General features: G+C 44.8%; 61 protein-coding genes and 5 tRNA genes (1 of these 66 running past the window's edge). 24 read left to right on the forward strand and 42 right to left on the reverse strand.

The genetic code is table 11. The features are described 5' to 3' along the window. Positions 1–126 precede the first annotated feature (126 nt). The 7 genes from BUC05_RS09080 to BUC05_RS09110 form a co-directional block, all read right to left on the reverse strand. Positions 127–198: transfer RNA gene (locus tag BUC05_RS09080), tRNA-Gly, on the reverse strand. Positions 199–201: 3 nt separating this feature from the next. Continuing rightward, positions 202–276 (reverse strand) — tRNA-Gln (locus BUC05_RS09085). 5 nt (positions 277–281) lie between these two features. Further along, positions 282–358, reverse strand: a tRNA-Met gene (locus BUC05_RS09090). Positions 359–511: 153 nt separating this feature from the next. Then, positions 512–604, reverse strand: a tRNA-Ser gene (locus BUC05_RS09095). A 7-nt stretch (positions 605–611) separates the two neighbouring features. Further along, positions 612–684 (reverse strand) — tRNA-Ala (locus tag BUC05_RS09100). Positions 685–852: 168 nt separating this feature from the next. Then, on the reverse strand, positions 853–1,890 hold the full coding sequence (gene comGB, locus BUC05_RS09105) for a competence type IV pilus assembly protein ComGB (protein ID WP_011247350.1): 1,038 nt from the start codon (positions 1,888–1,890) through the stop codon (positions 853–855). Beyond that, entirely contained in the window at positions 1,877–2,902 is a 1,026-nt protein-coding gene (locus BUC05_RS09110) for an ATPase, T2SS/T4P/T4SS family (RefSeq protein ID WP_011247351.1), read from the reverse strand. The genes comGB and BUC05_RS09110 overlap by 14 nt, the downstream gene beginning before the upstream one ends. 155 nt (positions 2,903–3,057) lie before the next feature. On the opposite strand from BUC05_RS09110, the gene BUC05_RS09115 reads away from it, so the two are divergent. Both BUC05_RS09115 and BUC05_RS09120 read left to right on the forward strand, forming a co-directional pair. Continuing rightward, positions 3,058–5,346, forward strand: a complete 2,289-nt coding sequence (locus tag BUC05_RS09115; protein WP_073304639.1) for an ATP-dependent helicase — start codon at positions 3,058–3,060, stop codon at positions 5,344–5,346. Between the two features lie 265 nt (positions 5,347–5,611). Beyond that, positions 5,612–6,058: an efflux RND transporter periplasmic adaptor subunit gene (locus tag BUC05_RS09120; RefSeq protein WP_011247353.1), complete on the forward strand. Its 447-nt coding sequence runs from the start codon at positions 5,612–5,614 to the stop codon at positions 6,056–6,058. A gap of 76 nt (positions 6,059–6,134) precedes the next feature. On the opposite strand, the gene BUC05_RS09125 is transcribed toward BUC05_RS09120, so the two are convergent. Both BUC05_RS09125 and BUC05_RS09130 read right to left on the reverse strand, forming a co-directional pair. Further along, positions 6,135–6,716, reverse strand: coding sequence for a spore coat protein (locus BUC05_RS09125; protein WP_011247354.1), 582 nt, complete (start codon positions 6,714–6,716; stop codon positions 6,135–6,137). A gap of 104 nt (positions 6,717–6,820) precedes the next feature. Next, the gene (locus BUC05_RS09130) at positions 6,821–7,099 is read right to left on the reverse strand and encodes a hypothetical protein (RefSeq protein WP_011247355.1); all 279 of its coding nucleotides are present in this window, start codon (positions 7,097–7,099) and stop codon (positions 6,821–6,823) included. A gap of 673 nt (positions 7,100–7,772) precedes the next feature. Between BUC05_RS09130 and BUC05_RS09135 the strand changes: the two genes are divergently transcribed. The 3 genes from BUC05_RS09135 (at position 7,773) to BUC05_RS09145 (ending at position 10,213) form a co-directional block, all read left to right on the forward strand. Further along, positions 7,773–8,486: a BMQ_0737 family morphogenetic spore coat protein gene (locus BUC05_RS09135; protein ID WP_011247356.1), complete on the forward strand. Its 714-nt coding sequence runs from the start codon at positions 7,773–7,775 to the stop codon at positions 8,484–8,486. A gap of 143 nt (positions 8,487–8,629) precedes the next feature. Beyond that, positions 8,630–9,340, forward strand: coding sequence for a hypothetical protein (locus tag BUC05_RS09140; protein WP_011247357.1), 711 nt, complete (start codon positions 8,630–8,632; stop codon positions 9,338–9,340). Between the two features lie 123 nt (positions 9,341–9,463). After that, a complete protein-coding gene (locus tag BUC05_RS09145; protein ID WP_011247358.1) occupies positions 9,464–10,213 on the forward strand; it encodes a class I SAM-dependent methyltransferase in 750 nt (249 codons plus the stop codon). Positions 10,214–10,386: 173 nt separating this feature from the next. Here the strand turns inward: BUC05_RS09145 and BUC05_RS09150 are convergent, their stop codons facing one another. The 6 genes from BUC05_RS09150 to BUC05_RS09175 all read right to left on the reverse strand — a co-directional run bounded on the left by BUC05_RS09150 (position 10,387) and on the right by BUC05_RS09175 (position 14,495). Next, complete coding sequence (locus tag BUC05_RS09150; RefSeq protein WP_073304641.1) at positions 10,387–10,734, reverse strand: DUF1360 domain-containing protein; 348 nt, start codon at positions 10,732–10,734, stop codon at positions 10,387–10,389. 125 nt (positions 10,735–10,859) lie between these two features. Beyond that, positions 10,860–11,639 carry an enoyl-ACP reductase FabI gene (gene fabI / locus BUC05_RS09155; RefSeq protein WP_035201749.1) on the reverse strand — a complete coding sequence of 260 codons (780 nt, stop codon included), beginning with the start codon at positions 11,637–11,639 and terminating at the stop codon, positions 10,860–10,862. Between the two features lie 114 nt (positions 11,640–11,753). Beyond that, a complete protein-coding gene (locus BUC05_RS09160; protein WP_073304643.1) occupies positions 11,754–12,659 on the reverse strand; it encodes an RluA family pseudouridine synthase in 906 nt (301 codons plus the stop codon). After that, on the reverse strand, positions 12,652–13,455 hold the full coding sequence (locus BUC05_RS09165; protein ID WP_011247362.1) for an NAD kinase: 804 nt from the start codon (positions 13,453–13,455) through the stop codon (positions 12,652–12,654). Before BUC05_RS09165 ends, BUC05_RS09160 begins: the two co-directional genes overlap by 8 nt. Positions 13,456–13,475: 20 nt before the next feature. After that, positions 13,476–14,099 carry a GTP diphosphokinase gene (locus BUC05_RS09170; RefSeq protein ID WP_011247363.1) on the reverse strand — a complete coding sequence of 208 codons (624 nt, stop codon included), beginning with the start codon at positions 14,097–14,099 and terminating at the stop codon, positions 13,476–13,478. 21 nt (positions 14,100–14,120) lie between these two features. Continuing rightward, the gene (locus BUC05_RS09175; RefSeq protein ID WP_011247364.1) at positions 14,121–14,495 is read right to left on the reverse strand and encodes a UPF0738 family protein; all 375 of its coding nucleotides are present in this window, start codon (positions 14,493–14,495) and stop codon (positions 14,121–14,123) included. Positions 14,496–14,622: 127 nt separating this feature from the next. On the opposite strand from BUC05_RS09175, the gene BUC05_RS09180 reads away from it, so the two are divergent. Then, positions 14,623–15,186 (forward strand): CYTH domain-containing protein, encoded by a 564-nt coding sequence (locus BUC05_RS09180; protein ID WP_011247365.1) that lies wholly within the window; start codon positions 14,623–14,625, stop codon positions 15,184–15,186. Positions 15,187–15,335: 149 nt separating this feature from the next. Here the strand turns inward: BUC05_RS09180 and BUC05_RS09185 are convergent, their stop codons facing one another. Then, positions 15,336–16,019 carry a lytic transglycosylase domain-containing protein gene (locus BUC05_RS09185; protein WP_011247366.1) on the reverse strand — a complete coding sequence of 228 codons (684 nt, stop codon included), beginning with the start codon at positions 16,017–16,019 and terminating at the stop codon, positions 15,336–15,338. A 157-nt stretch (positions 16,020–16,176) separates the two neighbouring features. Between BUC05_RS09185 and BUC05_RS09190 the strand changes: the two genes are divergently transcribed. The 3 genes from BUC05_RS09190 (at position 16,177) to BUC05_RS09200 (ending at position 17,961) form a co-directional block, all read left to right on the forward strand. Beyond that, a complete protein-coding gene (locus BUC05_RS09190; protein ID WP_011247367.1) occupies positions 16,177–16,572 on the forward strand; it encodes a globin domain-containing protein in 396 nt (131 codons plus the stop codon). A gap of 17 nt (positions 16,573–16,589) precedes the next feature. Next, positions 16,590–17,492, forward strand: a complete 903-nt coding sequence (locus BUC05_RS09195; protein ID WP_011247368.1) for a ClpXP adapter SpxH family protein — start codon at positions 16,590–16,592, stop codon at positions 17,490–17,492. A gap of 289 nt (positions 17,493–17,781) precedes the next feature. Beyond that, the gene (locus BUC05_RS09200; protein ID WP_035201757.1) at positions 17,782–17,961 is read left to right on the forward strand and encodes a hypothetical protein; all 180 of its coding nucleotides are present in this window, start codon (positions 17,782–17,784) and stop codon (positions 17,959–17,961) included. Between the two features lie 55 nt (positions 17,962–18,016). On the opposite strand, the gene BUC05_RS09205 is transcribed toward BUC05_RS09200, so the two are convergent. The 8 genes from BUC05_RS09205 to trhA form a co-directional block, all read right to left on the reverse strand. Beyond that, positions 18,017–19,225: a competence protein CoiA gene (locus tag BUC05_RS09205; RefSeq protein ID WP_073304645.1), complete on the reverse strand. Its 1,209-nt coding sequence runs from the start codon at positions 19,223–19,225 to the stop codon at positions 18,017–18,019. A 182-nt stretch (positions 19,226–19,407) separates the two neighbouring features. Beyond that, positions 19,408–20,037: an adaptor protein MecA gene (mecA, locus tag BUC05_RS09210; RefSeq protein ID WP_011247370.1), complete on the reverse strand. Its 630-nt coding sequence runs from the start codon at positions 20,035–20,037 to the stop codon at positions 19,408–19,410. 222 nt (positions 20,038–20,259) lie between these two features. After that, a complete protein-coding gene (gene spxA, locus BUC05_RS09215) occupies positions 20,260–20,655 on the reverse strand; it encodes a transcriptional regulator SpxA (protein ID WP_011247371.1) in 396 nt (131 codons plus the stop codon). Between the two features lie 232 nt (positions 20,656–20,887). Further along, the gene (locus tag BUC05_RS21460) at positions 20,888–21,025 is read right to left on the reverse strand and encodes a hypothetical protein (protein ID WP_156323127.1); all 138 of its coding nucleotides are present in this window, start codon (positions 21,023–21,025) and stop codon (positions 20,888–20,890) included. A gap of 49 nt (positions 21,026–21,074) precedes the next feature. Continuing rightward, entirely contained in the window at positions 21,075–21,620 is a 546-nt protein-coding gene (locus BUC05_RS09220; RefSeq protein ID WP_011247372.1) for a GNAT family N-acetyltransferase, read from the reverse strand. 120 nt (positions 21,621–21,740) lie between these two features. Beyond that, complete coding sequence (locus BUC05_RS09225; RefSeq protein WP_073304649.1) at positions 21,741–22,973, reverse strand: putative glycoside hydrolase; 1,233 nt, start codon at positions 22,971–22,973, stop codon at positions 21,741–21,743. Between the two features lie 2 nt (positions 22,974–22,975). Beyond that, positions 22,976–23,203, reverse strand: a complete 228-nt coding sequence (locus BUC05_RS09230; protein ID WP_011247374.1) for an excisionase family DNA-binding protein — start codon at positions 23,201–23,203, stop codon at positions 22,976–22,978. Positions 23,204–23,336: 133 nt separating this feature from the next. Beyond that, positions 23,337–23,987, reverse strand: coding sequence for a PAQR family membrane homeostasis protein TrhA (gene trhA, locus BUC05_RS09235; RefSeq protein ID WP_011247375.1), 651 nt, complete (start codon positions 23,985–23,987; stop codon positions 23,337–23,339). A gap of 80 nt (positions 23,988–24,067) precedes the next feature. Between trhA and BUC05_RS09240 the strand changes: the two genes are divergently transcribed. Next, positions 24,068–24,607 (forward strand): HD domain-containing protein, encoded by a 540-nt coding sequence (locus BUC05_RS09240; RefSeq protein WP_073304651.1) that lies wholly within the window; start codon positions 24,068–24,070, stop codon positions 24,605–24,607. Here BUC05_RS09240 and BUC05_RS09245 read toward each other — a convergent pair. Beyond that, positions 24,572–25,153: a TlpA disulfide reductase family protein gene (locus BUC05_RS09245; protein ID WP_073304653.1), complete on the reverse strand. Its 582-nt coding sequence runs from the start codon at positions 25,151–25,153 to the stop codon at positions 24,572–24,574. The genes BUC05_RS09240 and BUC05_RS09245 overlap by 36 nt on opposite strands. Before the next feature lie 46 nt (positions 25,154–25,199). Here BUC05_RS09245 and BUC05_RS21465 point away from each other — a divergent pair, with 46 nt between their 5' ends. Continuing rightward, a complete protein-coding gene (locus BUC05_RS21465) occupies positions 25,200–25,361 on the forward strand; it encodes a hypothetical protein (protein WP_156323126.1) in 162 nt (53 codons plus the stop codon). Positions 25,362–25,514: 153 nt separating this feature from the next. Next, the gene (gene trpS / locus BUC05_RS09250; protein ID WP_073304655.1) at positions 25,515–26,504 is read left to right on the forward strand and encodes a tryptophan--tRNA ligase; all 990 of its coding nucleotides are present in this window, start codon (positions 25,515–25,517) and stop codon (positions 26,502–26,504) included. A 91-nt stretch (positions 26,505–26,595) separates the two neighbouring features. Here trpS and BUC05_RS21920 read toward each other — a convergent pair whose 3' ends face one another. The 3 genes from BUC05_RS21920 to BUC05_RS09260 form a co-directional block, all read right to left on the reverse strand. After that, a complete protein-coding gene (locus tag BUC05_RS21920; protein ID WP_255222685.1) occupies positions 26,596–26,718 on the reverse strand; it encodes a hypothetical protein in 123 nt (40 codons plus the stop codon). Positions 26,719–26,822: 104 nt separating this feature from the next. Then, on the reverse strand, positions 26,823–27,569 hold the full coding sequence (locus BUC05_RS09255; protein WP_011247379.1) for a YjbA family protein: 747 nt from the start codon (positions 27,567–27,569) through the stop codon (positions 26,823–26,825). 74 nt (positions 27,570–27,643) lie between these two features. Beyond that, on the reverse strand, positions 27,644–28,459 hold the full coding sequence (locus BUC05_RS09260) for a DUF2268 domain-containing putative Zn-dependent protease (RefSeq protein WP_073304658.1): 816 nt from the start codon (positions 28,457–28,459) through the stop codon (positions 27,644–27,646). Between the two features lie 80 nt (positions 28,460–28,539). On the opposite strand from BUC05_RS09260, the gene BUC05_RS09265 reads away from it, so the two are divergent. Both BUC05_RS09265 and coaA read left to right on the forward strand, forming a co-directional pair. Next, on the forward strand, positions 28,540–29,301 hold the full coding sequence (locus BUC05_RS09265) for a GTP pyrophosphokinase (protein WP_011247381.1): 762 nt from the start codon (positions 28,540–28,542) through the stop codon (positions 29,299–29,301). A 114-nt stretch (positions 29,302–29,415) separates the two neighbouring features. Beyond that, the gene (coaA, locus tag BUC05_RS09270; RefSeq protein ID WP_073304660.1) at positions 29,416–30,366 is read left to right on the forward strand and encodes a type I pantothenate kinase; all 951 of its coding nucleotides are present in this window, start codon (positions 29,416–29,418) and stop codon (positions 30,364–30,366) included. A 69-nt stretch (positions 30,367–30,435) separates the two neighbouring features. On the opposite strand, the gene BUC05_RS09275 is transcribed toward coaA, so the two are convergent. Then, positions 30,436–31,197, reverse strand: coding sequence for a CAP domain-containing protein (locus BUC05_RS09275; RefSeq protein WP_011247383.1), 762 nt, complete (start codon positions 31,195–31,197; stop codon positions 30,436–30,438). 407 nt (positions 31,198–31,604) lie between these two features. Between BUC05_RS09275 and BUC05_RS09280 the strand changes: the two genes are divergently transcribed. From BUC05_RS09280 to BUC05_RS09290, 3 genes are all read left to right on the forward strand, one after another. Next, on the forward strand, positions 31,605–32,198 hold the full coding sequence (locus tag BUC05_RS09280; RefSeq protein ID WP_011247384.1) for a cell wall hydrolase: 594 nt from the start codon (positions 31,605–31,607) through the stop codon (positions 32,196–32,198). A 233-nt stretch (positions 32,199–32,431) separates the two neighbouring features. Then, the gene (locus BUC05_RS09285) at positions 32,432–32,887 is read left to right on the forward strand and encodes a hypothetical protein (protein WP_011247385.1); all 456 of its coding nucleotides are present in this window, start codon (positions 32,432–32,434) and stop codon (positions 32,885–32,887) included. 74 nt (positions 32,888–32,961) lie between these two features. Then, on the forward strand, positions 32,962–35,058 hold the full coding sequence (locus BUC05_RS09290; protein ID WP_063608443.1) for a CBS domain-containing protein: 2,097 nt from the start codon (positions 32,962–32,964) through the stop codon (positions 35,056–35,058). 132 nt (positions 35,059–35,190) lie between these two features. Here the strand turns inward: BUC05_RS09290 and fabF are convergent, their stop codons facing one another. Together fabF and BUC05_RS09300 are read right to left on the reverse strand one after the other, a co-directional pair. Next, positions 35,191–36,432, reverse strand: a complete 1,242-nt coding sequence (gene fabF, locus BUC05_RS09295; RefSeq protein WP_011247389.1) for a beta-ketoacyl-ACP synthase II — start codon at positions 36,430–36,432, stop codon at positions 35,191–35,193. 47 nt (positions 36,433–36,479) lie between these two features. After that, positions 36,480–37,415, reverse strand: coding sequence for a beta-ketoacyl-ACP synthase III (locus BUC05_RS09300; protein WP_035201766.1), 936 nt, complete (start codon positions 37,413–37,415; stop codon positions 36,480–36,482). 194 nt (positions 37,416–37,609) lie between these two features. Here BUC05_RS09300 and BUC05_RS09305 point away from each other — a divergent pair, with 194 nt between their 5' ends. Beyond that, on the forward strand, positions 37,610–37,879 hold the full coding sequence (locus BUC05_RS09305) for a hypothetical protein (RefSeq protein ID WP_035201768.1): 270 nt from the start codon (positions 37,610–37,612) through the stop codon (positions 37,877–37,879). Between the two features lie 196 nt (positions 37,880–38,075). On the opposite strand, the gene BUC05_RS09310 is transcribed toward BUC05_RS09305, so the two are convergent. Next, positions 38,076–38,258 (reverse strand): ComZ family protein, encoded by a 183-nt coding sequence (locus BUC05_RS09310; protein WP_035201913.1) that lies wholly within the window; start codon positions 38,256–38,258, stop codon positions 38,076–38,078. 145 nt (positions 38,259–38,403) lie between these two features. Here BUC05_RS09310 and BUC05_RS09315 point away from each other — a divergent pair, with 145 nt between their 5' ends. After that, positions 38,404–40,011, forward strand: a complete 1,608-nt coding sequence (locus BUC05_RS09315; RefSeq protein WP_011247392.1) for a peptide chain release factor 3 — start codon at positions 38,404–38,406, stop codon at positions 40,009–40,011. Between the two features lie 55 nt (positions 40,012–40,066). Here the strand turns inward: BUC05_RS09315 and BUC05_RS09320 are convergent, their stop codons facing one another. The 10 genes from BUC05_RS09320 to ctaG form a co-directional block, all read right to left on the reverse strand. Continuing rightward, the gene (locus tag BUC05_RS09320) at positions 40,067–40,906 is read right to left on the reverse strand and encodes an NAD-dependent epimerase/dehydratase family protein (protein ID WP_011247393.1); all 840 of its coding nucleotides are present in this window, start codon (positions 40,904–40,906) and stop codon (positions 40,067–40,069) included. Positions 40,907–40,959: 53 nt separating this feature from the next. Then, positions 40,960–41,652 carry a hypothetical protein gene (locus tag BUC05_RS09325; RefSeq protein WP_011247394.1) on the reverse strand — a complete coding sequence of 231 codons (693 nt, stop codon included), beginning with the start codon at positions 41,650–41,652 and terminating at the stop codon, positions 40,960–40,962. 143 nt (positions 41,653–41,795) lie between these two features. Then, a complete protein-coding gene (argF, locus tag BUC05_RS09330; protein ID WP_011247395.1) occupies positions 41,796–42,740 on the reverse strand; it encodes an ornithine carbamoyltransferase in 945 nt (314 codons plus the stop codon). Between the two features lies 1 nt (position 42,741). Then, positions 42,742–45,891 (reverse strand): carbamoyl-phosphate synthase (glutamine-hydrolyzing) large subunit, encoded by a 3,150-nt coding sequence (locus tag BUC05_RS09335; protein ID WP_011247396.1) that lies wholly within the window; start codon positions 45,889–45,891, stop codon positions 42,742–42,744. Beyond that, positions 45,884–46,966 (reverse strand): carbamoyl phosphate synthase small subunit, encoded by a 1,083-nt coding sequence (locus BUC05_RS09340; RefSeq protein WP_011247397.1) that lies wholly within the window; start codon positions 46,964–46,966, stop codon positions 45,884–45,886. Before BUC05_RS09340 ends, BUC05_RS09335 begins: the two co-directional genes overlap by 8 nt. Positions 46,967–47,045: 79 nt before the next feature. Beyond that, positions 47,046–48,212, reverse strand: coding sequence for an acetylornithine transaminase (locus BUC05_RS09345; protein ID WP_011247398.1), 1,167 nt, complete (start codon positions 48,210–48,212; stop codon positions 47,046–47,048). Between the two features lie 17 nt (positions 48,213–48,229). Next, the gene (gene argB / locus BUC05_RS09350) at positions 48,230–49,003 is read right to left on the reverse strand and encodes an acetylglutamate kinase (RefSeq protein WP_073304662.1); all 774 of its coding nucleotides are present in this window, start codon (positions 49,001–49,003) and stop codon (positions 48,230–48,232) included. Between the two features lie 11 nt (positions 49,004–49,014). Continuing rightward, positions 49,015–50,241, reverse strand: coding sequence for a bifunctional ornithine acetyltransferase/N-acetylglutamate synthase (argJ, locus tag BUC05_RS09355; RefSeq protein ID WP_063608444.1), 1,227 nt, complete (start codon positions 50,239–50,241; stop codon positions 49,015–49,017). A 14-nt stretch (positions 50,242–50,255) separates the two neighbouring features. Next, positions 50,256–51,290, reverse strand: coding sequence for an N-acetyl-gamma-glutamyl-phosphate reductase (gene argC, locus BUC05_RS09360; protein WP_011247401.1), 1,035 nt, complete (start codon positions 51,288–51,290; stop codon positions 50,256–50,258). Positions 51,291–51,419: 129 nt separating this feature from the next. Further along, positions 51,420–52,304: a cytochrome c oxidase assembly factor CtaG gene (gene ctaG / locus BUC05_RS09365; protein ID WP_084140043.1), complete on the reverse strand. Its 885-nt coding sequence runs from the start codon at positions 52,302–52,304 to the stop codon at positions 51,420–51,422. Positions 52,305–52,416: 112 nt separating this feature from the next. Here ctaG and BUC05_RS09370 point away from each other — a divergent pair, with 112 nt between their 5' ends. From BUC05_RS09370 to BUC05_RS09390, 5 genes are all read left to right on the forward strand, one after another. Then, a complete protein-coding gene (locus BUC05_RS09370; protein WP_011247403.1) occupies positions 52,417–53,226 on the forward strand; it encodes a Cof-type HAD-IIB family hydrolase in 810 nt (269 codons plus the stop codon). 25 nt (positions 53,227–53,251) lie between these two features. Further along, complete coding sequence (locus BUC05_RS09375) at positions 53,252–53,710, forward strand: GNAT family N-acetyltransferase (protein ID WP_011247404.1); 459 nt, start codon at positions 53,252–53,254, stop codon at positions 53,708–53,710. A 122-nt stretch (positions 53,711–53,832) separates the two neighbouring features. Further along, positions 53,833–54,438: a hypothetical protein gene (locus BUC05_RS09380; protein WP_011247405.1), complete on the forward strand. Its 606-nt coding sequence runs from the start codon at positions 53,833–53,835 to the stop codon at positions 54,436–54,438. A 169-nt stretch (positions 54,439–54,607) separates the two neighbouring features. Then, positions 54,608–55,852, forward strand: coding sequence for a hypothetical protein (locus BUC05_RS09385; RefSeq protein ID WP_073304664.1), 1,245 nt, complete (start codon positions 54,608–54,610; stop codon positions 55,850–55,852). Continuing rightward, a protein-coding gene (locus tag BUC05_RS09390) for a DEAD/DEAH box helicase (RefSeq protein ID WP_035201775.1) crosses the window boundary here: on the forward strand, positions 55,839–56,597 show its beginning. It continues 2,235 nt past the right edge of the window; the window shows 759 of its 2,994 coding nt (coding positions 1–759); the start codon lies at positions 55,839–55,841; its stop codon lies off the right edge, out of view. The genes BUC05_RS09385 and BUC05_RS09390 overlap by 14 nt, the downstream gene beginning before the upstream one ends.

Below are 56,597 nucleotides of genomic sequence, written 5' to 3' on the forward strand. Positions count from 1 at the left end.
CTGCTCGCTTATTCAAGCGATGTGAATGCGTCGAGGCAACTCGGAGATTACTCACGGATGTTTCGCTCGTGGCTGAGGTTTTACCACTAAACTACCCCCGCCTATCATTGATTTTGCAATAAAAAAAGCGGAAGACGGGATTCGAACCCGCGACCCCCACCTTGGCAAGGTGATGTTCTACCACTGAACTACTTCCGCATATGGCTGGGCTACCTGGATTCGAACCAGGGAATCACGGAATCAAAATCCGTTGCCTTACCGCTTGGCTATAGCCCATTATTTGGTTGCGGGGGACGGATTTGAACCGCCGACCTTCGGGTTATGAGCCCGACGAGCTACCAGACTGCTCCACCCCGCGTCGCTACTAATGAATATGAGATTTGCTGTGCTATTGTTTGAAAGAGGATAACTGTCTCTTCCTCTGCTTGCTCATTCAGGGATGTTTGGTGCGTCGAGACAACTCACTTCGTTCGTTGCTCCACCCCGCGTCGTTAAGAATAAATCAAAAGAATGGCGGAGGAAGAGGGATTCGAACCCCCGCGCGGTGTAACCCGCCTGTCGGTTTTCAAGACCGATCCCTTCAGCCAGACTTGGGTATTCCTCCGTAAAAGTGGAGCCTAGCGGGATCGAACCGCTGACCTCCTGCGTGCAAAGCAGGCGCTCTCCCAGCTGAGCTAAGGCCCCGAAAATGAAAGATTATGTAATGCCGCTTGTCTATCACCTCAGCGACATTTAATAATATACCATAGGAGCAGACATTGCGCAAGGACTTTTTTAAAAAAAGTTTTTCCAACTCATTTTTGTGCTCGTTCTTTTTCTATATTACCGATTCTGATAGGGATTGGTCAAGTCTTACTCAAGCGAACCGATCATTTCAAACATCGGCAACATGACTACTAAAAACAGACCAAATACAAACGCGCCAATTGCTAAAAGCAACACAGGCTGCAACCAAACAACGCCTTTTTGCAAGCGATCATCCATTTCTTGATAAAGCCATTCACTGTATTGTTGCAAATCACTAGCTATTGTGCCGGTACGCATACCATTCTCGACAATAGCAGCTAGTTCATCTAGATAATAAGGCTTTTCCTTAATGTAAGCAATAAATGACTCCCCTCTTTCTAACTCATTGTTCATCCACCGTGCTTCTTCTTTAAAAAAACGCAAATAATCTTGTCCTTCAAATACGTTTAGCGCTTGTTGCAACGACATTCCCGTTTCGAGGAGCCTTCCTAGTTGCAAAGAGAAATAATAGGAAATCGCTTGTTGGACTGTTGCTTTTATTGGCTTTATTTTTAGAAAGACCGCTATTTGGTCGTGTGGAGAGCGTTTTTTGTACTGCTTCCATATGAGCATACTTGCTATAAACCCAACTACAGCAAGTCCAATGAGCATATAGGGGATATAAGTAAGGAACTGGAAAAAGAACTGCGTTAGCCATGGAGGCGCTGATTCCATTGTCGCATACAATGATTTAAAGTGTGGAACAACAAATTGGTTTAATACGATCAGAACAACCGCAGCGCCCCAAAGTAAAAAAATGGGGTAACGCAGTAGCTTTTGCAGCTGTTTTTTTGTATAAGCTCTTTTTTCAGCCAACTGAGCAGCAGACACAAGCCCTTCTGCAAGCTCACCTTGCTCTTCATAGAAATAGACAAATGATTGTGCTTCTCCAGGTAGGGAGAATGGCTCGATGCTTTGCCACAATGTCTTCCCTTCTCTTAAATCTTTTTTTAAACCTGTAATTTTCCCCTGCAACTCTCTTGAGGCGTGGACAGCCAAGAACGACAATGCTTGGTCCATTTCGTACCCTTTATTCAACAATTCACCGAGACGCTTCAAAAATTGCACTTGTTCCACTTTTTGCTTTTCCCTAACAGTACCCACTGCCCACCTCCGTCATCCCTTTGTCTGTTAGCAAGTTATATGAGTGCCGGTCAATCGCTCCAATGGCCCACGCCTTGCGAACCGCTCTAAGCGCTTCTATTTCACCTGACTTGTCATTAGAATCAGCTCCTTTTAAGAGCGAATCCTTTAGCAACCATTCAAAAAATGCCACACGTTTGTTTTTGCTTACGACTTTCGCTAATTTTTGGTGAATGACTGCCCGGACGCATTCAACGCGTACATTCACGCCTAACTCCGCTAGACGGGCAAAGGCAAGAGAAGCACTCGCAGCGTGTAAACTGGCAATTACTAGATGGCCTGTTGTCGCTGCTTGCAAAGCAAGTTCCGCTGTGTTGCGATCACGAATTTCCCCAATGACAATCACATCAGGATCGTGGCGCAACACCGCTTTTAAAGCTGTTGCAAAAGTGATGCCCGCTTTTTCATTTGTTTCAATTTGAACCATGCCGTCAATCGGCCTTTCAATCGGGTCTTCAATTGTTACAATCATTTTCGTGCTCGATTGCTGCACGTAATCAAGCAATGCATAAACACTCGTTGTTTTGCCCGACCCTGTCGCCCCTGTAAAGAGGACAAGACCGTTCTGGCAATGGGCAAGCTCCGTGAACTTTCGCGTATCAGAAGCAAATAAGGAAAGAGATTGGAGTGTATAAGGAGTCGTGCGTGGGGAAATGCGTATAGCCAAACTTTCACTTGGTTTAGCAGGCAATGTCGAGAAGCGAAGTGTGTAACCATTGCCTTGCCAATCGTAGGAGATCGCTTTGCTTTGTGGTTTTCTTCGTTCGCCAATATCCATTCCGCAAGCGTACTTAAAATAGCTTACGATTCTGAAGCCATCCTCAGCCTTTAACGTTTGCCCAGCATGAATTTCACCAAGTGCCCGGTAATGAACTAGGTACCCTTTTGAAGTAGGGAGAAAATGAATGTCGCTCGCTTCAGACTGAAAAGCTTCATAAAGGATGGCCGTGCTTTTTCCTTCAATGTCAGCCATTTGTAACCTCCTTTACGGTTTTCTAGTTTTTTCGCTATCTATTAGCAATTCCCTGCATCTTTTTTGTTTTTTTATATAGTATTTTGTTATGAGCTTTTATTGCGTGGTTGCTGTTCCTTTTGATACGATAACGGTTGCACCCGAAAGGAGTTAGTATGAACACGGCACTTTATTTAAACGAACCTTTGTATTTGCCAGAACTTGATCGGGGGAAATGGCATACATTTTACCTGCTTAGTAAAAAAGGGTTGCTCCATTGCATACACTGTGGCGCCCCTTTATCTATGTCCTTCTCAATTCACCAAAAGCCCTCATTTATCCATCCCCCTAGCGGCGACAACCGTTGCAGGGAGCAAGTAGAAGCTTTTGAACAAGCAAGGCAAGCAGAATCTCAAACAGCTGCTACAACCGCACATGGGTTTCGTTTGCCTCAAAGAAGGGCGGTTTTAAACACCACCCCAGCATGGAAAGCGCCTCTTGTCTTGTCAAACGTTGCTCCGTTTACGGTGCCAGCCTCTACTAAACAAATGGCCATGGAAGGCTACCGCGAGCAACTGACAAAAGCCGGCCTTACACTCGACGATGCGCAATGGAAAGCTGTCAAGCATATCGATGGGCCGCTGCTCCTTTTAGCTGGCGCAGGTTGTGGAAAAACACGCGTCCTCACAGCACGGGCAGCCTATATGATAAGCGAAGCAAACATTCATCCCAACAAAATGGCGCTCGTTACGTTTACCGCAAAAGCCGCACAAGAAATGCGGGAACGAATGACTGAATACCCAGGGATTGAACCAACGTTCGCCCAGTCATTGCTGATTCGCACATTCCACAGTTTATTCTATACAATGCTTGTCCATGCTGATCCCAATAAATGGCATGGGTCAAAATTAATAAAATCAGGGCAAGAACTGTTAAAAACACAAGGCAGAGCGCTAGGTTTAGATGAGAGCGAGTTTCCTTATGATCAAGCAGCAACACAAATTAGCTGGTGGAAAAACCATATGATCGCTCCTAAACATGTTGAGACAACAGATCCGTTTGAAGAAAAAGCAGCCCTCCTTTACGAACATTATGAGAAAGCCTTGCGGGAAACAGGGCGTTTTGATTTCGACGATATGCAGCTCGGCTGCCTATATGTGCTCCAGGAAAACAACCGCCTCTTGCAGCGCTACCAAGAACGTTTTGCCTACTTGTTAATCGATGAATTTCAAGACATTAACCCTGTGCAATTTGAAATTGTCAAATTGTTAGCGATGCCTCAGCGCAATATATGCGTTGTCGGCGATGATGACCAATCGATTTATCGGTTTAGGGGGAGCGACCCTCGTTTTATTCGCAGTTTTACCGCTCACTATCCAGAAGCGAAAACGATTCATTTAGTCGAAAATTATCGTTCATCACACCCGATTATTGCCAGTGCCAATCGAGTGATTGCAGAAAATCGGACGAGACTAGAAAAAACGCTCGTTGCTCAGCACACATCCGATCAATTGCCTTATTTGTTCTTCCCCTACAACGAGGAAGAGGAAGCAACCATGATTGTGGAAGAAATCAAGAGGCTAATTGGAAAGGGCATTTGTCCAAGCGAAATCGCCGTGCTTTACCGCACGTCTACAAGCGTGAGAGCCCTCGTGGACCGTTTGGTTGATACGACGCTCCCATTCTCGCTCGAACAAGGATTTGCCTGTTTTTATGAACGGCCATTTGTACGCCGTGCGCTCTCCTTTTTGCGGATTGGCAGGAACGAAGAAAGTCCATATGTGATGGTAGAACTGTTGAAAGCTTTATTTATAAAGCAAGAGCATCTCGATCAGTTGTTACACATCCAGAAAACAGAACGGTGCAGTCTTCTTGAAGCCATCCCTTTTTTAACAGAGTTGCCCGCCTTTCAAGCAAAAAAACTAAAAACGTTGCCTGCTGATTGCCGCCGCATGCAAAAGATGAATCCATCCGAAGCGCTTGCTTTTGCCGAAGCACGTTTAGGATTGAATGAAACGATCAAAAAACAAGGTCAGGAAGGGAATAAATTCGAAAAAGGCAGCGACGATTTTAATCAACTTAAAGTCGCAGCGACACAATTTGAAACAGTCGAATCGTTTTTGATCCATATCGACCATGTAATCGCCAAACAACAGGAATGCCAAACGTTCCAAACTCGCCACCCAAAAAGCATTCAATTATTGACGATCCATCGTTCAAAAGGGCTTGAATTTAGCCATGTCTTTATTGTAGGAGCAGTCGAGGGCAGCCTCCCCCATGACTATGCGCTTGACGCTTGGCGAGAAGGCGATGATGGCCCCTTGCAAGAGGAAAGACGACTGATGTATGTGGCGATGACGCGTGCGAAAAAGGAATTGGCGATCTCGGCCCCTGTTCATTATCGGGGCAAACGAGCCCACCCAACCCGATTTGTGCGCAGCTTGATGAACCGCAGCCAAAACTAGGACGAGTCTGCTCTTCCCTCATTCCTTTTATAGGCATCCATTTCGTGTAACAACGCCGGAAATCGATGCCACGAACTCGGTGACGTATACTCCTCAATGAGTTTGCCATTGAGGAGTATAACAGTAGGAGATGATGCAAAAACAAGCAAGCACACTCTCTACTTTTCCCCCTTTCCAACCAAACACCGCCAATTTCAATTCATGTTTTTGTTTTGCTTTCATACATTTAAACTAAGCAATTATGAAGCTGAAAGGACTGATGAGAGTGAATCGATCTCCAATGCGTCTAACAGCTGCCCAACTGCACCAACGATTAATCCATGCCCAGGCAGAAGCGGCTAAATTAGAAATAGAGCTGAAACGATATAAAAATGATTATCATTACAACATGATCGACCAATTGCAAGCAGAGAACAAACAACTGCAGGAACGGCTTGAGCAGGCGCTAAACGAGAAACACAAATTATCAGAAGAGCTGGCGGAAGCAAAAGCCAAGTCATTTACCAACCCACCGCCACCAAAAGAAGCAGCCCCTGCTGCCGGCCCTGAGGTAAAGGTACAAGAAGAAGAACACCCGTCTCCAAAAGAAAAATTACAAGAGTCCACTTTTTACGTAGCTCATCGGGCGGCTCCACATGAACCAACTAGCGAAATGTCGCCAAACTGGTTCTCTCGTAACCTTTTAGATCGAGGGCGTTCGAAGAAAGAATGACCGCCAAGGCACAATAGCCAATCTGCGAAATCAACATACCAAAAAAAGCTGCCAAACTTGACAGCTTTCCATGGTATTAAAGGATATCCAATTCGACGAGGATGGCCAAGAGAATTGCGATTTGGATTTGAATGTTGACCGCCACTTGCGTATCCGTCGTTGACACTTGAACATTTCTGGAATTGTCGACAATCGTTTTTTGACGAGTGATTTGCTTCGTCTTTGAGACCTGAAGAATTTCTTGTGTGATTTCTTCGGCATTGTCGCTTCCAGCTAAAGAGATGCGGATAATCAACGCAATGGCAGCTTGAATCGCTACTTGTAAATTAATCGCTGCTTTCGTGTCGGTCGATTCCACTTCTACATCGCAAGAATCTTTAATATAAATGAGTTCTTCGGAAACTTGGATATCTTTGTTTGCCTGTGTTGCTCTTTGTGCGATATCTTCGTCAAAGCCCATTGGATGGCACGCATCTGGGTCTAATGCAGACCATTTCTTGTGGTGGTCATCTCTTTTATCCTTATCTGAATGATGGTGCTTATCCGAATGACAGTGTGAATCGTGTCCACCATGTGAACAGCTATGGCAAGAGCAGCTATCGCATGAAGATGAATGATGGCGCGGTTTATCTAAAAACCGTGTAAATTCTTCACTCATGATTTTCCCTCCAATTTAGAATCTAATTTAAATTATGCTCATCCGACTATTTTGCCTGTGCGTATGTCCCTGGAACAGCCGCCTAATTTCAGCTAAGGCCCTTGTTACTCTGTTTTTTTCCGTTTTTCCGCTTTCCGTTTTAGGATTTCACTAAACGGATCACTTTTCCCCTGCGAGTCATTGCCTTTGTCATTCTTTGCTTCCTCATTTGTTCCCGTTTGTTTTTCTTTCAACAGCTCTTCCACTTGTTGCTGCAGACCAAAAGCAGTGCTACGAATTTTTTCTTTTTCTTCTTCTGACAAGTCTTTTGTCGGAGAGACGTTATGCTTTTTTAAAACTTGGCGAACAAGGACTTCTATCAATTGTTGATATTGATTTTGCATGCATAAACCTCCTCATCGTTTTTTATTGGACACTAATACAATATGAGTTTGGCTCGTCTTAAGTGAGTGATACACGCGGAAAAATCAGCTCATTTACCGGCTAAACACGCCCATTTCATTTATTTACGCGTATTTCCTTAGCTTTATTTTGCTGACGGGGAACTTCTATTTAAATGAAGGAAGCGGCAGTAACGCTAAACGATATGACTTCAACTTGTTCACTTCATACATACGACGAAAGATGCAAGTGCTTCCCTACAGCTGGAGGCATGCCTCGTGGAGATGGCATGCCTTCCTTTTATATTGAATGAACATACAGGTCCAAGTCTTTTTAAGCCTAGTCTAAGATGAACGTTTATTTGTTTTTTTCTTGCCACCGCAGCAGGTAGGCTTTGGTTTGTACCCCGTTTTCGGTCTCTTTTTGTTTGTTACTCTTTTGATAAACGCTTGAGGCTGATTGCTTTTTTGATTCATCCGCTTTTTCCTCCTCTTTCTATTTATCGTATTTACTATCTTATGTTGCCGTGGCTAGAAGGTACGGATAGGAGCCCGAAAATAATTTATATCAGGCTGCACATTTTTACTGGCCATTCATACTATACAGTAGCCTGAACACCTAGTTAAGGGCACAAAGAGAGAAAACCACGCTAGGAAATCATAAGGAGGTTTATGCATGAGCACAGATCACGAAAAGCATAATGTATGCATTAGTGTCCCTAAAGTGTTCGACTGGGTCACACGCCAAGTCGATTTGCCAACGGCATGCTACCATGAAGGAAATAAATCCGGCAGTGATTTGTCCGAACTGTTTAAATGCAGGGACAGCGAGGCAGAATCGTTTACAGAGTTTATTAAACAATTCCCGAAATGTGAAGCCGTCTGCCGGGTGATTGAGTCCGAGATTTACACGAAGGAAGTGACTGATCCGCATAACAGAATGCAAGTAGAAGTTTGCATGCCAAATGGCGAAGAGGTTACGCTTGAGAAAGTGAAAATTCTCATTAAGGTTTCCGTCGATGTAGACCTATACGACGAAGCTGGCAACCATATTTGTACGTCATGCGAGCCATTTGAATTTACAAAAGTCGAAACGTTCTACTTATGCGCGCCAGAAGGCACTGAAGTGTGCGCTTTCGTCACAGCAGGTCAATGTGATGCTGAACTTATCTTTGACGGCTCTTATATGCAGCTGGACCTTTCTTTCTCCTTCTGCCTAGATGTCCATGTATTAGCTGACGTTTTGCTGGAAATTGAAGCGGCATATTGCAAACCTCGGTTGGAATTTCCTATTAGCGATGTTCTTTGCAAAGAAACGAAATTCCCACCACAATGCCCTACTCTATTTCCTGGCAAGAAAAGCAAAAGCCATTCAAAATCCGCATCCTAATCTCCCCTTTTGCCACCGAGCCGTTTCACGACGGCTCGGATTTTCTCGTCGCAAATGAATCAGCCATACATACAATAACGAGATGCCGCGTAGTCTGTATTACCAGACTTGTTTTCAATGTCCGACTTTTTAAGGAGGCGTCTATGTCTTTTAACCAGAAAACAAACGTTCATAAAGAACATATTCAACTAAAGCAGCGATTATTGCACTATCGTTCTGAAACGGTCAAAAATGAACGGCTGCTTCGTCAGCAGGAGAAGAAATTGCTTGAACAAAAGCGAATTATCGATGGATTGACTGACCGGCTGGAAGAATTGGCGCAACAAGCTGAAAAAAACAGCGGTGCCGGCGCAAACGACTATGAACAAAATTCTACGAGGCAAGCGATCATCGTCCCTTATTTTTCGTATTCCATTCTAGTGCCTTCTACTTTCGAAGAAGATGAAACAGTGCTTGTAAAGGGCCATTTTGTTATCGAAAATAAAGGCACGGCGCCACTGTCCACTCCTATCATTTGCCTTGCCTTTAATAAACCGGAATTGGCTAATTTGACTGGGAAAATCAATCGCCCCCGTGCGCCTAAAGACCATGTTGCTCAAATGAATGAAAGCGATGGCTGGTCTTTTTTAGAGGAAAGCGGCGATGCACAAGCAAAAGAAACGGGCCAGTATTGGCTGAAGCCAAAAACAGCGGAAATTCCTGCCTTATCAACGGTTATGTTTTCTAATTTTGAAATTCAATTGCCTATGGCGGCAACAAGCTCTGTGGCGATGCAAGTGAACGGTTTTGTATACGGCGACGAACATCCAGAAGGCATTCCTGCTTTGAATGCGATCGCTTTCACCCTTGTTTAGCTGTTTTATTAAATCAGGCGTTGTTAAGCCTGGTTTTTTTATTTTTACCGGTTTCCACCTTCTGTCATTGCACACTCTTTTAATTCCAAGCATATAACTATGTTTACTAGGAGGTGTAGAGGGATGACTGAGTTTTTCTTTCAAAAGGAAGTAGCGGAAAAGTACGAAGCCTATAATGACATTTTGGAGCAACTATTAGGGTATCAATTTGTGTTTTCCCATTTTGACAAAGACGAGCGCCAGACCATTCTTGACTTTGGCTGTGGGCCAGGCAAAATCGCAACACGCTTTGCTGAGTTGTTTTCAGCGACCGTTATTGCAGTCGACCAATCGGCAGAAATGATTCAGCTTGCTTCCAAGAAACACAACCATAAAAACGTGCATTATCGTTTAGTGAAAGACCCAAAACTCGCTTTTTTAGATGACAACTCCATTGATGGTGCTTTTTCATGTTTCGTTTTCATTACGATTGGGGATGAAGCAGTACTAAACAACATTTTGCAAGAAATATACCGTGTATTAAAACCAGGTGCTCCATTTGTGCTGTTAGATACCAATCCCAATTCCACAGGTCATGTTTTTTCCACATGCCGTATCGGCGAAAAAGGCAAAACCTACAAACGGGGCGATATCATTCAAAAAGAATTGCGTTGGGGCGGAAATCAGTTGCTAATTGAAGATTACCATTGGCCAGAAAAAACGTATGAAACATGGCTCGTTAACAACGGCTTTATTGAAATCGAAACACAACAACCGACGCTACAAAACGTTGCCAATAAGACGATTCGACGTGTGGAAGATGAGTACGGCCTAAAATGGAAAGATGAAAAAACCGTTCCTCCCTTTATTCTTTTTAAAGGGATTAAAGGATAGGATCGTTAATTGGAAAACCGTTTAGCCCTAACAGATTGGCAACCTATTGTACGATTAAAGAATAATATTTTTTGATGAATGCAAAACCATCTTATGCCAAGCTCTTTTTCATGTATGGTCCTTTATCCTTTCTATACACAAAAAAGGGGAGTTGCCTATGTGGCACTCCTCTATTATTCCAACTTTCTTGTCATCGTTTCCAGAACTGCTGCCACAGCAGCAATGGAAAAAAGAACGGCTAACGGCCAAAATACGCGTGGAAAAAAAACATACCCTCCATAAAAGAATAGCGCAACCCAGACACCGGTACACCAATAACAGGATAGTAGGCTTCCTACCCATTTGCGCAGCCCTCGCCCCTTGCCTTCTAAATACAACACCTTTTCTCCATTTTCATCTACCATCTCTGTTTCTTTAATAAAAGGGCGCCTAAGCCATACGGTAATATCATCCCAAACGAGCAAACGTGTAAAGCGGTAAGTCGCAAAAGCAAGCACGAACCATTCAAATGGTGAGATCATTGATACAAAATCCTTTCTGCCCATAATAGACATGATTATGAATGTGTGCTGTGCCTTATGTATAAATCAAAAACGAATAAAAAAAACAGCGCTCCTCATTGATGATGAGCGCTGCTTTTTTAACATTAAGCAAGTGAAAGAATATTATAGCCACTATCTACATGAAGAATTTCTCCGGTAATGCCCCGTGCTAAATCACTTGCAAGGAATAGAGCGGCATCGCCTACTTCTTCTTGGGTCGTCGTTTTCCGCAATGGTGCTCGTTCTTCAATTTCCTTAAGAACATTATTGAAACCGCCAATTCCTTTTGCTGCCAATGTCCGGATTGGCCCAGCAGAAATGGCATTGACACGAATGCCGTCTTTCCCAAGGTCGTTTGCTAAATACTTTACGCTGGCGTCCAAAGCCGCTTTGGCTACACCCATTACGTTATAATTGCGGACAACTTTCTCCCCGCCTAAGTACGTCATTGTAATAATGCTTCCCCCTTCGCTCATCAACGGGCGGGCAGCTTTGGCTACAGCGGTCAATGAATAAGCACTAATATTTTGAGCGAGCAAGTAGCCATCACGTGTGACATTTAAATATTCGCCTTCGAGCTCTTCCTTGTTTGCAAATGCAATACAATGGGCAAGTCCGTGAATGACGCCGGCTTTCTCTTTAATTTCGTTAAATGTTTTGTCAATCTCTTCATCGTTCGCAATATCGCATGGTAAAACAAGATGCTCCCCTTCGAGCGTTTCAGCAAGAGAACGGACATTTTTTTCTAACCTTTCTCCAGCGTAAGTAAACACCAAGTTTGCTCCTGCCCCTGCTAGCGCTTGAGCAATCGCCCAAGCAATACTGCGTTTATTTGCGACACCCATCACTACGTATGTACGGTTCGACAAATCAATTGCTTTCAATTGTTATCACTCCCATTTTATTATCAGGTACTAATAGTTTATCATAATGCCTAACAAGGTACTATGCAAAATTCGCGTTTGCTGTCTTAATTCCTGCCATACAACGGAACATCTTCAATGAATGGGATGCATGCCCTCAACGAATGGACGCCATTCCTTCGGCAAGCTTTTTTCAACATAAAGTACTTCGTCTGTAAACGGATGCGTCAATGCCACACGATCGCAATGCAGCGCTTGGTGGGCCAACGCCTCGTCATGATCTCCATATAGCCCATCGCCGACAAGTGGATGGCCTATGTAAGCAAAATGGACGCGGATTTGGTGTGTCCTGCCCGTTTCGAGCTGCAAAGACACTAAGCTGTGTGTCTTTGATTCTGCTTCCACCTTGTAGTGGGTTATGGCTGATTTGCCACCTGGCCCCACTTCTCGTTCAATAATGCTTCCAGGCTTCCTGTCAATTGGCGCATTAATAATGCCCGCTTTTTCTGAAAGAACCCCTGTTACAAGCGCTTTATAACAACGCTTGACGCCCCCTTGCTGCTGCAACCGAGATAGCAAATCATGGGCGTAACGATGCTTGGCGACAATCAGCAGCCCACTTGTGCCACGGTCAAGACGGTTGACAGCATGAAACGTTGCCTGCAGGTGCTGCTGTTTGTAATAGTGGAGCACTCCATTGGCAAGGGAACCTCCTGGTCTATCTCGAGAAGGAATCGTCGCCATATGTCCGGGTTTATCGGCAACGAGCAGATGCTCGTCTTCATAAGGGATGCCAAATAAAAGCTGTTCAGGTTGTAAACTTAGGCTAGGCGATTCAGGCGGTAGCACCATTGTCACTAAATCCCCTGTTTTTACCACATGGCGCACCGTTGCTTCCATCTCGTTTACCCGCAAAAGCCCACCTTTAAATTTCACGGCTGCCAAAAGCCGCTTCGACACTTGTTTTTTTTCACGCAAAAACGTCCGTAATAGCAGGGGCGCGTCTTCATCGACGCGCCATGAAAAAGTCGGGTTACTCACTAATAAAGGCCTCCTTCACCCGCTTCCAAAAAGGAAATGGCCGAAAACGGGCGAAACGAACTTTCTCTTCTGCGACACGGACTTGGATCGTATCGACATTTTCTGCAAACACCGGTACATTAAAATGATCGATGGTAACTTGGACGGACACATCATTTAGCAGTTTCAACAAACACGTATGATGCTGAGGCAACACTAGAGGCGATCCGAGCGTCCGATAAATGCGGTTGTTAATTGAAGCCATTTCCGATAGCTGGATCGATGCAAGGGACGGATGCAAGATTGCTCCCCCTAGCGCCTTATTGTAAGCCGTGCTCCCCGAAGGCGTGGACATGCACAAGCCATCGCCTCGAAATGTCTCAAACGCCTCTCCCTTAATCTCAACTGTGCAAACGAGTGACCCTTCGGTGCTTTTAATCGTACTTTCGTTGAGGGCTAAATGACGCCTCGGCTCTCTTTGGCCGCCACGATAGCGGATGACCACTTCAAGCAAAGGGTATTCGACAATCTGAAACGGCGTCTTGATGATATGAGTAATCAAATGCTCTGTTTCTTCAGGAACCCAGTCAGCATAAAAACCGAGATGGCCAGTGTGGATGCCTACAAAAGCGGTTTCCTCTAACCGGTGTGCATAAGAATGGAATGCCTCTAAAAACGTTCCATCCCCTCCCACCGTAATGACGATATCCGGTTTATCGCTGTCATGTGCCAAATCGGCAGCAAGAAGGCGTGTTTTTATCGTATCGCATAATTCATCTGAGAGTGTATCCCCTCGCGAGGCAACCGTAAACTTCAAAATTGTTTCACTCCTTGCTATCAGCGGCTTTGCTGTTGTTTTGCGGTTATAATTCGCTGAGCTTCTTGTACTTCATCACGGATGATCGACATTTCCTCATCGAGCCAAAAGGCTGCTTCTGCAGCCCGCTGCAAACGCATGTTGATGTCTTCCGGTATTTCACCGCTATATTTATAGCGCAATGAATGTTCAATCGTAGCCCAAAAATTCATTGACAGTGTGCGGATTTGCAATTCAACAAGGACTTTCTTTTCCCCTTCAATCATCTGAACAGGGTAGCGAAGTATTAAGTGGTATGATCGATACCCACTCGGTTTCTTCTTTTGTATGTAGTCTCGTTCGGAAATGATTTCAAAATCGGAGCGGGCACGCATAAGCTCAATGACTTTGTCTATATCCTCGACAAATTGAGTGACAATGCGAACGCCAGCCAAATCTTGCATCTTATCAGCCAGCTGTTCGAGAGGAATTTGTTTGCGTGCCGCTTTGTTTAATATGCTCGATACTGGCTTCACACGCCCCGTTACAAATTCAATTGGTGTATGCAGCGACGTTTTCTGGTATTGTTCCCTCGTCCCTTTAAATTTCACTTTCAACTCTTCAACAGCCTGTTTATACGGTGTTAAAAAAGCATCCCAGTCCAAAAGCTCCACCTCTTAAAAAAACTAAAATGCGTCGTTCACTGCTTGTTCAAAGGCCTCTCCATAATTCCCATTACCACGAATGTTCTCTAGAAGAAATACTAGCTCTTCCTCCATATCGACGAGTGCAAGACGAGTATGTTCATTCAGCTTTACATAATAACTCGTTTTTAATTTGTGCGCTTCATTTAATGCTGGCCAAACATTCTTTTCAAAACGGATCGCGTAAAACGCTTCCTCATCTTCAAGAATGTAAATAAAAGCATATTGGTCAGAATCGACGAGCACGCGCTTTCCTGGTTTTAATCGCGCCGCCAATTGTGCGTCTATTTCCTCTTCTAGTTCAACAGTGCTCGCTTCTTCGTCCACTTCGATGGCCGATACTTTATACTGTTTCATCCTTCTCCCCCAAAGCTGCTTTTTCCGTAATCAGTGTAACACAAAACGTTCTGAAAACCCACGTTTTGCAGAAGGACGCCAATCTACGTATAATAAGGAGCGAAAAACGCAGAAATGGGGAACGACCATGGCTAAAGAAATCGAGTATGAAGCAAAATCAATGCTTAGTGAAGCTGCCTATCGCCAGTTAACCGAAAAATTTGGCACAAAAGCAGAAAAACAACAGAACGATTACTATGATACGGCTGACTTTACATTAAAGAGTGCAGGCGCAGCTCTACGAGTCCGTAGAAAAAAAGGCTCGTCCGTCTTTACCTTAAAAGCGCCAGCAAATGGTGGACTGTTGGAGACACACCAGCCTCTCACTAAAAGCGATGAACAGTTGCTCTTAAGTGGAGCGCTTCCTGAAGGAGAAGTGCAATCCGCCATTAAAGAACTCATCGGGACGATTCCCACCATTCGCCACTTTGGATCGTTAACGACCTATAGAATGGAGGTGCCTTATAAAGGGGGAGTGCTATGTTTAGACCATAGCGTCTATGCAGGAACGGAAGATTATGAAATCGAATATGAGGGACAGTCGCTTGAACACGCCGAATCCATTCTTACCCAACTACTCGCAGAAGCTGACGTGCCATTCGTACCAGCGAAAAACAAAGTTGCCCGTTTTTACGAGCAAGCAACACCATAGAACAAGATGGAGGAGCAACCATTCCTCTCCCCAAAAAAGATGGGAGAAGAGAAGCCCGTGGTCCGCTCAACTCCCATCTCGTCTATTGCCTGATAGAAAAGGGTTGTTAATCTTTTTATAGTTGACGTGCAGCCTTTTTGGCTGCACGTTTATGCGTAGCTACGATATGTGTTAAGCACTTTTGGAACGTAATTCTGTGTTTCTTTAAAAGGTGGAACACCGCCGTACTTATCGACATTTCCTGGGCCGGCGTTATAAGCTGCAAGCGCTAATGCTTCATTGCCATTGTAACGGTCTAGCATTTGCTTTAAGTATTTAACCCCACCACGGATGTTTTCAGCAGGATCAAAAATCGATTTAACGCCAAGCGCTCTAGCTGTAGAAGGCATCAATTGCATGAGTCCACTAGCTCCTACTGAGCTTACCGCTCTTTCATTGAAGTTTGACTCGTGTTGAATTACCGCCTTAACAAGTTTAGCGTCGACCCCAAACTCCGCGGCAATGCTTTCAATAAGCGGTCCATAAGATTCAGCTTTGCTTGTTGGCGCTGTTCCCTTGCTTTGTTCCACTTTTTGCTCTGCTGTACCGTAGACTTCTTCTGCTTTCGTTTGTAAAGTAGCAACCTCTTCATATGTATTCTTTTCATCTAAAAACAGCGGCTGCTGCAACATCGGCAACAAAAACGGCAACTGTAGTGGCGGAGTGCTTATTTGCGTGCTTTTGTCCCATTCAGATTGGAGCATTTTCGAGAATGAAGTCGTTTCATCTGTTTGCGATGCTTGTGGTGAAACCCGTTCGCTTGTGTATGCCTGCGGCCAAAATGAAATTTCCATATTTCCCCTCCGTGCGGTTTTCTTCTTCCATTATAACAAAGTTTGCGAAAAATCGACAGAAAGGATTTCCTCTTTTTAACTCTAAAAACACTTTATTTGCTGAACGGAACAATGGTTGCTACAATGGATCTAGGCAAACGAAAAGGAGAGACCATTTGTGCCTGATCAACGAAATGAACAAAGCCCGTTTGAGGCTTTAGGTGGGGAAGAAAAGATAAGCGAACTTGTCGATGCTTTTTATCGCTACATCGCGGCTCATGAAGACGTTCGCCACCTTTTTCCTGAAGACCTGACTCATACAGCATACAAACAAAAGCGGTTTTTAACGCAATTTTTCGGCGGTCCACCGCTCTATACAGAAGAGTTTGGGCACCCGAGACTAAGAGCGCGGCATATGCCGTTTGTCATCTCTCCTGTCCAAGCTGAAGCTTGGCTTTCCTGTATGGAGCGTGCCATGGACGACGTGCATTTATCAGGCGACATCCGTGATTATATGATGCATCGGCTTAGGCTTACTGCACATCATATGGTTAATCACCCAACGCCGGGATAAAAGAAAGGAGTTGGCCCATGAACGCCAAACATCGCGTGACTAGCCATTGTGACCATGAACTCGGGATTTGCGGCATTTCTCCCGAGGCAAATGAAGCGCTGCCTGCCAAAAAACCATTGGAGATTTACACCTTTATTGATCCGCTGTGCGCTCAATGCTGGTCGATGGAGCCGATTCTAAAGAAGCTCAAAGTCGAATATGGTCATTATTTCCGAATACGGGTCCTGCTTGCTGGAAAGTTGAATGTGTGGAATGCGTGCGAAGCAGGCAAAGCCAAATATACACGCCCGCCGGTATGGGTGAAAGGTGTATCATCCTCAAATATGCCTTACGCCGGGGATATAAAACTTAGTGATTTTCATCCATATAAAGCTTCACTTGCGATAAAAGCAGCAGAACTACAAGGACCAAAGGCTGGCCACCGCTTTTTGCGCAAGCTGCGAGAAACGTTGTTTTTACAAAAACAAAACATTACCAATGAAGACGTGCTAAAAGCATGCGCCAATGCTGCCGGACTGGACGTTGATGCTTTTATAGCCGACCTTCATTCACCGAGCGCCGCCAAAGCGCTTCAGTGTGACGTGCAAACGACGAACGAGATGGACGTTGACACCGTTCCGACTTTTGTTTTCTTTAATGACAATTCGGAAGAAGCAGGCATTAAAATTTCCGGCCAGTATCCATTTTCGATTTATGTCCAGTTATTGGAAGACATGCTTGGCTTCGTACCAGTAAAAGCGACTCCACCGACTCTCGAGGGGTTGTTGCAAACATATGGTTTTTTAGCCACTGCGGAAGTAGCAATGGTTTTGGATTTGAGTAGCGAAGAAGCAGAAAAAAAGCTAAAGACACTCATGTTACAGCAAAAAGTAGAAGCTGTCCCTTATGAATACGGGACTTTTTGGAAATGGTTAATGTAAGGGTACAGCCTAGGCAGGGTCCTTTCTTTTTCGTCCAAAACACCAAAAGGCTGTCCGCTTATAAAGCAGACAGCCTTCCTATTAATCGAAGAGAATGTGAGTTGCAACACTTCTATTCTACTGAAAAAAACAAGCAGAAGCAACAAGAAATTTAATTGACAAGTTTGTACAATGAACCACACATAGTTTCCATTCCTAGGCATATGTTATACAAACACGCTTCTGGCATATACGAAAACATCGTTATCGCCGTATCCTATTTTGTGTAAAAAGGGTGTGGAGATTCGAAATGAAACGGAAACTATTGCTTCGCATTGCGCTCGTCCTCATTGCCTTTTATTTGTATATTCTTGGGCTGCTGCACCTTTTTCCAATTTGGGTAGCCGTTCCGCTATTATTCATCGCGCTTTTTTGCTTATTCCGGCCGTTAAAAAAGAAACCGCGTTTTAAAGGATACCGCCCTCGTTAACAAAGAATTGTTTAAACAACTAACCGCATCACTTTCTTTCAATGCATTTTTGTCCCTATATGCTGGCCTCTTTTCCTTGCTTCGTTTCGGCTTCACCAGCATGCTTATGGTGTGCTAACAACCATTCATGCCAGCAACGGAGAAAATGCTGTTCTTTTTCCTTTCCGCTACAAGAAAGGATTTCCTCATCGCTTTTTATAAAAGTGGCAGGAGCGATCTTTTTCAACAAACCAAATACTTCAAGCAAAGCTAGATATTCGCGGGCTAGGTGGGAAGTGACTTTTTTCGGGTTGCAGTAAGGTTTGAAAGGGTGGCGGAACTGCCGCAAACAAGACGACAATAACACAGCGATTTGGGTAAGCGTACGTGGAGCACTATTAAAAGCATGACACAAATAAGCATGAATAAACGATGTCTGCCATAGAAACGGGGAAACTTGGAGATAGCGTTGAGTTGGCAAGGGCCAGCCAGCAGTAAGCGGAATATCGGTTAGTTGAAACGTTCCAAGCAAGTGCACGAACAATCGATTGCGGTGAACGTTGTTTTTGACTTGCTGGCGATAGGCAGACAAGCTATCTGTATAACAAACAGACAGTGGCGGGGGGTGGCGCAAATCGCTTAATGTTAAACGTTCGAGAGCAATAAACGATGGGGTAGCAAGTGCTAAGGAAGGGAGAACAGCCACTACATGACGGAGCAAACATACTTGTTCAGTATGAGCGTCTAAATAAATAAAAAATGGTTCCCTTTTGGCATATTGGAGCCCATACCATTCAAATTGGTGGATTTGGAACATTTGCCGCCGCTTCCGTTTTAAACGGTTTCCTCCGAAAATCCAAACTGGGGAAATGCCTTGGCGTGCGTACAAAGTATTGCGTTCATATAACGTTTTGGCGGAAAGGGTAGCACATTGGAATTCCAGTGCAAGCGGCGAGGAAGCTTCAATGTAAACATCCGGTCGTTGCTTTGACTCCCTTAAATACGTTTCCAATTGTGTTGCTTTGTTCTGCTTGGCCGCCCAGTGAAACAGCAATTGTTTTCCACGTACATGCTCATCCGACTCCCCTTCCCCTCCAGATGGGCACTGCTCACTTTTTTGGTGGGCAAAATGCCAACGTCTTTTTGTTCCAAGTCGCATCCTTACTTGTTGGTTGCAAATTGGACAACGAAAACGCCCTGCTTTTTGTAAGTACCGCCATTCTGAATAACTGCGCTTATCGGTAAAACGAATAAGGCGATCGTTTTCATCTAAAGCTTGAAGCAATGACCACACTCCTTTCTTCTTTTTTTATTTAAACCAATCTTACGTTTATCCTTTTTTTGCGCAAAAAAAAGAGCCTATTATGGCTCTTATAGACGGTAACAAACGCTCGCTAACGTCGTTGGCGTAAATCCCTTGCCTTCACTCTCTCGGCTAACAAGCGTATTCTAGCAGCCTGAACGGACTTAGGAAAAAGTTGAATAGAGCTTCGCTAAAGCGGTCTCTGGCATAATGACTTTGCCATACTCCTGAAGCCTGTGAATCGTTAATTCTGATTCATAGCCATACTCAAGCATCCTGCTCAACAAATTGTCTTGTTCATCCTCTGTATAAAGATCGTTCGTGAATTGGACATGCAAGAAATAACGGCCTTCGTAGTGGTACAGTGTATTAAGCACTCGCTCAGGGCGAACAGCTTTGCTTAAAGAGATTACATCTTCGAGCTCTTTAAAACCAATAATCAGCTCGAGACTATCTAGCTCGTTCTCTTCAAGCGTGTGGACTGGAACATCTTCCTGCTCGTCTGTTTCCATGTCCTCTTTCACAGGAATTTCTAATTTTACATTGCCATCTGACAATTGCCCACGTGTAACGAGAATTTCCAACCCTTTATCATGGGCATGAACTTGAATCCAGAGCGGGCCATCTAGTTCAAATTCATCCCTGTCGCTTGCTTCGTGCATCATATCATAAAAAAGTTCTTCACCACGTTCACGGTTATACCAAATTTCTTCACGCTCAAAACCACGTGCTTCAATATCCTTATACGTGATGAAAAACCGAATAGTTGAGTCATTTACTCGTTCGATTTCCATACTCGCTCCCCCTCCTGTAATCTTAACATTAGGTAGCCTTTATCAAGGAAACAGTGAGCTTGCCTTCCTTGTTCCTATTGTATGATAACTAGCCGAAAAATGGAATCCATCTGCTTTCTGACGGGTGCAAACGTATTTTGTTAGTTCTTTATTCTCTCGCATGCCGTGGTCAATGTCAAGAAAAATAAAACCTTCTACAGAGGTTTCTGTAGAAGGTTCGTATTAATTTACTAAGCGCTGTGCTTCCTGCAATTGGAATGTCCGCACTTTTCTTGGTAGAAAACGGCGAATTTCAGCGTCGTTGTATCCTACTTGTAAACGTTTTTCATCGAAGATAATCGGACGGCGAAGCAGACCAGGATTGTCGCTAATAATTGTAAACAATTTTTGTAAAGGCAATGATTCAAGTTCTACGTCCAGTTCTTGGAAAACTTTAGAACGTGTTGAAATAATTTCATCTGTGCCATCTTCTGTCATGCGCACAACCTGTTTTACTTCTTCAACAGAGAGTGGAGATGCAAAGATATTACGCTCTTCAAAAGGAATATCATGCTCTTCCAACCATGCTTTCGCTTTTCTACAAGATGTACAACTAGGGGATGTAAGTAGTGTGACCATCTTATTGAACCTCTCCTTTAATCAAAGTGTGACAAGTGTATCCGTTATCGTTCGCTTCATCACCATTTTATTATACAAGTTTGTTCAACTGTTGTATAGAGTCGTTGCAAAAAACTTATACAAAGATTGAACAAAAACTATGGGAAATCCTCTTATTAATGCACACTTCCCGACATTGCCTAACCATAAACCTATTTTCAGAAAAAAATCCGCCAGTACGGCGTACGGCGGATTACGCAATGCTTTTTTTCGATTGGGGATAAGGATATTCCTGCGGACGACGGTTTTTCAAATTGTCTAGCTGCTTTTTAAAAGCATCTTTCCACGCTAGGCGCTTTCGTTTTTGTTTAGCTTTCTTTTTTTGTTTCATAGCGCTTCGCCCTCCCGTTTTTTTTGTCAGGAGCCTACTGTTCACCGTCTTAATCATTTAATGTTAATACTTCATCAACTGCTTCATAGGATTCTCCATACAACGTTTTATCTTTATACGTATGGATGTTCTCATACGTGTGCTTCATTTTCTCATATATACTATTCTCATCTTCATTCTCTGGTGACCAATAAAGGATTTCTAATTCCGTCACTTTATTTGTCGCAAGAGAACGACGACGATAGCCAATTGATTTGGCATGTTTAAACCCTTCACGACTATAAAAGCGCTGTCGCTTTTGCGTATCCGTGTCTCTATAATCGATAGGCTCCACTTCAAGTATAATCGGTTTTTGCTTTTTTTTCAATCGCTCTAATAGCTTTTTCCCCAGTCCTTCTCCTCTAGCCTGCTTTGCCACAAACAAGTAATCGACAAAGATAAAGTCATCGGTCTCGACGTACATCATCACATGGTTATCGCTCTCTTCCTTATGATAAATGTCTCCCTTTTCTTTTAATAACAGTTCCATATGCTGTTTTGACTTCATTTCCTCAACAGGAAAATATTCAGCAAGCTTCTCATACCAAGTTGCCATTTTCATGCCTCCATTTCTTCGTTTTTTACATACTCATTTATATAGCCATTTTCATCTTTGTCCTAAACCCATCATTTAGTTTGCCCTATTGGCCCAAAAAAAAAGCAGCTGAAGCTGCTTTTACGGATTGTCGTAATCGACCCCTTGAGTGTAAGTGTTGCCTGCATTCCACAATAAAAATTCGTTAATGTCATTTTCATACAAAGCACGGATTTGCGCTTCTACTTCCTCTTTTCCGTACTGTAAGTAATTGCCCGACCCTAAGTAGCTAGCAGTAAAGTCTTGAATCCATGGCCGCGACACTGGCTTCTTATCTTCTAGCTGCTCTAAAAGCCCGTTTTCCAATTTGGCATAGCCATCTGTTAGCTCATAAGGGTACAAGTCAGGCTTGTCCAATCCTTCAAAAGACGTCCAATGGCTTGGATAAATCATCGAAGAAATGACATCGACATTCTCCGATATTTTCAAGAAGTTTTGCCCAATTCCCGGCGCCTCAGGCACGGTTGCGGCATAGCCGAAAATATCAACGGATACATCTACATGGTAGACGCTAAGTTTTTCTCGGGCGTATGCGACAAAATCGGTGACTGCGTTTACACGGCGTTGCACATTGTCAATTTCGTCATCTCCGTATTTTCCTGTCTCATATTCCAGCGTTTCATCACGGTTTTCAAATCCTTCTGGAAAACGGACATAATCAAACTGGATTTCTCGGAACCCCATTTGTGCTGCTTCCTCGGCAATGCCGACATTATACTCCCATACTTCCTCTAAAAATGGATTGACAAATGCTTCTTTCCTGCCATTTTTCCAGACGGAGCCGTTTTCTTTAAACGAAAGCTCTGGTTTCATTTCAGCTAAAGTCGTATCTTTAAAAACAACAATTCGGGCAATTGGATAAATCTCGTTTTCTTCAAGAACATTCATCATTTCCTCAGGGTCGTTTATGTATTTCTTTGCAATGTTGTAATAAGGCGAACTCTCGTCAGGCATATATGTAATATTGCCATGATCATCTTTAATGTCGATGACCATCGCATTAAGCCCTGTTTCACCGACGAAATCAACAAGCGAGTGAAAGCGCTCTCCTCCTGCAGAGTGACCAGACACATAAATTCCCCTCACTCCGTCTTCTGGATAATTGAACGTGTACCCTGACTGATTGGCAAAGCGCGTTGAGAGCTTCGGGGTTTCAAACAGCGTTTGGCCAACAAGCTTATGGCCATGTACAAGCATCCCGTTACCCGATGTCGCTTCAACACTTCCCCCGTTAACACCAACTAGCAATGAAGCAGATAACAGAGCAGAGCAGCCGACTTTCATCCATTTACACACACATACACTCCCTTTCATCCTTAATCCTCATCATGGGCATCCCAATCATCTGGAATCTCCTCTTCTTCTTTCATATACTGCCTGTGCCTTTTTTCCAGCTGTTCTTTAAGCTTTTCAAACTGTGTTTTGTTAAAAAGCCACGTTTCTCCGTCATAAACGCCACGTATATTTCCAAGATGAGCTTGTTCCATTAAATAAGACTGAGTAACGCCAAGATAAGAAGCCAATTCTTGTAGCGAAATATACACAGCCTCTCCCTCCCTCGCCCAATAAAGGATGACATCGTTCAGGCATTTCCCCTATCGGAAATTGTCCCTTTTGCTTGCTACATACCCTATTTGCTCGAAGAAAAAACAATCTGGTCAACTGCCCAGATCGTTTTTAAATGCCTACTGGCAAAATAAATAAAAATACAAGAAAGAAATGTGAGACAGAGCCTGCCAACACAAACAAATGCCAAATCGCATGGTGATACAAAAATCCACGCCAGACATAAAAAATCGTCCCAGCGGTGTAAAAAAGCCCACCAAGCACCAACAGCCATATGCCTCCACTAGGCAGGGTTGACATAATCGGACCCATTGCAAACACGGCAATCCAGCCCATTGCGACATACATGATCGTCGACAACACTAAAAATTTCTTTACGTAAAAGACTTTAAAGATAATGCCGACAACGGCAATACCCCAGACAATCCCAAATAATGTCCAGCCTAGTGCACCACCGACTAAAATAAATAAAATCGGCGTGTACGTACCTGCGATAAACAAGTAAATAGCGGCATGATCAAAAATTTCAAATACGTCTTTTGCCTTGCCTGGCTTAAAACTATGGACAAGTGTCGAAGATAAATATAGGAGCACCATACTTGTGCCATAAATCGTAAAACTAACGATATGCCAAGCAGTACCGTGCATGCTAGAGTAAACAATTAAAAGCACGAGCGCCAAGATGCTCAAAAGCGCACCAAAACCATGCGTGAGCGCATTGACCAGTTCTTCACGTCTCGAGAAAACGTGGGTATTTGCCAAATAACTTCCCCCTTTACAACGGTTGGCATTCATTATAGCATAGATTATTAAAAAAATGTGTGGATGGAAGGAGAATGATGATGAGAGAAGTAACACTAGTTGCTCTTTACGACCACCACATCGCCCAAAAGTATTTGCAACGCTCTGGCATGGCTCATGCGATTCGCTGTGCTTACCACGCCTGTGCGTTAGCGGTGAATGAAAACGTCAACCCCGACTTGGCCGCAAAAGCAGCATTTTTACACGATATCGGGCATTATACTTGGTACAAAAACGGCAAATGGGACTACTCGCTTTATAAAGCCTATGATATTCATGCCATTAAAGGCGCTGAACGTGCCCATAAATTATTAATCCGTCTTGGGGAACACCCCCGTCATGCAAAAGAAATCGCATTGGCCATTTTGCTGCATACAGACTCTTACTTGCCTAACGGAGAGCTTGCCCTCAGCCCGTTGCAAGCGGTGGTCGCAAAAGCAGATGAACTTGATGAAGAGCCAAAAGGCAGCCATCATTACCGAACGATTGAGGAAAAAACGGCACGGCAGTTATTGGCGGAACTTGATAGCCAAATTGACGGCTTTTTACAGGCCGGCGCCAGCAACAGAAAATGGCGGTAGCTCGGTTAGCATCCCTTCATCCATCGCCCCGTTAATGCGTCGGACAATTCTTCCTTCCCTATCGACAATAAGCGTCGTTGGTATACCGAAAATTTGATACTGTTTTTGGATGTCCCCCTCTTTATCTAACAGGGGGTCAAACGGCGCGTTAAAATGAGTTAAAAATGCCTTGACTTCTTGTGTGCTTGTCTCTTCGCTCGTCAAATTGACGGCGACAAAATGATCGCCTTGCTGTCTTAGTCGCTTTTCCGCTTCTACGATCAATGGCATTTCCTCTTGGCACGGGTAACACCATGTTGCAAAAAAGTGGACCATTGTATACGAATGGGCTTCCTTTTTTGGATCAAATTCTCCAATGCCTCCAGATAAAGTCGGCAACGCAAAGGTAGGAGCTGCTTTCCCTTCATGGACCCCTTCTTCCATTGCATGTACAATGGCTTCCACGTGCCGAAAGATCGATTCTGTTTTAAAATGGAACCATCCTACTGCCAGAATCGCTGCTACTAGGATGAAAAACAAGATGGACCGTCTGATGGAACGGATCATACCACTAAAACGCCCTTTCTTGGAGGATGATTAGGAGTGTCTTTCGATGAACAAGTATCAACTTTGCCAAGCTGTTGCCTGCCTCGCTTTATTGGTGTTCGTCTTTTTTTTGCAAGACGTCCCTTTTTCGCTTTTATGGTTTATCTTGCTCGTGGCACTCAACCTCGGCTTGCTACTATATAAACGTTTTCAAGGACGAACCCATTAACCCACCTGCCTCTGTAAAAAATAGGGTTCGTTCTAGTGTATGTCCCTCTTCCCCCTCTTTATGCATGGCCTTTACCTTATTTAGATGGAAGAGTTGTGTTTGCTTGCATTTTGATTTACGATGGAGAAGAGTGACAAAACAGGAGTTGAACGTATGCAAACCGTTTTTTCTGGAATTCAACCGAGCGGCACGTTGACGCTTGGCAACTATTTAGGGGCATTGAAACACTTTGCCGACATGCAAAATGACTATGATTGCTTCTTTTGTATTGTGGACCAGCATGCGATAACGGTACCACAAGAGCGTTTGAAACTACGCGAAAACATCCGCAGCCTCGCCGCCCTTTACATCGCATCAGGAATCGACCCAAACAAGTCGACATTGTTTATCCAGTCGGAAGTGCCAGCCCATGCCCAGCTAGGCTGGATGATGCAATGTGTTTCCTATATTGGCGAATTGGAACGCATGACCCAATTTAAAGACAAATCCAGCGGTAAAGAGGCCGTTTCGGCTGCGCTGTTAACGTATCCGCCACTTATGGCCGCAGACATTCTTCTTTATCAAACGGACATTGTGCCCGTTGGCGAAGACCAAAAGCAGCATTTGGAATTAACCCGCAATTTGGCGGAGCGCTTTAACGCTAAGTACAATGATATTTTTACTGTTCCTGACGTGCGCATCCCGAAAGTCGGCGCAAGAATTATGTCTTTAAATGACCCTCATAAAAAAATGAGCAAATCAAATCCCAATGCGAAAAGCTATATTTCCATGCTTGACGAGCCAAAGACGATTGCAAAGAAAATTAAAAGCGCCGTCACCGATTCAGAAGGTACCATTCGTTTTGATCGTGAAGAAAAGCCAGCGGTCTCTAACTTGCTTTCGATTTTTTCTCTTTGCTCTGGCAAATCGGTCACAGAGCTTGAACAACTGTATGAAGGCTCCGGCTACGGCCCTTTTAAAGCCGACCTTGCCGACGCAGTCATTGAAGCGCTGCAACCAGTGCAAACACGTTACTATGAGTTGATTGAATCAGCCGAACTTGATGCGATATTGGACAAAGGTGCAGACAAAGCGAACCGCAAAGCACAAAAAACGCTCATAAAAGCAGAGCGTGCGATGGGCTTAGGCAGAAAGAGAAGATAACCTGATAAAACATAAGCATTTTATGTCCTAACGTTAAAACGACGTAGCCGTGTGCTACGTCGTTTCCGTTTAAGTAATGATAATTTGTTTCTTAATAGCCATTTGTTTTCTTGTACACTTTCCCAACAAAAAAGGAAAGTCCAAGCGTGCCGACTAACAAAACAACCGTTAAAATTTTCATAATCAAATACGCAAATGAGTCCATTGTCTCCATCCATCCGTGCCTCCTTTTGTCGCTTCCATTATAAAAGAAAGCGCATACGATGTAAATAGAAAAACGACGCGTTAAAGCAGGCCCCTTGCTTTAACGCGCTAACATTACTTCACCCGCTCTGGATGCTCCAACTCCCATAATTTCTCGAAAAAGGAATGGCCTTTAACCATCGCTTCACATAGTTTGTAATGGCGTTGGCTCCAACCTGCACGGACACCGTTTAGCAATTGTTCCCACACTTCTGTACGGCCTTTTTGCTGAAGCTTTTTGTATGTCAGAGGGTCCCACTCTGTACACCAATATTTTATTTCCGCATCTGAGCCTGTTGTCTGCAATTGATCAAGCACCATCAGCAACAGTTGCTTCAGCTGCCTTTCCTTGCGGGTCAGTCCCGCTAACTCAGCAGGACTCGGGGAAAGCAAATGGTAGTCTTTTGCAGGCAGAGGGATTTCTAATTGGAAATAAGGAACGTCTTGTTCAGTTAATGTCTCAAACACCACTTGTTCTTGGCGTGGCGTTAACCGGCTCTTTCTAATGGGCGTTTTGTATCCCATTGTGTCTACTGCAATAATCCGTTTCCCATCCGTAGCAATAAAACAATAATCGAGTTGGATGCGTGACATATTTTTACGCAAATAGCTCTTTTGAAACACTTCTTTGAGCAATTCCATTGGCAAATCAAGAAGCTGGTCCTCTATGTAGTCCATTAGCTTCTCGTCCACTTTTAACAATTTTACTTGATCGAGCACTTCTATGCGGTCTTCACTTCTCCATTCATGGAACGGGCACACATTGTATCCATTCTCCTCGCCTTCAAACCAATTTACCCATACATCTCTCATCATGACCATCTGAATCGATCCTCCTCACTAGTATGCTCTTTGGAGTCAGTATGGTCACGAGGGGCAAATCTTAAACACCGTTTTCATGTTTCCGTGCCAATGCGCAGCACTGACTCAGCATCCTCATCCAGAAACGCTAACGTATCTTTCCTAGAACGTTCAGCCGCTGCTTTACAAAGCTTGAAACCGTAATAATAGCCTAGCATAGCCGGAATGCCTGCCCGGTCGTCGCCATAGAGAAAGGGCTTGTAATGGCTTCTTCCTTTTCTTAATAAATTCGGTTCCAAATAGCGGACAAACCATTCTTCTTGCCAATGCCCGTCATACTTCTTCGTCCACGGTGCCACATATGCTTCGCCGACCTCTTCTATTACAGCTAATTCAGCTAGTCCTTCCATCACCATTGATTCTAATAACGTAATAGACGACTCGGTTTCCTGTGTGCGCCATAATCGGCAAACATGATGGTATTCATGGGTGACTAATGCTTTTAAATCGTTCTCCTCAATGTCACCTGAAATAAAAAGAACGATGCCATCAGGAAAGCCGAGCCCCATTTTCCCTCCTAGTTCTGCCTGAAGCCGTTTATGTTCTTCATTTGCTGGCAACAAGAAAACGGGCACATTGGGCCCCTGCCATTTTTGTTTCAACGCATTAAATTGTTCGCCAGCTACAGTCCAGCAGTCTGAGTGCAAAAATTGCCTTAAGCGGCTTTTCCTCGTTTTGGGCAAAAATAAACCGATTTTTTGTAAATAAGTGGCCAACTGCTGATCTGTCGAATAGGCGAAAAGCGATTGAAGTGGCTGGATAAATAGTTGCCTATACCTTGCTTGGACCGATTGCTCCTCGTAATGGTCCACATATAGCTCAATCCATCTGTTTGTCTTGACGATTCCCACACTCTCACATCCTTCAAAACAGAGTTACACTTGACTTTGCTTAGCGCCAAATCCAAAATGAAAGGCAGAGGTGACTGACAATGAATGATCCTTTGCTTACTTTCGAAAAAGCAAAACAGCTAAAACAACAATTAACGGAATTTATGATGATGTATAAATTTGCTTTAGACGAAATGGAAACAAGAATTTCCATTTTGCAAGAAGAATTCGAACTAATGCATGATTATAGTCCAATTGAACATGTAAAAACACGATTGAAATCGCCGGAAAGCATTTTTGAAAAAGCGAGGCGCAAAAATATTCCTTTCCATTTGCATGTCTTAAAAAATTCCATCCAAGACATTGCTGGAATCCGTATTACTTGTTCGTTTCTCTCTGATATTTACCGGCTCGAGGAAATGTTGAGAAAACAAAGCGATATGCACGTAGTCACTGTAAAGGACTATATTAAAAAGCCTAAGGAAAACGGCTACCGTAGCCTCCATATGATTGTAAAAGTCCCTGTCTATACTTCCGCACGCAAAGAAGAAGTATTTGTAGAAATCCAAATCCGTACCATTGCGATGGATTTCTGGGCCAGCCTCGAACATAAGATCTTTTATAAATACAATCAGAATGTACCAAAACAGCTCATTTCAGAATTAACTGAAGCCGCCCACTCAGCTGCTGCACTCGATGAAAAAATGGAACATATCCATCATGAAATGAGTGCTGTCAAGCAGAAGCAAGCGGCACAGCCAAGCGAAAGCGAACAATTGCAATTAAACAGCCACACATTCGCCATTCCTCGAAAATTGCTAGAAAGCCTGCAAAAACTACCTGATGATTTGTCAGGCGTGTGAACAAATCTTTTCCTACATGTATACGTTCGCTCAAGTGTTCTATTCTTGATTATCCGTTTCAGCCGTGCTACGCTTCATCTATTGAAGTAAGCTCAACCCGCAAAGGAGATCCTTATGACAACGGATGAATTAACAAAAAGCTTAGAGGCTTTTACCCACTTCACTCGTGCAGAATGGGCACAGCTAAATGACGGGCATAGCGCTCCTCTCACGGAAAAAGAGCGGAAAAACCTCGAAGGGATTTATGAAACGATATCTGAGGCAGAAGTGAACGATGTATACATGCCTTTATCTGAATTACTTTATAAACGAATGGTCCATAATGTTAGGCTTCATGACGATTTAAATCGCTTTTTAAAGCGGGAACGGAAGCGGGTGCCCTTTGTCATTGGCATAGCCGGGAGCGTTGCAGTCGGAAAAAGCACAACCGCAAGGCTGATTCAAGCATTGGCCTCAAGATGGCCCGGCTCTCCGAAAGTGGAGCTTGTCACAACAGACGGCTTTCTATATCCAAATGAAGTGCTGGAAGAACGAGGCCTCATGAAACGGAAAGGCTTTCCAGAAAGTTACGATATCCGCAGCCTGCTTACTTTTTTGACAGACTTAAAAGCAGGCACGCCTATCGTAAAAGCACCTATGTATTCTCACTTGACTTATAACATTGAAAAAGATCATATCCAAACGTTGATAGAACCGGATGTCGTCATTGTCGAAGGCATTAATGTCCTACAAGTAAACCGAAAAGGCAAGCGCATGCCCCATGTGTTTGTCTCTGATTTTTTTGATTTCAGCATTTATGTCGATGCAGAGGAAAAAGACATATTATCTTGGTATATCGAGCGCTTTCAACTGCTCCGTAACACAGCATTCCAAAAGCCCGAGTCGTATTTTCACCGCTACCGCGACTTAACGGATGAAGAAGCGGTTGCAATGGCGGAATCGATTTGGCATACCATTAATGGCGTTAATTTAGAAAAGAACATTAAGCCAACACGCCTTCGCGCAGATTTGATCTTAACAAAAGGCGCTCACCACCGCGTTGAGCAAGTCCAATTGCGAAAATAAACGCCTTATATTAACTTGCTGAAACAAAAAAACTCCGCTGCTCTTTAGCAACGGAGTTTTTTTGGAGTGTTACCCTTTAAACAATTGCACGAACATTTTGCCGTAAGGACCGCCGTCAACTACGCCAATGCCTACTTCTGTGTAATTGCTGTTCAAAATGTTTTCACGGTGTCCTTGTGAATTCATAAGAGCATTGTGTGCTGCGTCTACTGTTTGGTTTCCAGCCAAGTTTTCGCCAGCTGTATTATAAGAAATACCAAACTGCTTCATCATGTCAAATGGAGAACCGTACGTAGGTGAATTATGGTCAAAATAGTTGTTGTCGATCATGTCTTGCGCTTTAACACGAGCTACTTCGGTTAGCTTTTGGTCGACTTTTAGAGGTTGAAGCCCTGCTTTTTCACGCTCTTGGTTAACAAGGTCAACCATTTGCTGTTCTTCTTGAGTCACATCACCAGATGCATCGGTTTCCTCTTGTTGTGGCTCTTCTTCTACCGTTTCTTGTTCTTCAGGTGTGTTAGTTGGCTCGCCTGCTTCTACTTCTGGTGCCTCAGGCTGTGCTTCTTCTTCAGGAGCAGGGGCTGGCGCTTCTTCTTTATTGATAAGATCCGTAACAAAATCTAAATCTTCCAAATTCACATTCGACCAATCGATGTTGCCAAATTGCTCTTTTAGCTCATTTAGGTCGACTTTCACGCAATCACCGCTAGCTGTGTAGACGTAAGGCCCTTTCACTTGAACTTTATATTGGCCTGCAGCATCGGCTTGGTTAGAAAAGCCTGCTCCTACGATGGCAGCGGCAGCTAATGTAGAGATAACTAATTTCTTCATGAATATCCTCCTAATCGTTGCGTACTGTGTATTCGTATCCCTGTTCGCCAGATACACACACATCCTAGCATACAAAAAGAATCGGATTCTATGGTAAAAGATTCATATAGTGGCATCTTGAAACGTTTTGTAATAGAACAATTAGCCCGGCCATTAACGGCTTGATCGCCGCCATATTTCAAAAAAGCAACTGGAAATTCTCCTCAACTGTTACACAACTGTAAAACGAGGCTCTAATTGTAACCATTGCGTAACAAATTGGCTTCAGCGTTGCCACGATCCCATTTGCTGTCTTTTGTGCGAAGCTTGGAAAACATTTTCAGCTCTTTTTTGATGAGAATCTGTTACAGTGTTAACGTGCAACCTTTGTGCACACTAGATTTACTTGATAGGAGTTGTATAGGTTTATGATCAAAAAACTTATATTCCTCATTTTTGGCTCAATTGGATTGTCTTTTGCTATGCTTGAAATTGCCGATGCAAAACAACTTACACACCCAGTTCAGCCAGGTGAGACCATATATACACTAAGCGAACGGTATGGCGTCCCAGAAGCAGCGATAATGAAAGTCAACGATCTTTCTGATTCTGCGATTGAAGCTGGCGAGACGCTAACGATCCCTGCAGCTGTTTCTGCTGCGGAGAGAGAGCTTTTAGCTAAACTAGTCAGCGCTGAAGCAAAAGGCGAACCGTATGCAGGGAAAGTCGCGGTAGCGACTGTCGTGCTAAACCGAGTGGACAATGAAAATTATCCAGATACTGTGCGCGATGTGATTTATGAAGTGACACCATCAGGCCATTATGCCTTTTCCCCTGTCTTGGATGGCGCCATTAACAATGAGCCTGATGACGAGTCAAGACGAGCTGTGACAGAAGCCCTCGCGTTTCGGGGCCAAGGTCAACAATCGCTTTATTTCTATAACCCGAAAACAGCAACAAGCGGTTGGGTAGCGACTCGGGAGCAAACACTCGTTATCGGCGACCATATTTTTGCCAAGTAACGCCTTAGACAATAACCGAATAAATGAAACTTACACAATGTCTAAGTTTCTTTAGACAAACAGATAGAAAGCGCTTGTCAGCCACGGCAAACAACGAAGGATGTGCGAGCGTTTGACTACAGTTTGAAAGCTCATGCCATTTATGGTGGCATGGGCTTTTTTTGCGCTTGCTGTGCTATGGTTGATTCAAACAGCGTATAACAGGGAATAACAGTTATAAAGGAGTGGTCTGTATGGAAAAAGGGCTTCGCCTGGATCGTGTGACGGCTCTTGATATAAATAGAGGCGTCCAACCAAACTATGCAGCAGTAGTAGCACCGCTTGAGCGGGTCGTATCAACTGAAAAAACAACAAGCGATACGTCTGCAAATAGCCTGCTCGCTTACGGCCACGCGTTACGTTATACAAAAGCGCCAGAAATGCGGCCCGTAGCTAAAAAAGCGGAAGAGCGTGTGAGCGACTGGGTATTCTCTCTATCTTGCCATTTCAAAACAGCTCGTTTTTATCATCGTCTGAACGATCAGTTAAGCAAACATGGGTTATTCTCGAAAACAGCGTCAACTGGAAGACCGTTTCTTACCACTGACGAGGCGGCCATTCTAGCCGACGCTTTCAAACAAGCTTCCCCCCCAACAAATATAAACCTAATGGCCGGCGGAGAAGGGCTGGCCATGGATTACTTCTGTTAAAAAGCAGCGTCTTAGCCCGCTGCTTTTTTGGTATACTACTAGAGAAGAGAAAAAAGCAAAAGGAGGCGGCTTATATGAAAGCAATTGTCAGCCTCAACCATCTTGATTTTCATGGCCTTGCTATTCTTGCAGCGGCCCAAAAAATTCATCCGGATGCCATTGTTGTGCTACCGCCTATTTACCAACATGCTGTCAAACGATTTTTGGACGACTATAAAACCGATTTTTCCTTTCAGCATGATGGCAAGCTTTCATGGAACGAAGTAGATGAAATTGTATATGTAGATTGGGAAGATGAAAAGCAGGAAAGCCTTTATCGCTCGTTGCCCGCTTCTGCTGTTGAGACGAATTTGTGGCGAACGATCAAAGCGACTAAAAGAGGCGTGCCGATCACTACCCTCATTTATGAGATGAAACGAAAACAAATTTCGGTAACAGCTATAGAAGCCACGCTTTTTGCTCTAGGTTTATATAACAGCACCCATCATTTAACGCTCCCTTCAACAACGGCTAGTGATGGCGATGCCTGTGCCTACTTACTTGAGAAAGGCGCTGATTTGCGCGTAGTCAACGACTATTTGCAACAAGCGCCACTGGCTGAAAAAATCGCTTCTGTAATGAGTAAGCCTGTTGTAACTGTACAAACATCGCAATTGGTTGATGAAGTGTGGCAAACGCTGCTTCGTTCAGGACATAGCGGTTTTCCCGTTGTCGATGAGACGGGGGCACTAGCAGGCGTTATTACGCGTATGGACCTCGCCAAGGCACGCCAGTTTGGCATGGGAGAAGCTCAAGTCACCGAAGTGATGAGCATGCCTAACATTACGCTTCGGGCAAACGATTCGATTGATGCCGCTTGTGCCCACCTTGCTTACAATCAAGTCGGCCGTCTCCCTGTCGTTGGCGACAACAACGAACCGATTGGCATTGTGACTCGAACAGACATCGTCCGTTCGCTTTACCCGAATAAGCATGCCGTTGTCCCTTCTGAGCTCGCGTCTTATTTTGGGAAGCAAACATGTTCCTTTCTGCAAAAGATTGGTGCTTTCGCCGACGAACTCCAAGTACCTGTCTATTTAGTTGGCGGCCTTGTGCGCGACTTTTTCTTAAAGCGCCCACATAAAGATATTGACTTAGTCGTTGAAGGGGATGGAATTGCCTTTGCCAAGCAACTGGCAACCGCATTTGGGGGAAGCGTGCGCAGCCATGAGTCATTTGGCACTGCTACGTGGGCCAACGAACAAGACATTGACATTGTGACGTGTAGAAAAGAGTTTTATTTGCAAAAAGGGGCATTGCCTACCGTGCGCCCGGCTTCGATTTACGAAGACCTAGCAAGGCGGGATTTCTCTATAAATGCGATGGCAATCCAAATCAATCGATCCTCATTCGGGAACGTGCTCGATGTGTTTCAGGGAAAACAAGCGCTTATCGACAAACACATTCGCATTCTCCATCCGCTCAGTTTCATAGAAGACCCGACCCGGCTTTTCCGCGCTGTCCGTTTTGGCCTGCGCCTAAACTTCAGCCTCTCCTCAGAGACGATACACCAAGCAACTAAAACAGGTGCTGCTCTGCACCACATTAGTGCTAAACGCTTACGGCAGGAACTTGATTTGCTAGCTAATGAAGGCGTGCTTTTTGAAGGCTTTCGCCAATTGGCTGACCTCCATGTCTGGACAACGTTGTTTGGTTCCCGTTTTTCCGAGCGAGCCTGGCGGCATATGGCCAACTTGCAGCAACATGGTTTGAATGATGGCATGTTCTTTTTACTGGCTGGCGCTGTTGATTGCACTCGTCTTGACGTCGCAAGTCGTTACGCTCTTACAAAGCAAGAGAAACGCTTGGTAGAAGAAACAAGCTTGCCCGTTTGGCAACAACTTGCGCCGACAGCCTCACTCGGAGAAGCACATCGCGACTTGGCGCGAATTTCAAGCGAAATCGTTCGCTTTTATAGCGAGGCCGAACTTCCGCTAAGCCCGCTCTTACGTCGTTATGCCGAAAAACGCACACAGTTTAAGCCGCTTTTGACAGGAGCTGATTTGCTCAAAGCGGGTTACCAACCAGGTCCTGCATTTACACAATGGTTGCTCGAAATCGAATGCCTACAACTTGACGGGCATATTGCTACAAAAGACCAAGCCCTTGCTTGGATTGCTGAGAAAACATAAACAAAGAGGCTGGTGATCACCAGCCTCTTTTACACTACAGACAAACGCTCGGATATGCTGCTTGTTTGCCTCACTTCTATACGCATGAACCCATTATCACTAAGCATCACTCGCCGGTCTAATCGGTGTTAGTTATTCAACCCATTTTTTAAATACGAGTGAGGCGTTGTGGCCGCCAAAGCCGAGTGAGTTGCTTAAAGCAACATGGACAGGTGCTTGTCTCGCTTCGTTTGGCACATAATCTAAGTCACACTCAGGGTCTGGCGTTTCCAAGTTAATCGTTGGCGGGATGATGTCTTCATCAATTGCCTTCACTGAGAAAATGGCTTCCACTGCTCCAGCCGCTCCAAGCAAGTGTCCTGTCATTGATTTTGTTGAACTTATTGCCAGTTTATAAGCATGCTCGCCAAACACGGTTTTTATCGCCTTTGTTTCATAAGGATCATTGAGCTCTGTGCTTGTTCCATGGGCATTAATGTAGCTAACCTCTTCAGGAGCTAGACCGGCGTCGTCAATCGCTGCCTGCATGCTGCGCGCTCCTCCTTCACCTTCGGGAGCAGGGCTGGTGACGTGGAAGGCGTCCCCTGTTGAGCCATAGCCGACAATTTCCGCATAAATGTGGGCACCTCGGGCTTTTGCAGACTCTAAGCTTTCCAAAATTAATATGCCTGCTCCTTCACCCATGACAAAGCCGCTGCGGTTGGCATCGAATGGCCTCGAAGCCGTTGCCGGATCATCGCTTGTTGTAATGGCTTTAGCTGATGAGAAACCAGCCACAGCCATATTGGTAATAGGCGCTTCACTTCCGCCTGTAATCATAACGTCCGCATTCCCTCGCTGTATCACTTTAAAGGCGTCCCCGATTGAATTTGTCCCTGATGCGCACGCCGTTACAGAGCACGAATTCGGGCCTTTTGCTCCTGTAAAGATCGATACTTGCCCGCTCGCCATATCTGGAATCATCATCGGCACGAAAAATGGGCTAACGCGGCGTTGACCCTTTTCTAAAAAGATACGGAATTGATTTTCATACGTTTCCATCCCGCCAATCCCAGAGCCAATCCAAACGCCAACGCGATCAGCATTTTCAGGTGTAATTTCTAGCCCTGCATCCGCTAATGCTTCTTGGGCTGAAACAACCGCAAACTGGGTAAAGCGATCCATTTTCCGAACTTCTTTGCGATCAATCGCAGCAGTTGGGTCAAAATCAGCAATTTCTGCCGCCACTTTCATCGGAAAAGCAGCAGCATCTATGCGGGTTAAATAGCCAATCCCCGACTTTCCTGCTTTTGCCTGCTCCCAAGATGTTTTTGCATCGAGCCCGAGCGGCGTAACCGCCCCAAGGCCTGTTACAACTACACGTCGTTTTTCCACTTTGTATCGCTCCTTTTTTCTTTCTACTTTTCCATCATTAGTCTTCGTTAGCGGCCCCAGCGAATCGCCAATGAGCCCCACACTAGGCCTGCGCCAAAGCCGACAAGTACAATGACATCTCCCTCTTTGATTTTTCCTTGTTCGATTTCTTCCACTAGCGCAATCGGAATCGAAGCAGCCGAAGTGTTTCCGTATTTGTTTACATTTACGGACATTTTCTCGCGTGGAAGTTCCAACCGTTCACGAGAGGCTTCCATTATGCGGATATTCGCTTGATGGGGGACAAGAAAGTCGACATCTTCTTTACCTAAGCCCGCTTTGCTTAACACGCGTAAAGAAGCATCCCCCATTTGCCGAACGGCGAATTTGAACACTTCGCGGCCATTCATTTCAAGAAAAGGGCCTTTTTTATTAATGTGCATGCCGCCTGAACCGTCTGCGCCAAGATCAAAAGCGAGAATGCCTTTGTCTTCTGCCACAGGTCCAACGATAGCGGCGCCAGCTCCATCGCCAAACAGGACGGCAGTGTTACGGTCTTCCATATTCACAAGTTTCGTAAGTTTTTCTACACCCACAACAAGCACATGCTTATAGGCGCCAGTTTCAATAAATTGCTGTGCCGTAGCCACGCCATAAATAAAACCTGCACAAGCTGCGCTAATATCCATTGCTGCTGCTTGCTTTGCACCAAGGCGGTCTTGGATCATTGTCGAGACCGTTGGAAAAACCATGTCAGGCGTTACCGTCGCCACCAAAATTAAATCAATCTCTTCTGCTGAAAGCTTCGCAGCTTTTAAGGCGCTAAGCGCCGATTCATAAGCCATTTCGGATGTTTCCACACCTTCAGCAAAACGCCTTTCTTCAATCCCAGTACGGCTTTTAATCCATTCGTCAGATGTATCTAAAAACTTTTCTAGATCATGATTTGTGACACGTTTCTCCGGCACATAACGACCGAGCCCTAAAATTCCTGCCTTTGGCATACGTCTACCCCTTCCTACTTTAAAAGACGTGTTTTTAAAATTAGTACCTGATCCTAATATTAGCAACCATTTTTGTTGCTGTCCAGAACGTTTTTGTCTAAATAATGCGCGAGAACGGGCGCATGCCGTCTCACGATTACGGCGAATGGCTATACACTAATATAAAATGAAAGGAACAGAAGGAGGCGTCACATATGCGCAATAGCGAGCAAGACTTCTTCTCAACCATGATGTTTGGCCCAAGGCCGCCAAGACAAAGCGAACCAATCGAACAAGAAGCAGAAATAGAAACAGCGGCAGAAACAGAGGGAGAAACGCCTGATGAGTTAGACAACGCAAGCCAGCTCGTTCAAGTCATTGCCCTTATCCAAGCAATCTCTCCTATTATTGAACAAGTCAAGCCTATCATTGGCGCGGCCAAAGAATTTTGGCAAAGTAAAAAAGAAACGAAAGATAGCGATTAGCTTTATGCCCCTTTTTTATCCATCAATGCTTAAACCATTGGTGGATCGTTTCTTCCCTACTTTCATTCTGTCGAATCAGGCCATTATTGGGATGACAGCAAGCGCACGGGCTTTGTATCAGCCTGCTTTGGTACTTCGTTCTGTCATGCTTGTAAACAAACCTGTGCCCTATTTTGCGCTTACTGGTTATCCTTTTTCATTCCTGCTCGTTTAACCCAAGTTCGTATGCTTCGTTCATCACATGAAGCAACAATGAAAGCAGCGGCTGCAATTCATCCATTGTTACTTCTATGCCTTTGCCTTCTAGCAATTTACGCGCTTCAGGTACATGCTTCATGGCGATTTCCATAAACTTCAAATTTCTTTCGTGTTGCTCCATTGAAATAACCCCTTTATATGTATTCTCTTTTAAGATAACTGAACGGTTGCTCGATGGCAAGGATGGACCGATTTGCTTTTCAAAGATGAAAGCAGGGCCGTTTCTTGCTATAATGGAAAAATCGATTTGGAAATGAGGTTGATTCATGAACCCAGCATTAAAAGAAGAAATTTTAGCAAGGCGTACCTTTGCGATTATCTCCCACCCCGATGCCGGAAAAACAACATTAACTGAAAAGTTGCTTCTTTTTGGCGGTGCCATACGGGAAGCAGGAACAGTGAAAGGGCGCAAAAATAGCAAACACGCAATGAGTGATTGGATGGAAATTGAAAAACAGCGTGGCATCTCGGTTACAAGCTCTGTGCTTGAATTCCAGTACAATGGCTTTCATGTCAATATTCTCGATACACCTGGCCACGAAGATTTTTCGGAAGATACGTACCGCACATTGACTGCTGCTGATTCTGCCGCAATGTTAATTGACGCTGCCAAAGGAGTTGAAGCACAGACGAAAAAGCTTTTTAAAGTCTGCCGCCTCCGCAATATTCCGATTTTCACGTTCATTAACAAACTTGACCGTCAAGGGCGTGATCCATTTGAATTAATGGAAGAACTAGAAAATCTCCTTGGCATTCGTTCATACCCAATGGGCTGGCCGATTGGCATGGGCCAATCATTTAAAGCTGTTTATGACCGTCACCAGCAAAAACTAGAATTATACAATCCTGACAATCCAAAGGCGATTGATACGATTCAACTAAGCGGGCCAGACGATCCGAAGTTGGATGAAGCAATTGGCGATGAACAACTGGTCCGTCAGTTCCGGGAAGAGCTAGAACTCCTTGATGTCGCTGGTGATGAATATGACAAAGAACGGATTGACAAAGGCGAACTGACACCTGTATTTTTCGGTTCGGCGATTTCAAGCTTCGGCGTTCAAACGTTTCTGGACCATTTTTTAAAGCTTTCTCCTGCGCCAGCTTCCCGGGAGAGCTCGATTGGGACGATTGACCCCCTTTCTCGGGAACATTTTTCCGGTTTTATTTTTAAAGTGCAAGCCAATATGAATGCTAAACACCGGGACCGCGTCGCATTTTTGCGGATCACTTCTGGTACATTTAAACGGGGAATGAACGTCAAGCATGTCCGGACCAACAAACCGCTAAAACTCTCGCAGCCAACACAATTTTTAGCGCAAAACCGCAGCATTGTTGATGAAGCGTATGCTGGCGACATTATCGGTTTATTTGACCCAGGTACATTTCGAATCGGCGACACGCTTGTTGATGGTGAATCGTTTGAGTTTAATGAAATGCCTCATTTCTCACCAGAGCACTTCGCAAGCATTACGGTGAAAGAAGCTTTAAAGCACAAATCATATGAGAAAGGCTTGCAACAATTAACGGAAGAGGGCGCGATCCAGTTATTTAAAACCTATAATAAGTACGTTGAACAACAAATTGTCGGCGTGGTTGGCGTACTCCAATTTGAAGTGCTTGAACACCGTCTCCACGCTGAATACAATGTCGATATCCAGATGGAACGGTTGCCGTTTTCTTTTGCCCGTTGGATCAGCGGCGGCGAAGAAGAGATGAAACGATTTAAAGAGAAACAGCGCAACCTCGTCACCGACAGAGAAGGCCGGATTGTTGCTTTGTTTGAGAATGAATTCCAAATGAGGACAGCGCAAGATAAATATCCAGGCCTCCATTTTTACGAAAACTCCTTTTACCAAGACAGTATGACCGAGTAAAACACGAAAAAACGGCAGTTGTGAAAAATGCAACTGCCGTTTTTCGTCATCTTTGTCACTGATTTGTGTTTGGATGCTTAGCTGCCATGCTCTTTGTTTCATCGTACATCGCTGCCAGTTTTTTTTGCCTTTGCCATTCTTCGTGGGCAAGTTGGTATTTTTTAATGCCCTCTGCTAAAGAAGTTCGTGGAAAAAAGCCTAATAGCTCATGGGCTTTTTGGTAATCAAGGCCATTGCTCTTCCCTGTTCGTTCAAACGGATTGGATGTGCCGCTACCTAAATGAATGGTATGCTGCCCGCTGTCAATTGCCATCGCTGCAGCTAACGCGCTTGTCACATCGTCAATATAAAGAAGATCATGCATGGATTCCGTTTTGCCTGTTTCATCCTCATAAGATACGAACTGTCTGCCTAGTTTTAAATGATAAGGCTGATGGAGCCCGTAAACAGTCGGTAAACGAATAATGACGGCGGCGCCCCCCGTTTCTGCACAAGTCACGCGAATGTTTTCTTCTTGCGCTAGCATCGCTTTCCCATATTCAGTCACAGGCTGTACCCGCCATTCGCCGCTATATTCGTAAACATCCGTCGTTGACAAAAACACAAATAAACAGTCAGGCTGGCACTTGCGCAAAACCGCTTCTAAAGCAGCCCGATTTTCATTATCGGCTGCATAAACCACCACATCTGCATCGCCAAAATCAACCTGTTCAATCTTTGTTTGCAAAAAGGTGAAATGGGCATTGCGGCCAAGCTCCATTTCTAAAGCAAGCTTTAACTCGCTACGATTTTCTAATGAATCAACCGCTGTAACCAACCAGCCTTCATCAAGCAACTTCTGCGCCAAATGAAAGCCAATAAACCCAAGCCCTCCTGCAATTTTGACATGCTTCACCGTCCTTATCTCCCCTTTCCTTGTTACTCGATTTCGTCATCATCCTCGAACTTTCAATGGAAAGAAGCAAAAAAGGAAGCCATTTGCTTGCTTAACTCTGCTGGGTTTTGTAAAGAAGCGAAAAAGTAATAGTCTGCATATTGGGCGCTTGAAAGGTTAGTCGGTTGTGCGGTTGCTTCAGAAAATAATTGATAAATACGCGTTGCCGCAAGTGGGCGGTTGCGATCGATTAAGCGCTGCTGTTGGTCAATAGCGCGCAAATATGCGACATCGATTTGTCCGTTTAGCTTGTATGCTGCTTTGACTTCCTTTAAAAAACGTTTGCCAGCCAATTCGTCTTTTTTAATCGCTTGAAAGGCCGCTTCTAATGACAACACTGGCTTGATTAAAGCTGCAGCCCTCACTTCAAGGGTTGCATCCGCTAGTAGTTGTTTGGCAATTAGGGCACTCGCCCCTTCAGCACAAATAAAAATCCGTTTATTCACCGTTTCTTGTTTTATGAAAAGGGAAATAACCTGCCTGGCATGAGCAACCGCTTTTGGCGAACCCCAATGTGCTTTTAGGCGGAAGGCAGTTAATACCGTGTAACCTTTTTCAATCAAGCTGTTTGCAAGCACACGTGCCTTTTCTTTATAAGGAGAGTCGTCGTCCGCCATCACAAACACTGCATACCCATTTGGACGCTCTGGCAAGCTATAACTGTACGTATACCCACTAAGGTCAATATAGCGAACATAGACGGGCATTCTTTATCTCTCCTGCTTTTATTCGTCGTTATTCTATTCTATGTGCAAGATGGGAAAAAAGATCAGGCTAAAAACAAGAAATCGCCTTTTCTATGAGAGGCAAAAGGACCAGTAATCGTACTGGTCCTTGAAGCATTGTGCGGTTAACGAATAAGGGCGGCCAAAATTGCTTTCTGTACATGAAGGCGGTTTTCTGCTTGGTCGTAAATGGCTGAATGGGAGCCATCAATGACGTCTGCGGTTACTTCTTCGCCTCGATGGGCAGGCAAGCAATGCAAGAACAGATAATCGTCTTTGGCTCCTTTTGCCAACTTATGATTAACTTGGTAAGGAGCTAGCGCTTCTGCTCTGCTCGTTTGCTCTTGCTCGTAGCCCATGCTTGCCCACACGTCCGTATAAAGAACATCAGCGTCTGCCACAGCTGCTTCAGGGTCATTTGTGCTCACCAGCTTGGCGCCTGTTTGCATAGCAGCTTCTTGCGCTTTAGCAAAAATCGCTTGATCGACTTCATAACCTTTCGGGCTAGCAACTGTGACATCCATGCCCGTTTTGGCGCCTACAGCAAGCAGGGAATGAGCAACATTGTTGCCGTCGCCAATATAGACAAGTTTCTTTCCAGCCAATGTGCCTTTATGCTCCATAATGGTCAATGCGTCTGCCAGCGCCTGACAAGGATGGAAAGCGTCCGTTAGAGCGTTAATAACCGGCACAGAAGAATGCTTTGCAAATTCCACAACTTTCTTGTGGGAATTCGTGCGGATCATAATCGCATCTACATAACGAGAAAGCACATTGGCCGTGTCTTTCACCGGCTCTCCTCTGCCGATTTGCAAATCGCGGCTGCTAAGAAAAAGGGCGTGCCCGCCTAATTGCGTCATTCCAACTTCAAAGGAAACGCGTGTACGTGTTGAAGCATTTTCAAAAATCATCCCAAGTGACTTACCAGCAAGAAGAGTGTGAGGCTCTCCTTTTTTCAAGGCTGCTTTTAACGCTTTAGCCTCTTCTAACAGCTGCGCTACTTCCGTTGGCGTAAAGTCAAGCAGCGTGAGCAAGTGTTTCCCTGTCAACTTTGTTTTTACCGTCTCCATATTAATTCGTCTCCCCTGCCATTTCCGTTTTTCGCAAGCGATGCCATTCCTGGATGGGCTTGCAGCTTTTTTTCGATTGCTCAAAATAAGCGAGCATGGCTGTGGCTGTCTCTTTTGCTGAGATCACGGTCAATTGTTTGGCCAGTGCTGCCATTCGCATATTTGCTCCGTCACGCTTACCAAGAGGCGGCACGCTGATTAACGCACACGCATGGGGGCTTTCTAGCCAATTGGCAAAATCGTCTTCTACTAACGTACACCCTACTTGTTCCAGTTTCTGCAAAATCTCAGAAAAATCGTGCTTATGCTCATCCGCAAGATCCACAAAAACCGATTTCTCTTCTCTTGGTTTATACAAAGAGATTGGTTCTTCAAAAGGAGCAAACACTTTGGCAAACGCTTCTTCTACACTTTTCCCAATCATGAGCAACTCTCCAGTCGACTTCATTTCCGCGCCAAGAAGTGGATCGAGCCCTGCTAGCTTACTGTATGAAAACACCGGTGCTTTTACGGCAACAAAATCGCCTTGTTTTTTCGGTGGAGCCAGCTCATTGATGGAACAGCCTAGCATAAGCTTCACTGCTTGTTCGACAAATGGCTCTCCGTAAATTTTGGCAAGAAGTGGTACTGTCCGTGAAGCCCGAGGATTGACTTCAATCACATAATATCGGTCGCCGGCAACAACAAACTGAATATTAAAGAGGCCACGAAAGTGAATGCCAGTCGCTATTTTTTTCGCCGCTTCTTCCAATTGCGCCAACATAGACGCCGATAAAGTATGGGGCGGTGTAACAGCGGTACTGTCGCCTGAATGGACACCTGCTTTTTCAACATGTTCAAACATGCCAGCTATTCGGATTGATTTGCCGTCGGTTAATACATCGACATCGATCTCGATCCCTTCAATAAAATGATCAATTAATAATGGAAACAACCCGCTGTACTCATGGTTTTGTAAATAAGAAGTCAGCTCATTTTCACTAGAAACAAGCGCCATCCCTTGCCCGCCAATCACATAAGAAGGGCGGAGAAGCACTGGGTAGCCCGTTGCCTTAGCCCGGCAGCAAGCGTCTTCCAAATCATTGGCTGTTTCGCCAGGAATATGGGGGACGCCAATGTTGTTCATAAATGCATAAAAACGTTGTCTGTCCTCAAGCATGTCAATCGTATCAGCAGATACGCCAAGCACAGGGAGGCCAGCTTCCTCTAGCTCCTGCACTAATTTAATCCCTGTTTGCCCGCCTAATGTAACAATGATGCCTTCTGGCTGTTCCAACGCGCAAACGGCGTATACATCTTCAAAAGAGAGTGGCTCAAAGTATAGTCTATCTGCGGTGGCATAATCAGTGCTTACCGTTTCAGGATTGTTGTTCATAATAATTGCTTCATAGCCTTGTTTGCGAACGGCTTTAGCGCCATGGACTGAACAATAATCAAACTCAATTCCTTGGCCGATGCGGATTGGCCCCGAGCCGATAATGAGCACTTTTTTTTGGGTACTCGGCATGGCTTCATTTTCTCCGTAATAACTTGAGTAAAAATAAGGAGTTGCTGCTTCAAATTCAGCAGCGCATGTGTCAACCATTTTATAAGCTGGCTTTATTCCCCAATCGATCCGTTTGGCTGTCACTTTTTCCTTTGGCGCCCCTAAGTAACAGGCGATCGTTTCATCCGAAAAACCAGCGATTTTTAACCGGTGCAGCGCTTCTTTTGAAAGGGATTCGAGCGATAGCTGCTTTGTTTCTTTTTCTAAGTGCACCAGCTTTTCGAACTTCTTCAAGAAAAACATATCTATGTTTGTTTTCTCATGGAGGTTGGCACACGTTTCACCGCGGCGCAAAAGTTCAAATAGCGCAAACAACCTAGCGTCATCTGCTTGGAGCACGTGCTGCCAAAGCTCCTTTTCCCCACTGCCGCTAAGCACCGGCATTTCCAAGCCGGCTACATCAATTTCCAAAGAGCGAATCGCTTTTTGGACAGCTGCTTCAAACGAACGTTCAATCGCCATCACTTCACCAGTTGCTTTCATTTGTGTACCAAGCTTGCGGTTAGCGGTAAAAAATTTATCAAATGGCCAGCGTGGGAATTTGACAATACAATAATCCAAGCTAGGTTCAAAACTGGCGTATGTATAGCCAGTCACCGGATTTTTCAATTCATGCAAATAGTAGCCAATTGACAGTTTTGCCGCCATCCGGGCGATTGGATAGCCAGTTGCTTTTGAAGCAAGCGCCGACGACCTGCTGACGCGAGGGTTGACTTCGATTAAATAGTAACGGTCGCTGTTCGGGTCAAGCGCAAATTGAATGTTGCATCCGCCAATGATTCCTAAGGCGCGGATAATTTTTAAGGACGCGGCACGCAGCATTTGATAGTCTTTATCGGTAAGGGTTTGCGATGGCGCCACAACAATGGAATCGCCTGTGTGAATGCCGACAGGATCAATGTTCTCCATATTACAAACTGTAATGCACGTGTCGTTTTCATCACGCATCACTTCATATTCAATTTCTTTAAAGCCAGCGATGCTTTTTTCAATTAAACATTGGCTTATCGGGCTTTGGGCGAGCCCATTTTCTATGATTGCTTTTAACTCTTTTTCACAATCGGCGATCCCGCCCCCTGCACCACCAAGCGTGTAAGCTGGACGGACAATGATCGGATAGCCAGCTTGTTCAGCAAAGCGTAGCGCTTCAGACGCACTATGGACAATTTCACTATCAGGCACCGGCTCGTTTAATTGATGCATTAAAGCCCGAAATTGCTCACGGTCTTCCCCTTTTTGGATCGATTCAATCGGCGTGCCAAGCAGTTCGACGCCATAGGCAGCGAGCAAGCCTTGCTCATGAAGCTTTAAGGCAAGATTTAAACCTGTTTGCCCGCCTAGCGTCGCCAACAGCCCGTCAGGTTTCTCCCTCTCGAAAATGTTGACAACCGTCTCGACCGATAACGGTTCAAAATAAACCGTATCCGCACATGAATCATCGGTCATGACTGTTGCTGGGTTTGGGTTTAACAGCACAACACGGATGCCTTCTTCTTTTAACGCTAAGCAACCTTGCGTGCCGGAATAATCAAATTCTGCTGCCTGGCCGATGACAATTGGCCCTGAACCAATGACAAGGACCGTCTTGATGTGTGGTTTACGCATATTGGTGATCTCTCCCTTTGCTTAAAAGCGGCGCCAAAAACGCATCAAAGATTTCAGTCGAATCGACTGGACCTGGGCTTGCTTCCGGATGAAACTGGATGCTCATGACTGGCCGTTTCGGATGAACGAGGCCTTCGATCGATCGATCATTAATGTTGTAAAAACGAGGTTCAAGGATCGATGAAGCGAGCGATTCTTCTGTCACTACATAACTATGGTTTTGCGAAGTCATACACACACGCCCTGTGCAGCTGTCAAGCACCGGCTGGTTTGCGCCGCGATGGCCGAATCGGAGCTTTTGTGTGTCCCCTCCGTAAGCCAATGCAAGCAACTGGTGGCCTAAGCAAATGCCTAGCGTCGGAAACGTTTCCGCCACCTTTTTAATGTCTGGCAACAAAGCTTGCAGCTGCTTTGGATTTCCAGGTCCATTTGAGAGAAGGACACCGTCCGGTTTAAGTGCTTCGAGCACAGCAAAATCTGTGTTGTATGGAAGCTGCGTCACTTTCGCGCCTTTTTTGACAAGTGAACGAATGATTGATTGTTTACAGCCATAGTCTAGTACGGCAATATGGGTTGTGCCTGTGGCGTTGTAAACGACAGGTTCTGTGACGCTCACATCGGCAACAACAAACTTATCAGACAAAAGCCTCGTCTCCTGGACATTGGCATTTCGGGAATCAGTCGTCAATACTGCACGCATGTCTCCATGTTGGCGAATTCGTTTCACAATTGCCCGTGTATCTACCCCTGACATATATGGAATGCGGTGTTCACTTAAGTAGTCGACAACGCTTTTTTTCATTTTCCAATGTGATGGGTCACTGGCAGCTTCGCAAACAATGACGCCTTCGACTTGCGGCTTGCTGCTTTCAAAATCACTTTCATTAACGCCGTAATTTCCGATCAACGGGTACGTAAACACGACGATTTGTCCTTTAAATGATGGATCAGTTATCACTTCTTGATAACCTGTCATGCCAGTAAAGAAGACAATTTCGCCTTCAACTTGCTTAGGTTCGCCATGCCAGTTACCTACAAATGTTTCTCCCGTTTCCAATACGATCGAGCCTTTCATCCGCTCACCACCCCAAAATTTATATTTATTCTATATAAGTTATAAAAATTCATTTATAGGCGCAGCAATCCCTCTATTTTTAAGAGGAAAAGCTGTTCTCTCGTTCATAGATCGTTGCCGCTTGTTTGATGATCGCCACAGCTTTGCGCCATTCGCTTTCTGACACGGTAAGCGGCGGCAACAGCCGTGTCACATGGCTGCCTGCCGGAAGCAGCAGCAAACCTTGTTGCTCACACGCTGCAATTAAGTCGAGTGCCGGTATCGCAGTTTCAATGCCAATCAAAAAACCTTTGTGGCGTATATCTTTAACGATTGCAATGCCACTAAGCTCCCCTTTTAAATAAGCAACAAAACGCTCCGCCTTCTCTTCCACTTCTGGCAAGAAGCCATCTGCGCTTAATTCGGCTAAGACCGCTATTGCCGTTGCAGCAGCTAAAGGATTGCCGCCAAACGTAGAACCATGGCTGCCTATGCCAAATGCTTCTTTTAAAGACGCTTTGCCAAGCATCGCTCCAATTGGAAAGCCATTGCCTAGCCCTTTCGCAACAGTCACAATATCTGGATCGAGGCCGTAATGTTCATAGGCAAACAGTTTGCCGGTACGTCCCATGCCCGTTTGAATCTCATCGACAATGAGCAGCAAATTCTGTTCCTTGCAAAGGGCCACCATCGCTTCGGCAAAAGACGCTGTCATGACATGGACGCCTCCCTCGCCTTGAACGATTTCTACCATAATTGCTGCTGTTTCCTCGGAGACCGCTTCATGCAAGGAAGCCATATCGTTAAACTGAGCATATGAAAAAGACGGCAGCATTGGCCCAAAACCGCTTTTAATCCCGTCTTGCCCTGTCGCGGCCATGCTTCCAAGTGTTCGGCCATGGAAAGATTGTTTCATCGATACAATATGATTTTTTCCAGTCGCTTTGCGTGCTAGCTTAATCGCCGCTTCATTCGCTTCTGTACCGCTGTTTGTGAAAAATACATAATCACACGCACTTGCCTGTACCAATTGTTTTGCCGCTTCTTCCTGGACATCATAGTGGAAGAGGTTCGATGCGTGCCAAAGGCGGTCGACTTGCTGATGGAGCGCCGCTACGACTTTAGGGTGGCGGTGCCCCAAATTGCAAACGGCAATGCCGGCCATAAAATCAAGATAGTCTTTTCCGTCTTCTGTTTGCAGCCATGCCCCTCGTCCTTCTTTAATACGGAGGCTTTTTTTAGAATAGGTTGGGAATAAATAGCTCACCATTGCTCTTCCTTTCTTTAAGCGCCCGATGTGAGGACGTTACTTTGTTTAACAATTGCCGTCCCTGCGGAAGGGTGATACGTCTTTTTGCCGTTGACAATTCGTGCTTTCGTCAATGCCCCGCTTAAACTGTCTAAACATGCGTTCACTTTTGGCACCATTCCTCCATAGATAACGCCCTCTTCTATATAGTGCTTTGCCAAAACCTCATCCATTTCCTTAATGACTTTCCCGTCTTTTTGGACACCGTCTACATCGGTGACGAATACGAGCTCCTCCGCTTTGCTCGCTTTAGCGACCGCAGCAGCGGCCGTATCCGCATTAATGTTGTATGGTTGATAGTTTGCATCCATTCCAATCGGCGCAATAACCGGTATGTAGCCAGCTTTAGCAACATTGAAAAGCACATCAACATTCACCGACTCGACCGCTCCGACAAAGCCTAGTTTGTCTGTGTCAATTGGGATAGTTTTCAATAGATGTCCGTCACTGCCGGATAAGCCAATGGCTTTCCCGCCTGCCTGATAAAGAGAGCGGACAAGCTGTTTGTTGATTTGGCCGGATAAGGCTGTTTCTGCGGCTGTTAATACTTCTGCCGTTGTTTTGCGCAAGCCGTTCACAAACTGTGATTCTACTGCCATCGCTTGTAAGAGATTGTTAATCGCTGGCCCGCCCCCGTGAACGATCATGATCTTGTCGCCTAGGCTAGCCCGTTTAACGACTCCCTCATAAAATCCTTCCTCTAACGCTTCAAGGGTGCTTCCCCCTATTTTGATCACCACTGTTGCCATCAGGCGCCTCCTTATGTCCGGTATCCTGCATTAATGCGGACGTAATCGTATGTTAAGTCACAGCCCCATGCTTTGCCGACGCCTTGCCCTTGGTGGAGGTCGGCTTTGATGACGATCGTTTCGGCTTCCATATACTTGCTAATCGCGGCATCGTCTACAACAACAGGTTCGCTTTGCACAAGCGTGGCGTAAGGGCCAATCGCGATGTCGATCGTGTCAGGGTCGAGTGTGCAGCCGCTATAGCCGATGGCACAAATGATTCGGCCCCAGTTGCCGTCTTTGCCGTAAGCAGCCGTTTTCACTAGGTCAGATCCAACAATCGCCTTAGCGACTTTGCCTGCTTCTTCATCACTAACAGCCCCAGCTACTTGAACTTCAATTAATTTCGTCGCCCCTTCTCCGTCTTTGGCAATTTTTTTGGCCAAACTTTCTGCGCATGCAGACAAAGCGCCATAAAAATTCGCCCAATCAGGGTGCGTTTCATCTAAAGGTTGATTATCGGCAAGACCAGAAGCAAGCACAAGGACCATGTCATTTGTTGACGTGTCCCCGTCTACAGTAATACGGTTGAACGTCTCATCCGTTGCCTTGGCTAGCGCCCGTTTTAATGCGGCAGTCTCAATATTCGCATCGGTTGTGATAAAACCAAGCATTGTCGCCATATTTGGATGAATCATGCCTGATCCCTTGGCTACGCCGGCGATTCGCACTGTCTTTTGATCAATCACTACTTCCACACATACTTCTTTCGTTCCAGTATCCGTTGTCAAAATTGCTTGTGCAAACGGAGTCGACTCCTTGGACAGGACCAGGTCCTCAATTCCAGAGCGCACTTTTTCCATCGGCATTTTTTCCCCGATCACGCCTGTGGACGTAACAGCAACCATCTCTTCTGGAACCGCAAATTTTGCTGCCGCCAGTGCCCGCATTTCATAGGCATCCACGAGTCCTGACGCCCCTGTACATGCATTCGCATTTCCACTGTTAACAAGCACTGCTTGCAATTTGCCGTTGCTATGAGCAAGGCTTTCCTTCGTAACTTTAAGCGGAGCTGCCTGAATTTGGTTTAACGTAAATACACCAGCAGCATTGGCTGGCACGTCACAGAAAATCGCGCCAATGTCTAATCGTTTTCTTTTTAGCCCACAATGAGCGCCTGCTGTCGTGAACCCTTTTACATCGGTAATCGACCCTTTGATTTGCTTCCATGCTTGCCCAGTTGTCTGTTTGGTTAACATCTCGCCACTCCCCATTATGGATACATTGGCACGGCCTCAAGCCCTGCTGTTTCGTCAAATCCGTGCATTAGATTGAAATTTTGAACCGCCTGGCCAGCGGCTCCTTTCATGAGATTATCAATGACAGAAGCAACAATGACACGTCCCGTCCTCTCGTCATAACAAAAGCCAATATCGCAATAATTGCTGCCAAAAACATGTTTTGTTGCCGGAAACGTTCCATTTTCTTTTATTCGTACAAAAGGAGCATTTTCATAAGCACTGTTATAGCAGTCGGTTAACCACTCATTGCTGAGGGGTTTTGCCGCCTTGGCGTAAATGGTCGCCATAATCCCCCTTACCATTGGGGCGAGATGAGGTTGAAAAGACAGCGGTGGCTGCGCTCCCCATTTTGCCAATTGCTGCTCAATCTCTGGCGTATGTTTATGCGATGCGACTTGATAGATTTTAAAATTCTCATTTGTTTCACTAAAATGCGTCATCGAAGTAGGCGATTTTCCGGCTCCCGACGTCCCTGACTTTGCATCGATAACAATCGAATCACGCTCAATTGCACCAGCTTGAATAAGCGGGATGAGTGCTAAAAGAGCCGCCGTTGGAAAACAACCAGGATTGGCAATCAATTTCGCAGTTTTAATGGTTGATTTGTTCCACTCGCTTAAACCGTAAATGGCCTGCTCTATAAGCCCTTCCTTTGCAGATGGGCGCTTATACCATTTCTCATAAACGCCCCGGTCGGTCAAACGCAAATCGCCACTTAAATCAATCACAGACAGCCCGGCCTCAAGCAACGGACCACTCCACTCTGCGGATACACCTGGAGGAGTCGCTAAAAACATCACATCGATTTCAGCGGAAATCTTGTTTAAGTCGATTTCTTTTAACGGCTTCCATTGTTCATTTTGTAAATGAGGATACAGACGGTTGATCGTTTCCCCACTTTGCGAAGATGAATATAGCATAATATTTGTTACTTGAGGATGGTTTTTCAACAGACGAATCAATTCAAGACCGCTATAACCTGTCGCGCCTATAATGCCAACTTCCATTGTCCCACTCCCTTTAGCCAGTTCCGTTCTTTTTTATGGATGTGTTTAATTATATGATTGAATAAAAATAAATTCAACTGTATTTTTATTTTATTTTACTAAAAAGAAAAAACAGCTTAACAGCTGTTTTTATGAATGAGGCACATCGCTAATTGTCAATTCGCCGTCTTGCAATTTTTCTTTTTTCAGCCACTGCTTAAATACATAGCCAATTGCGATTCCGTAAACGATCTCTTGGAAAATTTTCATTAACACACCAGCAAGCTGCTGATCAATTCGCGCTTCAAAAATAGAAAGGGATTCAGGGCTTCCAAATGCCGACAACATCAGTTCTGGTCCGGCCCCACCAGGCAAACAATAAGCCATTACATTTGCCCACACAAGAGGGTCTGTGTATGTGGCATACATAGCGGACGGAGCAAAAATGATTAATGCACAAGCAGGAGTGATCAATAAGCCGTTTGCAAATATGTAAAAAATCCTCCGCAAATCGGGGAGCTTGTACGAGCTTGGCAACGGCGATAAGATAAACCACCACATCAGGGCCGCAGTGAAAAGCAATACCCATTCATACAAACTATGCAACACTGGCGACTGCATGAGCATATCAAACATTGCTGGAACGTGGTAAAATGAAAACAATCCATTAAACAAAAGCAGTGCACAAATTGGATTCCAAACCAGCCGAAGCGGCTTAAAAGCAAGTTTTGAGCGAACCGCCTCATACCACGCTTGTGGAATGCCTAGCAACAGAAGTGGGACAGCGATAAAATAAGCAAATACCATTTGTAACATATGCAGTGTCATCATCACATGCCCCGTTACATAAAGAGGACTGCCCCATCCTAAGTAAAGCGCTGCCAATCCGAGGAAAAAGAAGAGTCGCTTTCGTTTTGGTCCAGTGTTTGTCCTCCTGAAAAACCAGCTATATATAAAAGCAACGCCGACGAGAGCAATAATCAGCTCAGGTGTCCATAAAGCGCGGAATCCAAGTTCCGTCAACAGCATTTCCATACAAAGCGTTCTCCTTTCGCAATTGTTCGCTTCTATAACTATAGCATACGTGACGGGCTGCTGCACTGGGATGAGGATCGCTTTTTGTGACCATTTGTAGAAAGGACTTAATATGGCTAAAAGACATTTAATCGCTCTTGATCTAGACGGCACATTGCTGCTTAAAAACCAAGAGATTTCGCCACGGACAAAAACAGCGCTTATGAAAGCAAAAGAAAAGGGTCATGTTATCGCCATTGCGACTGGCCGCCCTTATCGGGCAAGCAAACGTTATTATCAAGAATTACAGCTAACGACGCCGATCATCAATTTTAATGGCGCGTCGGTCCATCACCCCTTAGACGCTCATTATCCAAGGATACTAGAATCGATCCCACTTGCTTATAGCAAGGAGTTAATCAAACGATGTGAAACCATCGGCGTCTTTAATATGATGGTGGAAATTGGCGACACGTTTTATATGAAAAAACAAGCTGGCTTTTTTGCAGAGTTTCTGACTGACGGCGTTGAACCTGCTGGGACAGGAGAACTACATGCACTCGTAAAAGAAGCACCAACTGCTATTCTTATTGAACCAAAACCCGAAAAAGTCAATGTCCTTCACGACACCTTGCAACAGACGGGAACGGAAACAACACTGCAACGCTGGTGGAAAGGCGAAACGCGTATTTTAGAAATTGCCCCACGCAATGTGACGAAAGCAACCGCTCTCGAAAGAATCGCCAACGATTACGGAATTGAGCAAGGAAACATCATTGCCTTTGGCGACGAAGAGAATGACTATGAAATGATTGAATATGCTGGCCACGGCGTTGCAATGGGCAATGCCATCGACGAAATTAAAGCGGTTGCTGACTGCGTGACTGAGACAAATGAAAAGGACGGCATCGCCTGCTATTTGGAAAAGGTGCTCCATTTATAAACTTGTTGCCGGGAGGGGATGAGGCATGATTGAAATTTTGGAATTAACTTCAGACACAACTACAGAGACAACGAAGCGGGAGTTGACTAGCCTGTTTGAAAAACAGCTCCATGCGATTGCCGGTAAAAAAGCATTGTCACAAATCGAAAAAATTTTGGAGGAAGCGTTGCACCCTGACTCACACGTCTATTTTTTTATCGCAAGACTAGAAGGGAAAGCAGTGGCATTTGCCTTTTTTAACACGTTGACAAGCTTTCAAAAAGGCGGAAAGTACATTTGGCTGAATGAATTGTATGTCGAAGAAGCGTACCGGAACCAAGGTATTGCTAAAAAACTATTGCTGCGCATTATTTATTGGGCGGAGCAACACAAAATCAAAGGCATTGAATTAGAAACTGGCATGAATAATGAAGCGACAAAAGCATTATACAACTCTCTCGGCTTTTACGACGTTGTATCGAAGCGGTACAGCTTTCGCTTCTAAAGCGGAGCAAAACGCCTATTTTTTTCGAACCTGGGCGTTTTGCTTCTTTTTTTTCGCTTTTTTACATAGGATAAAGCAATCTCGAAAAGATGCCCTGAGGTCGAAAAAGGAGTGCTTGAATCATGCGTGATTCCTTTACGCCAATTGAATTTCAAGAACTTTCAATCAATCTGTCCAAAACGGCCCTCCATCAATTTATTAAACGCATGATGGGCCAGCACTATGCACTTTTCTGGCGTTATGACGCCAAAACGATTTATTTGACAGTAGAGCTTGGGGAATTGACACACGAACTTCCCTTCATCCGCAATGAGGAATTTTTAACGATGCAAGCAAAAGTGTTGTATGTGTATGATGATGTGCTTTCAGATGCCTTGGAAAACCTATTGCAATCAGAAAAAGGAAATGGGATTGTCAAACGAACCAGCAAAGGACCACTCTATATTACGTCTTATAATGGCGGGGATGTTGAATCCATGATTGAAATTGACGGGAGTGAGAAAATCATGATGAATAAAAACGGTTCGATGGTTCAATACAAAGATGATGGCAAAGCGCTCGGCCCGCGTACGCTTTATAATATGCTAAACTTGGAAATCGACTATGTGTTAATGGAGTTGTTTGAAGCGATAGAAGCAAAAGATGCCCCCCGTATTTCCACCCACAAACAGCGGTTAAAAAAACTTGTAAACCGCCGAACGCAAATTGAGCAGCTCTTAAACAAGTAGCCGCTTTTTGCAAGCACCAACCAACGTGCTTGCTTTTTTACGGGGGCAAAATTGAACGTGGACAAGCCTTTTTCGTGCCTCTACCCTCGCTCATTTGCAGCACCACTTTTTTTTCTCCGCCAAAAGAAGTAAAATAAAGGGATACTGTTTTTGTGAATGAGGTGACAGCGTGAATCAACATCTTCGAGATTCACTTGCTATGCAACTTGGCCCTACGCTTTCAGCAACATACCGGAAGCTTGTTTCTTCAAGGTATTTTTCACCTGCCCATTTAGAAGTGCTTGCCCTTGAAGCAAAGCGAAGCGTCGAAGCCACTGTTGAACCCCATTGGCGCGGCTATATGTTGTTTATCAAGACAATCTATGCCGAGGCGCAGACAGAAGGGCGCTGGGAAGCGTGCGAACGGCGCTTAGAGCACTTTTTCGAATCCATTCATAGTTATTTGCTCACCTACTTGAAACAACTTAGCGCCACCAAAGAAGAACGTCTATATGGGAAAGAGATCGTCAAACAACTTAAAGCTAGCTTGAAAGAAGATCAGTCCCCATGGCCAAAACTGTTGCAAGCCAGCTTGCCTGTTTTTTCTGCGGCTTCTCTTGAAGCGATTGAGCAGTCCTTTGCAAAAGCGTCCTTTGACGGTGCGGCAAAACAAGTTCGCTTAGCGGCCAGCTATTTTTATTTGTTTATTGGCAAGGAATTGCAAGCATTGCAGTTTTTAGTGGCGACAAACAACCTCGCTACTTACGATGTAGAGGACCACTTTATGCTCCTGGCCAAACGGGGGCGCCATCGGCAAATTCAGCATTGGCTAAGCCAATTATTCCCGGATCAGAAAAGCCACCTTGGTTCGCTTCAGCGGTATGCGGATGAGTCTGAAACTGCTTTGCAGCCAGCCACTTCTGTTCATTACGGAACGTGGGACCGCTGGCTCCAGGCTCCGATGTTTACACGGTTTGAACAGCTTGTAGCCGCAATGGGACAAGAGCAAGTATCATCTGTCCTTGCGTACCTATTGCCTAAGCTGGAAGAACGACTTTATAACGAGGCCACGCGAATCGTTTACGTACAGCTTTTAAACCGTTACCGCTATTTTGATCAAGCGCGGGATTATTTTTTGTTGTATGAAAAAAACCCATTGTCATTGCAACCGCCAAAAATCGAGCTCCTTGAGGCGCTTGCAACGAACCGTCCGGAACTGGCTCTTCCTGTTTATCACCAATTTGTCGTCAGGCTGGTGGAAAAACGGTCTAGAAAACATTATGTGGCAGCAGCTGAATATGTCATTGGCTTAAAAGAATTGTATCGGGTGCTTGGCCAACATGTGCGTTACAGGGAGTATATCGGGAAATTGAAAAAAGTGTACAAAACGTACAGGGCATTCATTGAGGAGTTGAATCATCTTGAAAAGCAGTAGCATTTGGATCCATGGTGGCTGGATTGACAGTCGTTTTTTTCTATGGGGCGAACAACCGCAAGGAAAAGGAACTGGACAAAATGGGTTTATTTATCCTTTTTTGGTTCCACCATTTGAATTGAAACTGCTTCTTTTTCAAGAAGACCCTGATTCCTTTTACGGCACATTTATTGAGACAGATCGTGCTTTACTAGACGCCCCACTCCACAATCGCCTGTTTCAGTCACCTGCGGGGGAGGCAACGATTTACCAAGCGAATGAAGGGTGGGACGCCTTCCCATTTCCAGTTGAAGGAATCACGTTATCCATAAAACAATTTATCGCTTATTTCCCTGTTTTTCAGACATGGAAACAGAAAGAACCGCTTCACTTAGGGGCGGACTTTTCAGCATGGCTTGCCATTGTAGAAAGCATTTATGGATTTATACGAGCAGGCCTTGTCGTGCCAGGGCAAGACGGGTTATGGAAATTAACAATCAATGATGCTTGGTTTGAAGACTGTTTTGCCAGTCTGCCTAAAGCAGCTCTCTCTTTGCGCTCAAGTCAAATGGCCAACAGTGATAGGCAAAGCGACGAAATCGAGCACCATGCAACTACATTGCTGAAAACGCTTATTGATGAGGCCGTACGCTCCCTCCTTTCTGCTGACAACGTCTCTGCTGCCTTCACTGCTTGGAAACAAGCCGTGCCGCAGGAAATGGTGCCTTTTTTGCATTCATTGGAAACAGGACGCTCGAAGACAGTT

The organism is Shouchella rhizosphaerae (genome assembly GCF_900142675.1).
GTDB classification, from domain to species: Bacteria; Bacillota; Bacilli; order Bacillales; family Bacillaceae_D; genus Shouchella; species Shouchella rhizosphaerae.

What these genes read in the sequence shown, in the direction of transcription:
- BUC05_RS09110 (WP_011247351.1), bottom strand. Translation starts at nt 2,902, where the DNA reads ATGGCTGACATTGAAGGAAAAAGCACGGCCATCCTTTATGAAGCTTTT.
- BUC05_RS09115 (WP_073304639.1), top strand. Translation starts at nt 3,058, where the DNA reads ATGAACACGGCACTTTATTTAAACGAACCTTTGTATTTGCCAGAACTT.
- BUC05_RS09125 (WP_011247354.1), bottom strand. Translation starts at nt 6,716, where the DNA reads ATGAGTGAAGAATTTACACGGTTTTTAGATAAACCGCGCCATCATTCA.
- BUC05_RS09130 (WP_011247355.1), bottom strand. Translation starts at nt 7,099, where the DNA reads ATGCAAAATCAATATCAACAATTGATAGAAGTCCTTGTTCGCCAAGTT.
- BUC05_RS09135 (WP_011247356.1), top strand. Translation starts at nt 7,773, where the DNA reads ATGAGCACAGATCACGAAAAGCATAATGTATGCATTAGTGTCCCTAAA.
- BUC05_RS09140 (WP_011247357.1), top strand. Translation starts at nt 8,630, where the DNA reads ATGTCTTTTAACCAGAAAACAAACGTTCATAAAGAACATATTCAACTA.
- BUC05_RS09145 (WP_011247358.1), top strand. Translation starts at nt 9,464, where the DNA reads ATGACTGAGTTTTTCTTTCAAAAGGAAGTAGCGGAAAAGTACGAAGCC.
- BUC05_RS09150 (WP_073304641.1), bottom strand. Translation starts at nt 10,734, where the DNA reads ATGATCTCACCATTTGAATGGTTCGTGCTTGCTTTTGCGACTTACCGC.
- BUC05_RS09175 (WP_011247364.1), bottom strand. Translation starts at nt 14,495, where the DNA reads ATGAAACAGTATAAAGTATCGGCCATCGAAGTGGACGAAGAAGCGAGC.
- BUC05_RS09180 (WP_011247365.1), top strand. Translation starts at nt 14,623, where the DNA reads ATGGCTAAAGAAATCGAGTATGAAGCAAAATCAATGCTTAGTGAAGCT.
- BUC05_RS09185 (WP_011247366.1), bottom strand. Translation starts at nt 16,019, where the DNA reads ATGGAAATTTCATTTTGGCCGCAGGCATACACAAGCGAACGGGTTTCA.
- BUC05_RS09195 (WP_011247368.1), top strand. Translation starts at nt 16,590, where the DNA reads ATGAACGCCAAACATCGCGTGACTAGCCATTGTGACCATGAACTCGGG.
- BUC05_RS09200 (WP_035201757.1), top strand. Translation starts at nt 17,782, where the DNA reads ATGAAACGGAAACTATTGCTTCGCATTGCGCTCGTCCTCATTGCCTTT.
- mecA (WP_011247370.1), bottom strand. Translation starts at nt 20,037, where the DNA reads ATGGAAATCGAACGAGTAAATGACTCAACTATTCGGTTTTTCATCACG.
- spxA (WP_011247371.1), bottom strand. Translation starts at nt 20,655, where the DNA reads ATGGTCACACTACTTACATCCCCTAGTTGTACATCTTGTAGAAAAGCG.
- BUC05_RS21460 (WP_156323127.1), bottom strand. Translation starts at nt 21,025, where the DNA reads ATGAAACAAAAAAAGAAAGCTAAACAAAAACGAAAGCGCCTAGCGTGG.
- BUC05_RS09220 (WP_011247372.1), bottom strand. Translation starts at nt 21,620, where the DNA reads ATGGCAACTTGGTATGAGAAGCTTGCTGAATATTTTCCTGTTGAGGAA.
- BUC05_RS09225 (WP_073304649.1), bottom strand. Translation starts at nt 22,973, where the DNA reads ATGAAAGGGAGTGTATGTGTGTGTAAATGGATGAAAGTCGGCTGCTCT.
- BUC05_RS09240 (WP_073304651.1), top strand. Translation starts at nt 24,068, where the DNA reads ATGAGAGAAGTAACACTAGTTGCTCTTTACGACCACCACATCGCCCAA.
- BUC05_RS09245 (WP_073304653.1), bottom strand. Translation starts at nt 25,153, where the DNA reads ATGATCCGTTCCATCAGACGGTCCATCTTGTTTTTCATCCTAGTAGCA.
- BUC05_RS21465 (WP_156323126.1), top strand. Translation starts at nt 25,200, where the DNA reads ATGAACAAGTATCAACTTTGCCAAGCTGTTGCCTGCCTCGCTTTATTG.
- trpS (WP_073304655.1), top strand. Translation starts at nt 25,515, where the DNA reads ATGCAAACCGTTTTTTCTGGAATTCAACCGAGCGGCACGTTGACGCTT.
- BUC05_RS21920 (WP_255222685.1), bottom strand. Translation starts at nt 26,718, where the DNA reads ATGGAGACAATGGACTCATTTGCGTATTTGATTATGAAAATTTTAACG.
- BUC05_RS09255 (WP_011247379.1), bottom strand. Translation starts at nt 27,569, where the DNA reads ATGGTCATGATGAGAGATGTATGGGTAAATTGGTTTGAAGGCGAGGAG.
- BUC05_RS09265 (WP_011247381.1), top strand. Translation starts at nt 28,540, where the DNA reads ATGAATGATCCTTTGCTTACTTTCGAAAAAGCAAAACAGCTAAAACAA.
- coaA (WP_073304660.1), top strand. Translation starts at nt 29,416, where the DNA reads ATGACAACGGATGAATTAACAAAAAGCTTAGAGGCTTTTACCCACTTC.
- BUC05_RS09275 (WP_011247383.1), bottom strand. Translation starts at nt 31,197, where the DNA reads ATGAAGAAATTAGTTATCTCTACATTAGCTGCCGCTGCCATCGTAGGA.
- BUC05_RS09280 (WP_011247384.1), top strand. Translation starts at nt 31,605, where the DNA reads ATGATCAAAAAACTTATATTCCTCATTTTTGGCTCAATTGGATTGTCT.
- BUC05_RS09285 (WP_011247385.1), top strand. Translation starts at nt 32,432, where the DNA reads ATGGAAAAAGGGCTTCGCCTGGATCGTGTGACGGCTCTTGATATAAAT.
- BUC05_RS09290 (WP_063608443.1), top strand. Translation starts at nt 32,962, where the DNA reads ATGAAAGCAATTGTCAGCCTCAACCATCTTGATTTTCATGGCCTTGCT.
- BUC05_RS09300 (WP_035201766.1), bottom strand. Translation starts at nt 37,415, where the DNA reads ATGCCAAAGGCAGGAATTTTAGGGCTCGGTCGTTATGTGCCGGAGAAA.
- BUC05_RS09305 (WP_035201768.1), top strand. Translation starts at nt 37,610, where the DNA reads ATGCGCAATAGCGAGCAAGACTTCTTCTCAACCATGATGTTTGGCCCA.
- BUC05_RS09310 (WP_035201913.1), bottom strand. Translation starts at nt 38,258, where the DNA reads ATGGAGCAACACGAAAGAAATTTGAAGTTTATGGAAATCGCCATGAAG.
- BUC05_RS09315 (WP_011247392.1), top strand. Translation starts at nt 38,404, where the DNA reads ATGAACCCAGCATTAAAAGAAGAAATTTTAGCAAGGCGTACCTTTGCG.
- BUC05_RS09325 (WP_011247394.1), bottom strand. Translation starts at nt 41,652, where the DNA reads ATGCCCGTCTATGTTCGCTATATTGACCTTAGTGGGTATACGTACAGT.
- argF (WP_011247395.1), bottom strand. Translation starts at nt 42,740, where the DNA reads ATGGAGACGGTAAAAACAAAGTTGACAGGGAAACACTTGCTCACGCTG.
- BUC05_RS09335 (WP_011247396.1), bottom strand. Translation starts at nt 45,891, where the DNA reads ATGCGTAAACCACACATCAAGACGGTCCTTGTCATTGGTTCAGGGCCA.
- BUC05_RS09340 (WP_011247397.1), bottom strand. Translation starts at nt 46,966, where the DNA reads ATGAAAGGCTCGATCGTATTGGAAACGGGAGAAACATTTGTAGGTAAC.
- argB (WP_073304662.1), bottom strand. Translation starts at nt 49,003, where the DNA reads ATGGCAACAGTGGTGATCAAAATAGGGGGAAGCACCCTTGAAGCGTTA.
- argJ (WP_063608444.1), bottom strand. Translation starts at nt 50,241, where the DNA reads ATGTTAACCAAACAGACAACTGGGCAAGCATGGAAGCAAATCAAAGGG.
- argC (WP_011247401.1), bottom strand. Translation starts at nt 51,290, where the DNA reads ATGGAAGTTGGCATTATAGGCGCGACAGGTTATAGCGGTCTTGAATTG.
- ctaG (WP_084140043.1), bottom strand. Translation starts at nt 52,304, where the DNA reads ATGGAAATGCTGTTGACGGAACTTGGATTCCGCGCTTTATGGACACCT.
- BUC05_RS09370 (WP_011247403.1), top strand. Translation starts at nt 52,417, where the DNA reads ATGGCTAAAAGACATTTAATCGCTCTTGATCTAGACGGCACATTGCTG.
- BUC05_RS09375 (WP_011247404.1), top strand. Translation starts at nt 53,252, where the DNA reads ATGATTGAAATTTTGGAATTAACTTCAGACACAACTACAGAGACAACG.
- BUC05_RS09380 (WP_011247405.1), top strand. Translation starts at nt 53,833, where the DNA reads ATGCGTGATTCCTTTACGCCAATTGAATTTCAAGAACTTTCAATCAAT.